We start from the raw sequence: 54,826 nt of genomic DNA, 5'->3' as shown, positions 1-54,826 counted from the left end.
GCCTGTTCTTCGTGTCGTATGCGCTTTTCGAAGTGCCGAGCAACATCATGATGCATCGCTTCGGCGCGAAGATCTGGATCTCGCGCATCATGGTCACGTGGGGGCTCGCGAGCGCCGCGCTGATGTTCACGCAAGGGCCGGTGTCCTTCTATGTGTTCCGTCTGCTGCTCGGCGCCGCGGAAGCGGGACTGTTCCCCGCGGCCATCTATTACATGGGCTGCTGGTTCCCTGACGATTCGCGCGGCAAGGCCATCGGCTACTTCTTCGTCGCGGCGCCGCTGGCGCTCGTGGTAGGCGGACCGGTGTCGGGCGCGCTGCTCAATCTCGACGGCATGATGTCGCTCGCCGGCTGGCAGTGGATGTTCCTGATCGAAGGGCTGGCCGCATGCGTGGTCGGCGTATGGGCCTTCTTCTACATGGACGATGCTCCTGCGAAGGCCGCCTGGCTCAGCGACGAGGAACGCCGGGCGCTCGTCGACCGCCTCGCGCTCGAAGCGTCCACGAAGGCGCGCGAGGAAGCAGGCGGCAACTGGAAACAGGTGCTTGCCGACGGCAACGTGTGGCGCGGCGCCGTGTGCCACTTTTTCGGCCAGATGGCGTTCTATGGCGTGGTGTTCTATCTGCCGGCGCAGGTGGGCGCGCTGCTCGGCAAGACGATGGGTTTCGAGGTCGGCCTCGTGACGGCGATTCCGTGGACCATCGCGTGCATCGTCTGCATCTGGCTGCCCACGCTTGCCGACCGCATCCACCGGCATCGTGCGATCTGCATCGCGCTGTTCCTGATCGGCGGCGTTGCCCTGGCGCTCACCGCCTATGGCGCGCCGGTATTGCGGATGGTTTCCATGTGCGTGTCGTGTGCAGCGCTGCTCACGGTGTGTTCGATCTACTGGACCTTCCTGCCCCGTTGTCTTGCGGGCGGCGCGGCGGCGCTCGGCATCGGCTTCGCGAGTTCGCTCGGCATCGTCGGGGCATTCATCGCGCCGAATCTGCGCACCTGGGTGGCGCAAAGCATGGGCTCGCCGGTGTATGGGCTGTTCGCCATCGCGCTGGCCGCGATCGTCGGCGCCCTGGTCGTCTCGACGATGCGCTGGCCCGTGAACGGCGAACGCCGCCGTCCCGCGATGCAGAACATGCCGTCGGCGCAACCCGTCTTCGAGAAGATCGGCGACTGAACCTCACATCAAACGGAGAAGCATTCGATGTCACGAAGTTTCGAAGCGATCAACTATGCGCGCTTTCGCCGCTACATCACCAACAGCGTGCTGGAAGAACTGCACGCGGGCATGCGCTGGAGCGAAGGCCCCGTATGGTTCGCCGATACGCAAACGCTGTTGTTCGTCGATATCCCGTCGAGCCGCATTCATCGCTGGGTGGAGGGACAGGGCGTCTCGACGTTGCGCGAGCCGTCGAATCATGCGAACGGCATGACGCGCGACCGGCAAGGCCGGCTCGTGACCTGCGAGAGCGGCACGCGCCGCGTGACGCGCACCGAGCTGAACGGCGCCGTCACCGTCATCGCGGACCGCTATCAGGGCAAGCGTCTCAATTCACCGAACGATGTCGTCGTGAAGTCGGATGGTTCGATCTGGTTCACGGATCCCGACTACGGCATCCTGAGCGACTACACCGGCGATCGCGCGGAGAGCGAGATCGGCGCATGCAATGTATATCGCTGGGATCCCTCGACGCATGAACTGACGCTCGCGTGCGAGGGCTTGTCGAAGCCGAACGGACTGGCCTTCTCGCACGACGAGGCGTACCTGTACGTCGCCGATAGCGGCCGCACGCACGATCCGCAGGGCGAGCACGCGATCTACCGCTTCGAACTGGACAGCACGGGCAAGCCCGGACGGCGCAGCGTGTTCTTTTCGGTGGAGAAAGGCGTGCCGGACGGGCTGCGCGTCGATGGGGACGGCAACGTATGGACCAGCTCCGTCTCCGATGAAGGCGTGATGTGCATCGCGCCGGACGGCGAACTGATCGGCCGCATCCATGTCCCTGAGCCCGTATCCAATTTATGTTTTGGCGGGCCGAAGCTCAACCGGCTGTTCATCACGGCGGGGCCGCGCCTGTTCTCGATCTACACCGGAACGCGTGGCGTGCCGGTCCTCTGAACGCATGCGCGCGCCTTTCATGCGGTGCGCATTCTCGAACTGGAGCAGCGATGCAAGCAAACAAGACGGGATATCAGCATTACATCGGCGGACGTTTCATCGATGCTCAGGAAGCGCTCGATGTCATCAATCCGGCCTCGGGGAAGGTGATCGGCAGCACGCCGGTGGCGAGCCGCGCGACCGTCGATGAAGCGGTGGCCGCCGCACGCGCCGCGCAACCGGCGTGGGCGAAGAGGCCGGCCATCGAGCGTGCAGGGCACGTGCGCCGGATTGCGGAGAAAGTGCGCGCAGATGCCGAGCGTCTTGCACGCATCATCAGCGAGGAGCAGGGCAAGACGCTCGCGCTGGCGAAGGTGGAAGTCGCCTTCACCGCCGACTATATGGACTATATGGCCGAATGGGCGCGGCGCATCGAAGGCGAGATCATCACGAGCGACCGGGCGGGCGAGCAGATCTTCCTGTTCCGCAAGCCGCTTGGTGTCGTCGCGGGCATTCTGCCGTGGAATTTTCCGTTCTTCCTGATCGCGCGGAAGATGGCGCCCGCGCTCGTCACCGGCAACACGATCGTCGTGAAGCCGAGCGAGGAGACGCCCATCAACTGCTTCGAGTTCGCGCGCCTGGTCGCGGAAACCGATCTGCCCGCAGGCGTGTTCAACGTGGTGGGCGGGGCCGGGGAGACCGGCGCCGCGCTCTCGGCGCATCCCGGCGTGAATCTCATCAGCTTCACAGGCAGCGTGGAGACCGGCTCGCGCATCATGGCGGCGGCTGCGGCGAACGTCACCAAGGTCAATCTCGAACTGGGCGGCAAGGCGCCCGCCATCGTGCTCGCCGACGCCGATCTCGATCTCGCCGTAACCGCCATCCGCAATTCGCGCGTCATCAACAGCGGGCAGGTGTGCAACTGCGCGGAGCGCGTCTATGTGCAGCGTTCCATCGCCGCGGCATTCACCGACAAAATGGCCGCCGCGATGAAACTCACGACATTCGGCGATCCGCTGCAGGACGAGAGCGTGGACATGGGGCCGCTGATCAATCGCGAGGGACTCGCGAAAGTCGACGCGATGGTCCGCTCGGCCGTGCAGGCGGGCGCGAAGGCCGTGACGGGCGGGGCGATCTTCGCCGACGGTCCCGGCTTCCACTACCTGCCGACCGTGCTCGCCAACTGCAGCGGCGACATGGGCGTGATGCGCGACGAGATCTTCGGCCCGGTGCTGCCGATCCAGATCATCGACGATCTCGACGAAGGCATTGCGCTCGCCAACGACACGAGCTACGGGCTGACGTCATCGGTCTATACGCGCGATCTGTCGGCGGCGATGAAGGCATGCCGCGAACTCGACTTCGGCGAGACCTACATCAACCGCGAGAACTTCGAGGCGATGCAGGGTTTTCATGCGGGCGTGCGCAAGTCCGGTATCGGCGGAGCGGATGGCAAGCACGGCCTGTATGAGTTCATGCATACGCATGTGGTGTACATGCAGGCCTGAGCGGCACATTTAGGACGATTCCAGGCCGGGCCCGGTTCGTTCCGGGCCTTTATATATTATAAAATTGCGCCAGTCCGCCGGATGGGACTGGCGTTTTCCATTCCGGCAATTTCAGCATCATCATGCAAGCGGCGGCGACAGCGGCAGCGGCGCATACGACGGACGTTCGGCCGAACGGGGAGCAGCAGACATGGCGTTTTTGACGAAACTGGATCAGGTGGCGGAGAAGCTGCGCGAGCAGATCATCGCGGGTGAATATGCGCGCGGCGAGAAGCTCAAGCAGGTCGAGATCGCCGAGCAACTGGGCGTGTCCGTCACGCCCGTGCGCGAGGCGCTCAAGGTCCTCGAGATGGAAGGCTACATCGTGAGCCAGCCGCATCGCGGGCTGTGCGTGCCCGAACTCGACTACGACCAGGCCGTCGAGATCTTCATGCTGCGTCTGCTGCTCGAACGCGAACTGACGCGCGCCGCCCTCGCCAACCTGACACTCGACGGATTGAAGGAACTGAAGGCAGCCGAGGCGGAGTTCGCGCGGCTGTCTAGATCCAAGGACATCTTCGCGGCGCGTGCCGCCAATGTGCGCTTCCATTTCCGCCTGTATGAAATGGCGGAGCGCCCACAGACGCTGCAGTTCGTGCGCGTGCTGTGGGCAAAGTATCCGTTCAACTATCAGGAACAGCAGTCGGTGCGCTTCAAGCAGATAGCGAGCGAGCACGACGAATTCCTCGAACACGCGGCCGCCGGTGACTTCGAGCGCGCCGTAGATGCCATGTGCCATCACATCGAAAGCGGCTGGAGCCGGGTCGGCTCGTTGATGCTGGAGCACAAGGAAGCGCGCTGAGCTTCACTTCTTCCCCGTGATTACCCTGTAAGCCACGGGTTTGGTTTGTCTCTCTACAAAATATAAATTATATTCGTACGCGGATGAACGCTCGTCCGTGGCGCATCGCGCCAGGCGAACGATGGCACGCTCGCGACCTACAACAAGGAGACAGAAGTGCGCTGGAAATCACGCTACTGGGTGTACCTGATGCTGTTCTCGCTGTGCGCGATCAACTATCTCGACCGCGTGGCGCTCTCGGTTTCGGCGGGCCACGTCAAGGCCGATCTCGGCCTCAACAACGTGCAGCTCGGCTATCTGTTCTCGTCGTTCCTGTGGGGCTACACGTTGTTCCTGATCCCTGTCGGCCTGATGGTGGATCGTTTCGGCGCGCGTATCGTCGCATCGACGAGCATGGCCGTCTGGTCGGCCGCCACGGCGCTGACCGGGGCGGCCTCGACACTGGCGGGCGTGGCGGCGGCGCGCATCGTGATGGGCATTGGCGAGGCATCGTGCTATCCAGCCGAGGCGCGCATCATCCGCGAATGGGTGCCGCGCCAGGAACGCGCGTCGGCGATGACCTTCGCGAACTCGGGCGCGTACTTCGGTCCGGCGCTGGGTGCGGTGGTGCTGGCGTGGCTCGTGTCCGCGGTCGGCTGGCGCTGGTCGTTCGCAATCTGCGGGGCGGTGGGCTTCGTGTGGCTTGCACTGTGGCTCAAGTATTTTCGCGAACCGGAAGCGGCTACCTGGCTGAGTGCTGAAGAGCGCGCGCTGATCTGCCGCGAGCGGGAAACCACGAGCCAGAGCAAGGCCGACGAAGCGCCCATCGGACTGCGCGGGCTGATGAAGAGTCCGACCATGTGGGGTCTCATGCTGACGCAAGGCACCGGCGCCTACACGCAATACCTCTTCCTGACCTGGCTGCCGAACTATCTGCAAACCGAACGCGGCATGACGTTGATGACGAGCGGCACCGCGATGGCCGCGCCGTACATCGGCTCAATGGTGATCTCGATTGCGCTCGGCCTGCTGAGCGACCGGCTGCTGACGGCGAGCGCCGTCGAAGCGGGCGGCAGGCGCCTGTTGCTCGGCGCGGTGATGCTCGGGGGCGCGGTCATTCTGCTGGTGCCGTTCGTGTCAAGCGTGGTGGTGATCCTGCTGCTCATCACGATCGCGCTCGGCAGCGTGTCGGGCGGGCTCGCACTCAACATGACGCTGCTGAGCGACTTGCTCAACTCGCGCAGCGACCTCGGCCGCGCGATGGGTCTGCAACTCGTCGGCGGCAATATATTCGGTTTCCTGGCCCCCATCGTCACCGGCTATGTCGTGTCGGCGACGGGCCATTTCGACGCGGCGTTCGCCGTCGCGGGCGGGCTGCTCGTGGTAGGCGCGCTGTCGTCGTGGCTGCTGACGCGTTCCCACATCGGCGCGCGTCGCGTGCCGGCTGCGGCCGCCGCGATGTCCGAACAGGTCGGAGGCTGACATGAGCGAGGCAAGCACGCACGCAACCGCAACGGAAGTCCGCCCCAACGCCCCGCACATCGCGATCCGTCCGGAATGGCTTGCGCAACATGTGGAGGATGCGCTGGAGCCGGCGCTTCCGATCATCGATGCGCATCATCATCTGTGGGAGTTGCCGGGGAAGATCTATCGCGCGGAGGATTTTGTCGGCGATCTGCATTCGGGCCACAACGTGAAAGCGACGGTATTCGTCGAATGTCACACGCACTATCGCAGCGACGGTCCGCCGGAATATGCGCCGCTCGGTGAAACCGAATTCGCGCTGGGCGAGGCACGACGGGCGCAGGCGGAAATGCAGACGCAGACGCGCGTGGCCGCGGCACAGGTGGGCAATGCGGATCTTGCGCTCGGCGCGGCCGTGGGACCGGTGCTCGACCGCATGATCGAGGTATCGGAGGGAAGGCTCAAAAGCATCCGCAACATCGCCGTATGGCATGCAGACCCGAATGTGCGCGCATCGGCCGCGACGCCCCCGCCGCGACTGCTGCTGCAACCCGCTTTCAACCAGGGCATGCGCGAACTCGCGGCGCGCTCGCTTGCCTTTGACGCATGGCTCGTGCATACGCAGCTCGCCGAATTGCGCGGGCTTGCCGAGGCGCATCCGTCGACGACGATCGTGCTGAATCATGTGGGCGGGCCGCTCGCTCTCGGGCCGTATCGCGGACATCGTGCGGAAGTGTTCGACGCGTGGCACAAGGAGATGGCCGCGCTCGCGGCCTATCCGCAGGTGCACGTGAAGCTGGGCGGATTCGGCATGGCGCTGTTCGGCTTCGACTTTCACACCACGGTCACGCCGCCGGATTCCGCGCGGGTCGCGGAGGCGATCCGGCCTTATGTCGAAACCTGCATCGAACTGTTTGGCCCGGCGCGTTGCATGTTCGAGAGCAATTTCCCGGTGGACAAGGGCTGCTTCAGCTATGGCGTGATCTGGAACGCATACAAGCGGATTGCTGCGGGCCTGGACGCGCGCGACAAGGCCTCCCTGTTCCACGATACCGCCGCGCGCGTCTATGGCATCGAATAGCGCCGCCGCCGATCAGCCCTTGCGCTCCATCCAGCTGACATGCGCGCTGACCACGCGCCAGCCTTCGGGCATCTTTACCCAGGTCTGGCTTTGCCGTCCGGTACGCGGCTCGCCATCGCGACGAAACTCGATGTTGGCTACGGCGAATGCATCGCCATAAGTCGTGACCACGCGCGCTGTCACCGTGCGCGCAAGACCCTTGCCCGGCCGCGCGGCGCGAAACGCGCGGATGGCGTCGTAGCCGTACAGGTTTTCCGCTGCGCCATAGCGCAGCGTGTGCGGCGAGTCGAAGAAGAGCAGGTCGAGCATGGCGACGTCGTTGCTGACGAGCGCCTGCTCATAGGCGTCGAAGGCCGCCTCGACTTCGGCGAGCACGTCCGGACGATTGATCTCCATCATGCCAGTGCAGCGTCGAATGATGGCGCCGGCGGGCAGTACGCAAGCTGCGCCGCTTCGAGCCGGCGCGCGGCCTCGAACGCGAGGTCCTCGCGCCACGGCGCCGCAATCAATTGCACAGCGATCGGCAGGCCGCTGGCCGTGCGCATCGGCACGGCGACGACCGGAAGGCCGAGACACGATACCGGCTGCGTCAGCAGGCCGAGATTGGCCCGCACCGCGAGCGTCTCGCCGTTGATCTCCATGAATTCGTCACCGATGCGCGGTGCAACCATCGGCGTGGCGGGCGCGATCAGCACGTCGTGATGCGCGAAGAGTTCGAGTACGCGCCGCCGCAAGACAGCACGCACGCGCTGCGCCTGTACGATCCACGCGGCCGGCAATAGAGCCCCGGCGATCAGCCGGTCGCGCGACAAAGGCTCACGTTCGTCATAACGCGCGCGCAGATTCCCCGCATGCAGCTGTCCGCCCTCCGCCGCTGTGATCAGGAACGCCGCGCCGCGTGCGGCATCGGCGTCGGGGAATTCGACGGTCTGCGCCGCGCCCAGCGCCTCGGCCGCGGCATGCGAGGCGGCGCGGGCATCGTCGTTTGCATGCTCGTCGAAGTAGCCGCCCAAATGCGCGACGCGCAACGCGCCCTGCGTCTTGCGCGCCGTCTCGAATGCGCGCGCGGCACAGGCGGGGTCGAGCGGATCGGCGAACTGCAAGGCGTCGTAGACGGCCGCGAGGTCGTCGGCGTTGCGCGCGAACGCACCCATATGGTCCAGGCTGGCGACGAACGGCCAGGCGCCATGCCGCGACAGGCGGCCATACGTGGGCTTCACGCCGAACACGCCGCACAGCGAAGCCGGCACGCGCACGGAGCCGTTCGTATCGGAGCCGAGCGTCACCGGCACGAAGCCCGCCGCGACCGCGGCCGCGCTGCCGCCGGACGAGCCGCCCGCCGAGCGCGTCAGATCGTGCGGATTGCGGCACGGTCCCGCATGATGATTCTCGGTCGTGAAGCCGTACGCGAACTCGTCCATGTTGAGCGCGCCGACCAGGATCGCGCCGTGTGCGGCAAGGCGCTTCACGAGGCTTGCATCGTGCGTGGCGGGCGCGGCGTCGGCCAGCACGCGCGATCCGGCGAGCGTCGTGAGACCTTCGATATCGAACAGGTTTTTTACAGCGAATGGCACGCCCGCAAGCGGCGGCAAGGGTTCGCCGCGCGCGCGGCATGCATCGAGCGCATCCGCTTCGGCGAGCGCCCGGTCGCGCGTGATCGCGGTGAACGCATTGACATGCGGATTACCGGCATCGATGCGCGCGAGCGTCGCTTCGATCAGATCGCGCGCACTGAACGCGCCGTCCGCATAAGCGCGCGCGATGGCGAGCGCACCGTCGGGAAAGGGCTCCCGCGCGTTCATGGGCGATACACCGGCGCGGCTTCGTCGCCGGCTTCGAGGGGATAGGCGAGCACCGGTGCGGCGAGTTGCGCAATCCGCATGAGCTGGGCCTTCACGCGCAGGGCGGCTTCACCGGAGAGCGCGGGAAAGTGCAGGGCGAGCGCGGCATCGGCGTAAGCGTCGAGGGCGTCGTTCGAGTCAGGAAGCATCAGGGAATGGCTCAAGGAAAAATGGAAAGACAAGCGTGTTCGTTCAACCCCTGCGTTTCGAGATCGTCCGGACGATCAGCAAGCCGCCGATCATCACCGCCAGCGACAGCAACGTGGTCATCGTGCCGAGCGCATAGATCACCGGCGTGGTGACCGAGGTCGTCAGGCCCTGCAATTCGAGCGGCAACGTATTCTGATCGCCGATGGCCTGCGAGGTGCGCGCAATCTCGTCCCACGAGAGCGTGAAGCCGAACATGCCGACGCCGATCACCGAAGGCCCGATGATCGGCAGCACCACATGCTTGAAGGATTGCCACGGGGAGGCGCCAAGGTCGCGCGCGGCCTCTTCGTAGGCAGGGTTGAAACGGTTGAACACGGCGAACATCACGAGCAGGCCGAACGGCAAGGTCCAGGTGAGATGCGCGCCGAGCGCCGACGTGTAGAGGCCCATCGAGGTGGTCCAGTTGTCGGCGAAGGATTCGAAGCCCCATGCGTTCGCGAGATATTTGATGCACGTATCGAGCAGCCGGAACGTGAGGCCGATCCCCAGCGAGACGATGATCGACGGCATGATCAAGCTCGCCACCGATATATAAAATACCGCCGTATCGCCGCGAAAACGCCGTCTGAACGCGAGCCCGGCGGTCACGGAGAACAGCACGGTGAGCACGGTCACGGCGAGCGCCAGCTTCACCGAGCGGCCGAATGCGGCCCAGATGTCGATGTCGCCCACGCCGTCGCGCAGAGCGGCGAACCAGTGCAGCGAGACGCCGCGCATCGGAAAGGTCAGGCCGCCTTCCGGTCCCTGGAAGGACAGGATGAAGATGGTGATGACGGGCCCATAGAGGAACAGCACGAAGAGCCCGAAGACCAGCGCGAGCCAGTAGAAGCTCGCCGGCCGATGTTCTCGATGCATGATGGCGCCCGCCATGTCACAGCTCCTTTCGGATATCGACCACGCGCGTCAGCGCCCACACGATCATCAGCACCACCGCCAGCAGGATGATCGCGTTGGCGGCGGCAGCGGGGAACTGCAGATAGCCTGTCTGCACCTGGATGATCTTGCCGACCGAGGCGATCTGCTGTCCGCCCATCACGCCGACCGTGAGAAAGTCGCCCATCACGATGGTGATGACGAAGATCGAGCCGATCACGATGCCGGTCTTCGAAAGCGGCAGCACCACGTCGCGGATCACCTGCCAGCCATTCGCGCCGCCGTCGCGCGCGGCTTCGAGCAGGGAGCGGTCGATCCGCATCATCGCGTTGAAGATCGGCACGATCATGAAGAACGTGTACAGGTGCACGAAGGCGAGCACCACGGAGAAGTTCGAATACAGCAGCCAGTCCAGCGGCCGCTCGACCAGATGAGCCGAAAGCAGCGCCTGGTTCACGAGGCCGTTGCGCCCGAGAAGGGGGATCCACGAGATCATGCGGATCACGTTGGAGGTCCAGAACGGAATCGTGCAGACGAGGAACAGCACGGTCTGCATCGCCGTGGTGCGCACATGAAAGGCGAGGAAGTAGGCGATCGTGAAGCCGAGCAGCAGCGTCACGGCCCATACGATCGCGCAGAACCGCAGCGTGGACCAGTAGGTCTTGAAGGTCACGCAGACGTCGGTGAGCGAGCCGCAGCCGTCGAATATCGCCGCATAGTTCTTCAGCGTGAACGCGGGGATGATCTGATACTCGTTGAAGTCCCAGAAGCTCACGATCAACGTGATGACCAGCGGCACGATGAAGAACAGCACGAAGGTCAGCGTGAGCGGCGTGGCCTGGAGCCATGCGCTCACGCGCCGGTGACGCACCGGCGCCGGCTTCGACTGCGGGAGATAGTCGACAGAAGCCATCTTTAACGGCGCTCCTTCAGGCAGCGATGAACTCGTTCCACTTCTGGACCATGTAGATGTTCTCGTCCATCACGGCATTCCAGCAGGCAATGGCGCTCATGCGCTGGGTGTACGAGCCGCCGTCGCGCACAGTGCCGGCCTTCTCGAGCAACTGGCCGTCGGGCGCCTTGATGTCCTGCGCGGCGGGCTTGCCTTCCATCCAGTAGTCCCACTCGTAAGCCTGCATGTGGGTCTTCGCCGTGTCCGTCACGCCGGGATAGTAGCCCTGGCGCATCAGGTACGCGCCTGCCCAGCCGTCCTGGAACCAGTTGACGAACTCATATGCCGCATCGAGCTTCTTCCCTTGCAGGGAACGCGGAAAGCCGAAGCCCGATGCCCATGAACGGTAACCTTCCTTGAGCGGCTGGAACTTGCACGCGATGCCCATCGTGCGGACCTTGGTGACGGCGGGCGACCACATCGACTGGATCACGACTTCGCCCGAGGCCATCAGGTTCACGCTCTCGTTGAAGTCGCGCCAGAAGGCGCGGAACTGGCCTGCGCGCTTGGCCTCGATCAATACCTTGATGGTCTGGTCGATCTCGGCCTTCGTCATGTTGCCCTTGTCGCCGTACTTCACCTGGCCCATGGCCTCGATGGCCATCGCCGCGTCCATGATGCCGATCGCCGGAATGTTGAGCAGCGCGGCCTTGCCCTTGAACTGCGGGTTGAGCAGGTCGGCCCAGGTGCTCACCGGACGCGAGATCAGGTCCGGACGGATGCCGAGCGTGTCCGCGTTGTAGGTGGTGGGAATGAGCGTCATCCATTCGGTGGGCGTCGCGCTGAACTCGGTCGAGCGTGCGCCCTTCAAGAACATCACCTTCTTCGGCGCGGTGCCCTGGTCGCCGATCTTCTTGCCGTTCACCTCGCCCTTGGTGAGCACGGGCGTGATCTTGTCGGCGAGCTTGATGCGTTTCGCATCCATGCCCGCCAGCGTGCCGGCCGGAATCAGTTTCTTCAGCGCGAAGTATTCGGTATCGACGATATCGAAGGAATTGGGTTGCGTGATGATGCGCTTGGTGACGTCGTCGGTCGTGACCGGGATGTACTGGATCTCGATGCCCGTATCTTCCTTGAACTTCTTCGCGATCTCCGCGCTCTGGTTCACGGCCGTGCCGAGATAGCGCAGCGTGATCTTTTCCTGCGCATGCACATAGGGGAAGCCGGCAATGCCCGCCGCCGCCACCGCGCCCTTGATGAACGTGCGTCGTGAAATGCCCGTGCTCGTGCCGTTGTCTTCGCAAGCCTTGGCTTGATCGTCGTTCATTGGACTCTCCTCGAATCTGATTTGTGAAGGGCGGGTTTCATGCAGCAAGCGGATGCGCGTTCTGTTCGTCCCACCACACGGTCACGCGCGCGCCGGGGCCGGCGCGCTGCGGATCGTAGTCGGCGTCGCTCACGACCGAGACCAGTTCGGGCGAGCCGTCGAGCGGATCGAGCGTCATGCGCAGATGCGTGCCCTGATACTCGGCCTCGCGTACCGTGCAGGCCAGTCCGCCGATGCGCGACAGTCCGCTCTCGCTTGCGCTCGTGCCGGGCACGCTGCCTTGCGGCGCGATGCGCAGATGATCCGCGCGCACCGTGAAGAGCCGGCCGTGCGTGCCGAGCACGTTATGGCCGCCGAGAAAGCGCGCGACGAATTCCGTGCGCGGCCGATTGAAGACGTCGAACGGCGTGCCGCTCTGTTCGATATGACCGTGACTCATCACGACGACGAGATCGGCCAGCGCCATGGCTTCTTCCTGCGAATGCGTGACATGCACGAAGGTGATGCCCAGTTCCTTCTGCCAGCGTTTGAGTTCGGCGCGCATCTGCACGCGCAGGAATGGATCGAGTGCGGAAAGGGGTTCGTCGAGCAACAGGCAGCGCGGTTCGTTGAGCAGCGCACGCGCAAGCGCGACGCGCTGCTGCTGGCCGCCTGAAAGCTGTGCGGGCTTGCGCTCCGCATAAGGCGACATCGCGACGAGGTCGAGCAGTTCGCCCGCCCGCTTCCTGCGCGCTTCCTTCGCGACGCCGCGCACCTTGAGGCTGAAGGCGACGTTGTCGAGCGCGGAGAGATGCGGAAACAGCGCATAGCTCTGGAACACCATCGCCGTGCCGCGTGCGACGGGCTGCTCGCGCGTGACATTGCGCCCGCCGATCAGCACGTCGCCCTCGGAGAGCCATTCATGGCCCGCGATCATGCGCAGCGTCGAGGTCTTGCCGCATCCGGATGGACCGAGCAGGCAGCAGTACGCACCGCCGGGAATGCGCAAGTCGATGGCATCGACGGCGAGCGCATCGCCATAGCGCTTCGTCACGTGGACGAGTTCGATATCGGCGGGGCTTGCGTGAACCACGGTGGATGCCGGCTGAACCATGAAGGCCTGTCCTGAGTAAGAACGCGTAAAGGATGCAGCGCGCAAGCCATTGCAAGACATATGCCATTTGCGTTGCGCGGCACCATCAAGTCCTGAGGGGCGATGCCCCGCGACGCATGCTCGATAAAGCGTGTCGACGAATTGGCGCGCATATTGCACACGATTTCGTGGCGCGATCGTCGGCACGCAAGCGTGACCAGCGTGTGCGATCGAGGTGCGGATAACGTCCGCAATGGGGCATGACCTGACCAAACCGGTTCATACGGACCTGACATGAACGACTTCGAACCGTTGCAGACGCATGGGCGCTTCGGCTATCGCCCGATCCACGATGGCGATGGATATCGCTGGCCCAACGGGGCAAGTCTCGCCGTCTATCTCGGCTTCAACCTGGAGCACTTCGCGTTCGGGGAAGGACTCGGCGCGGCGATCGGGCCGCTGTCGCCGCAACCCGACGTGCTCAACTACAGCTGGCGCGAGTACGGCAACCGCGTGGGCGCATGGCGTTGCATCGAACTGTTCGATGCGCTCGACATGCCCGCGGGCACGCTCATCAATACCTCGCTCTACGATCACTGCCCCGAGCTGATCGAAGCCTGCGCCGCGCGCGGCGACGAGCTGATCGCGCATGGACACACGAATGCGCATCGCCAGAGCGATCTCGACGAAGCCGGCGAACGCGCGCTGCTCGCGCATTGCCGCGCGCGCATGGCCGAGCGCTCGGGCGTCGCGCCAAGCGGATGGCTCTCGCCATGGATCTCCGAATCGCGCCGCACGCCTGACCTGCTCGCGGAGACCGGCTATCGCTACACGCTCAACTGGTGTCACGATGACCGCCCGGTGCGCATGGACACGCGCGGCGGTCCGCTGTGGTCCATTCCCTATCCGCAGGAGCTCAACGATCTGCCGATGATCATGGCGCGGCAGATGGACATGCGCGACTTCGCCGACATGATCGTCGACCAGTTCGACGAGATGCTCGAACAGACGCAACGCGCGCGCGAGCCGCAGGCGCTGGTGATGGGCATCGCACTGCATCCGTATGTCGTGGGGCAGCCGTATCGGTTGCGGCATCTGCGGCGCGCACTCGCGCATATCGTGTCGGCACGGCAGGACATCTGGGTCACGACGCCCGGTGCGATCGCACAACACGTCGGCACAGTGGTCCCGCGCATGGCGTCCGTTGCATGAAGCCGCGCGAAGCCAGCGCCGACGCGCGCATCTATCGCTCGATCTTCGAAGGCGTGCTGAGCCGCAAGCTCACGCCCGGCACGAAGCTGCCCGAGCCGGAACTCTGCGCGCTGTTCGGCGTGGGCCGCGCGGTGGTGCGGCGTGCGCTCGAAAAGCTCGCCTACGACGGTATCGTGGTCCTGCGGCCGAACAAGGGCGCGGTGATCGCGCAGCCGACGCGCGAGGAAACCCGCGCAATCTTCGAGGCGCGCCGCGGCGTGGAGCGCGCGCTCGTCGAACTCGCCGCGCAGCGCGCGACGCCCGCCGACATCGCCACGCTGCGCGAGCAGTTGCACCAGGAGCACGAAGCCATGCATCGCTTCGATCAGCCTTCATGGGCGCGGCTCGCGAGCACCTTTCATCTGCGCATCGCGGCGCTTGCCGGCAATGCGATCCTCGAACACTATCTGACGGAGCTGGTGTCGCGCTGTTCGCTGATCGTCGGCGCGTACGAGTCGGCGGGTCATGCGCCCTGTGAACACGACGAACACACTGCTATCCTCGATTGTCTCGAAGCCCGCGATACCGAAGGCGCCATTGCTCACATGAGCGCGCATCTGCGCGCGCTGGAGGCGCGTATCGAGACCTCGCGCATGCCGGGCGCCAAGGGACTCGCGCACCTGCTCGGCATCGATCCCGCATAACGAACCGCAGTGGAACGACATGGAAATCGACTTCGAAGCGATCACCGAATATCAGCGCTACAAGCTGATGGCGAGCCTCATCGTGCCGCGCCCCATCGCGCTCGTGACGACGCTCGGCCCGGACGGCACCGTGAATGCCGCGCCGTTCTCGATGTTCAACATGCTGGGCGAGGAGCCGCCCATCGTGATGCTCAGCATCAACCGGCTGGCGGACGGCACGTTGAAGGACACCGCGGTGAACATTCCGCGCGAGAAGGAGTTCGTCGTGCATCTCGCCGACGAAGCCATCGCGCAGCAGATGCATCGCTGCGGCGAGCGCTTTGCCGCCGACATCTCCGAACTCGACGAAGTAGGCTTCACGGCTGTTGCTTCATCGCGCGTGAAGCCGCCGCGCATCGCGCAAGCGCCGGTCGCATTCGAATGCGAATTGTGGGAGACGCTGACGACCGCGAGCCGCCATATCTTCATCGGCAAGGTGCTGATGCTGCATGCGCGCGACGAACTCATCGATCTCGAATCATGGCGCGTGCGGCTGCAACATTATTTTCCAGTCGGCCGCTTCGGCGCGAGCGACTACATCACCACGCGCGATCGCTTCCAGATGTAAGGCCCGCGTGAGCGTGTGAAAGCGTGTCAGGCCTTGCCCGCGCCGCGCATCGGCAGGCCGTTCAGCAGCGCCTTCAGGTCGTCTATGTTGAAGGGCTTGGCGAGGATCGCGAAGCCCGTGCGCCGCGCCTGTTCGAGCTGATCCGCATAACCCGTCATCAGCGTGACGGGCTGCTTCGGGCGGCACGCCTTGATCCATTCGGCGAGCTTGATGCCGTCATACGCGCCGGGCATCTGGATGTCCGAGAGCACGAGATCGAATTCGTCGCCCGCTTCCAGCACACGCAGCGCCGCATCGCCCGAAGGTTCGTGACGCGCCTGCCAGCCCAGCACTTCGAGCACCGCGCACAGGCCCGCCGCGACTTCCTCGTTGTCCTCCACCAGCAGCACCGTCGACGAGGGCGCATCGCGCGTAACGTTTGCGACGGGCGGCGCGTCGGCGGGAGTGTCGTCGTCGCCGGTCCAGTGCGGCAGATAGATGACCACGGTCGTGCCATAACCCCATGCCGAGTCGAGCCGCGCGCCGCCGCCGGCCTGCTCGGCCATCGCCTGCACTTGCGCAAGCCCGAGCCCCGTGCCGGCACCCGCGCCCTTGGTCGTGAAGAGCGGCTCGAACGCATGCTTGGCGACCTCCGGCCGCATGCCGGTGCCGCTGTCCTTGCACGAGATCACGACGTACTCGCCGCCATCCAGTCCTTCCTGTCCGTCCAGATGACGCACGTTGCTGCACTGGATTTGTAAGGTGCCGCCGTTCGGCATCGCGTCCTTCGCATTGACGGCAATATTGATGAGCGCCGAGTTCAGTTCGGTGGCATCGACGCGCACGGGCCAGGTTGCTTCCGGCACGCGCGTGTGGACGCGGATCTTCTCGCCCACCGATGCATGGATCAGCGGCTCCGCTTCCGTCATCCAGCGGTCCAGATGAATGACCTGCATCTGCAAGGGCTGGCGGCGCGCCACGCTCATCAGCCGGCGCGCGAGTGCCTGCGCGTTGACCGACGCGCGCTCCACGGCGGTCACTTCCTTCTCGAGCCCGATGAAGCGCTTGCGCCGCGCGATCTCCATGTTCGACGTGACGACCATCAGCAGGTTGTTGAAGTCATGCGCGACATTGGCGACGAGATTGCCGAGCGCGCCCATGCGCTGCATGCGGCGCGTCGTGGCCTCGGCGCTGCGGCGGAGCGCCAGTTCGCCGCGCCAGTTGAGCCACGCCGCTTCTTCCGCACGCAGCCGCCGCAACGAGAAGCCGATCAGCATCCATACCGCGATGCACGGGATCAATGCGATGGACGCAATCGACACATCGTGCCGCCACCATGCGAGCCGTACATCGTGGATCGAAAAGCCCGCCGCCGCATACAGCGGAAAGCCGCCGACGCGCCGCCATGCGGAGAGTTTCTCGTCATTGTCGAGTGGCGAGACGTAGCGCATCAGGCCCTCGGTCTTTTGCAACGCGAAGGCATTTGCGAGCACGTCGTGGCGAGCGGGCGCATTGGGTGCGGTCGGGGCGGGGAAGCGCGCGAGCACGCCGCCGTCGGCGCGATGCAGGGCGAGCGTCAGCGCAGGTTCGTTCAACGAGAGCTGGCGATAGAAATCGATCAGCGTGTCACGCCGCAATGCAATCGAGATCTCGCCGAGAAAACGCCCGTCCTGCGCGAAGCGCGACGTGAGCGTGTTGATCATGTCGGTGTTCCTGATGCGGCCGCGTTCGGGCATCGACACATGAAACTTCGAACGCGTGTCGCGCGTGGCGATGAAGTCCTCGCGATCGCCGATCGACACGTCCGGCACCGGCAGGAAGCGGCTGCTGGCGAGGAGCTTGCCGTTGCTGTCGAGTACCGAGATGGCCGCGATCTGCGGATGACTCTCGACCAGATGTCCCAGCTTGTCTTGCAGTTCCGTCTGGCTGCGCGCGATGAAGTCCGCATCGCCGCTGCCGAGCATCTCCTCGACGCGCGAGATCAGTTCGCGATTGATGCTGAAGACGGTGTTCGCCTGTTGATCGATCACGCGCACGAGCCGTTGCAGCGACTCGCCGGTCTCGCTCAGCGCGCGTCCATAAGTGTAATAACCGTACAGCGCGAAGAAGGCGACCGGAATGGCGATGGACGCGGCGAGCGCGGCAAACAGGCGCCTGCGCGCGGCGCGAAAGTCGAGAGGCGGCAGTGCGGGGAGCGGCTCCGCGGTGCCGAAGCCGGAAAGTTCTTCTGGTTCTTCCATGAAGCCAGTGCAGGCAGGTACGTTCGACAGCATGAACCGGTGGGCTCGAAGCGTCGTCGATGTTAGCACGCGCGCCTCCATGCACCCGGCACGATCATGCGTTGAAATCAGCCGCGCGCCACGGCCGTCACGCCGGCTTGCGAGGCAACATCGTCGAGGCCCTTGAGGGTATCGGCGGGCAAATAAAGGCCTTGCTCCAGCTGTGTTGCCTGCGCGCGAACTTCCTTTTCGCCGGGATAGAAAATTTCGTCGACGCCTTCCGCGCGCCGCGCCGATTTCAAGGTCTCCACGTACCGCTCCATGCGGGCCTCGAAGGCATCGAGCGGCTGGAACGCGGCGATGTTCAGCGCGATCATCAGATGCCCCACGTTGCTGCGGCCGTCCGGTACATAAGGACCGCGCACGTCGTCGAGGAAGCCGCTGCCCGACAGCACGCCGGACAGCACGTCCACCATCGTGCCGATGGCATAGCCCTTGTGCCCGGCCATCGGCAGGATGAAGCCCTTGAGGCCTTCCACAGGGTCCGTGGTCGGCCGGCCACGCTCGTCGATGGCCCAGCCCGGCGGAATGGTCTCGCGCCGCAACTGCGCCAGCACGATCTTGCCGCGCGCGACGCCCGAGTTGGCCACGTCCATGACCATCGGCGGATAGCGGCCGGCGGGCGCGGCCACCGACCACGGATTGGTGCCGATCATCTTGCCAAGACCGCCCCAGGGCGCCATGTTCGGGCCGCCGTTGGTCATCGCGAGCATGATGCAGCCCGCTTCCGCGCCCATGCGCGTGAAGTACATGCACGTGCCGAAGTGATTCGAATGACGCACCGACACCGCGCCGATACCATGCGCCTTCGCGCGGCGGATTGCGTCGAGCGCGGCCGTCCGGGCGATGACGGGACCGATGCCGTCTTTGCCGTCCAGCACCGCGATCGCGCCGGCATCGACGGGAAAGGTGGGCTGCGTCACCGCTTTCATCGCGCCGGAACGCAGGCGCGCGTAGTACCAGCCGAGCCGCAGCACACCGTGCGACTGATGACCCCACAGGTCGGCCTGCACCATGGCATCGGCGGCGAGGAGCGCATCTTCGGGAGGCGCGCCCTCGGAACGGTAAACTTGCGAAACGAATGCGCGCAGCGCATCGGGATGCACGCGGACGGATGCGGCGTCGGTCATGGGCGAAGGTCTCCGTGGCGGTCGTTGGGGTGTCGGACACTCTTTAACAGGTTGAGCTTTCGTCCGCCCTGCATGGGCGCCGGGCCGCGCACGCGGGGTGCCGGCAGGCTGAGCGAAGCTTTCGCTTGCTGCGCTGCGTTTCGCCATGGTAGAAGCACCGCATCGATGCGCCGCAGAACGGCGCGCCATCAACGTGACAGGAGCATGCAGTGAGAAGGACCGCCGAAAACAAGCTCAAGGTGGTCGCAGTCCGGGTCGATCCGCAATTCGAACAACGGCTGCGACTCCTGGCAGAAGTGACGGGACGCAAGCAATCGTTCTTCCTCCAGCAGATGATCGAAAGCGGCATCGGCGCGCTGGAGGACACCTGGCTGCCGCCGGACGTGCTGGAACAAGTGCGCAGCGGCGCGTTGCCAACGCCGAAGGACAACCCCCCGACCGCCGATCTCTTCGGCACGGAGCACGCGGAGGAGACGGATTGAGGCCGGCTGAACGTGGAGGGATCGAGGCGCGCTTCGTCGCTAGCGGCGCAGTGGAAGGCGGCGGCGTGCTCGGCCGGGTCGTGTTCGGCGCGGTGAGCGGGGCGCCTCGTCTGGAAGACGGCGTGCCGACACTCCCCCTGCATATGATTGACGACGCCCGCGTCGCCTTCGCTGAAGTCTGGCGCACGGCCGGCGAAACGCGTTGCGGCAGGGAGAACGGTCTCGTCTACGGTCACGATGACGCGCTGCTCTTTTGCGCGGGCTTCATCCCGGCTGGCGCAGGCTATACGGAAACCGCGCGCCAGGCCTATGCCGATGCCTTCGCGCTGGTTCGCACGCTCGGCTTCCCGACGATCTTCCGCATGTGGAACTACATCCCGGATATCAATGGCGAGACTCCGGACGGGCTCGAGGTCTATCGCGATTTCTGCCGGGGACGCGCGCTCGCGTTCGAAGCAGAGGACGCGGGACATGCGGGCATGCCCGCGGCCACGGGCATCGGTACCTGGGGCGAGGGCGTCGGCTTCTATCTGCTCGCCTGCCGCGACGATGCCGCGCAGCACATCGAGAACACGCGGCAGATGCCCGCGTATCGCTATCCCGAGCGTTATGGTCCGAAGCCGCCGAGCTTCGCGCGCGCCACGTATCGGCACGGTGCGCTGTATGTGTCGGGCACGGCGAGCATTGTCGGACACGAAACCTTGCATGCAGGCGATCTGCTGAAACAGTGGGAGGTGGCGACGGACAACGTGGCGCATCTCGTCAGCGCGGGCAATCTCGCGGCGCACGGCGTGTCGGACGGCTACACGTTGCAGGATCTCGATCAGATCAAGGTCTACTACCGGCGCGCGGAGGATCTGCCGCAGGTGATGCAACTGGCGCGCGCGGCGTTTCATCCGCGCGCCGAGGTGCGCTTCCTCAAAGTCGATATCTGCCGGACGGATCTGCTCGTCGAGATCGAAGGGATCGCGAGGCGCCGCGGCTCACAGTGAAGCCGACTCGCGCAGCGTCTTGAGCAAGAGGCCATGCAGGCCATCGACCGCCTTCGAGCCGCGCGAATCGCGGCTGCGATAGACCGCGACCTGCATCGGCCCGAGCGGTCCCAGGCCTTCCTCGCTGCCGAGTATGCGCAGATGTCCGGGCGCGCTGCATTGCGTGAGCGCGGCCACGGCAAGGCCGCTGTCGACCGCCGCGATCTGTCCGGCGAGACTCGAGCTGTGATAGACCACCTTGTAGCGTCGTCCCTGCTGCGCCAGCGAATGTATCGCGCTTTGCCGCGCGAGGCTCGTGCTTTCATACACGGCGATCGGCAGCGGATCGCGCCGCCATAACTCGAACTGCGGCGCGCCGACCCAGACCATCGGCTCGTGAAACAGCAGCGTGCCGCGCCGCGCGTGATCGCGCGAAATCAGCGCGAGGTCCAGGTCGCCGCTTGCCACGCGCGGAATCAGCGAAGTTGACTGCTCGCACGACAACTCGATCTCCACGCCGCTATGGCGCGGCGCGAAACGCTTCAGCACGGGGGTGAGGTACTTCTCCGCGTAGTCGTCGGGCACGCCGAGGCGCACGCGTCCGGTCAGCTGCTCGCCTTGCAGCGCGACCTGAGCCTGCGCGTGCAAGTCGAGAATGCGGCGCGCGTAGCCGAGCAAGGTCTGACCGTCGTGGGTGAGTTCGAGCGTGCGCGCGCCGCGTTCGATGAGCCGCAACCCGAGCGCGCTTTCGAGCTTCTTGAGCTGCATGCTCACCGCCGATTGCGAGCGGTTGACCTCGCCGGCCGCGCTCGACAGCGAACCCGCATCGACCACTGCGACGAAGCACTTGAGCCAGTCGGTTTGCAGATCGCCTTGTTTCATCGTTTCGGCTACTTTCGATTTTCGAATGGATGCCAGATGAATTATGCGCTTTTCTGACAGGTCGATGCGGACCACACTGGCTGCATGAACACCAACCCGCAGATCCATTCCCCGATGGCCAGCTTTGCGAAGCCATCCGGCGCAGTCCCCTTCGTCTTCGGCTGTGTCTTGCTGGGCACGATCGGGCTCTTCGTGCATGAGGCGCACGCTGCTCCGCTGACGGCCACATGGTTTCGCTGCGTCTTCGGTCTGGCCGGCCTGACGCTCTGGCTCGCGCTGCGCGGTCAGACGCGCTTCCTGAGGCTTGGCAGACGAACGGGGCCGTGGGTTCTGACAGCTGGCTCGCTGATGGTGCTGAGCTGGGGCCTGTTCTTCACCGCCATCGAACACATTCCGACCGGCATGGCGATCGTGCTGTTCCATGTGCAACCGGTGTGGGTGCTGGCGCTCGGCGCGTTGTGCCTCGGTGAGCGCGTCGGCAGGCGGCGCGCCGGAGCGGTCGCGGTGGCGATGATCGGCCTCGTGCTCGCGACCGGCGTCATCGGGCACGGAGTGGACGGCGAAGGGTATTGGCTCGCGGTTGCATCGTGTCTGCTGGGCGCGTTCTGCATGGCCTGCGTGACGATCATCGCGCGCCGTCTGCGTGATCTGCCCGCCGGTACGCTTGCGTGGTGGCAATGCGCGATCGGCACGTTGACGCTGTGGATCTGGCCCATGCAGCACGGCTGGCCAGTATGGGGCGCGTCATGGCTCTGGCTCGCGGGGCTCGGCGTCATCCATACCAGCCTCGCCTATAGCTTGATGTACAGCGGCATGGCGCGGCTGCATACGGGACGCATCGCTGTTCTCCAGTTTGTTTATCCGGCGGTGGGCATCGTCGTCGACTGGCTGTTGCTGGATCAGCGTCTCGGTAGCGTGCAACTGGCAGGCGTGGTGTTGATGCTGATCGCGATCGGGCTTGCTGAACAGAAGCGTCGTCGCTTGAGCAACTAACTGTCCCCCGCGCATGCGCCTTTCGAATTGCATGCGCAGAGACGTTCGATATTCAGGCAAGCAGCGCAGGCATGCGATAACTCAAGCTTTCGCGTGTTGCTCGCGGCATTGCGCATTGAACACGCGCTTCGTGGAAGCCGGATTCTTCGCCAGCTTCGCAGCGGGACGTCGCGGACGCGAGACGAGTTCGCCGCCGCAGTTCGGACATGACCCGTTCAGCACATGATCCGCGCAGTCCTTGCAGAAGGTGCATTCGAACGAGCAGATGAGGGCATCGACGGCATCGGGAGGCAGGTCCTTGTCGCAGCATTCGCAGCCGGGGCGCAATTCGAGCATCGTGAGTCTCCTTGGGATCGACACGCAAGTGAACGCCATGCGCGCATGCGATGGCCGTCGCCGAATCATAATCGCTGACCTTCATCGGCCGAGCATTCCCGGCGCGCGGTCTTATCCGCGAATGCCGCGCACCTTCGCGTGATACTGCGCGGCGATCGTGCCGACATCGCTTGCTTCTTCGAACCCCGCACGCTTCGCCGGACGCATCTCGCCTTGCTCGCGCACCTTGCCCGGCGCGCATGCGAAGCGCTCCCGGAACGCGCGATTGAAGGTCTTCTCACTGCCGAAGCCCATCGCATACGCAATTTCCACGATGCGTTCGTGACGATGCCGCGGCGCGACCAGACGACGCATCGATTCGTCGAGCCGACGGTCGCGGATATGCCGCGCGACGCCGCCCGCCTGATCGAACAGGGCGTACAGCGCCGTGCGCGACACGCCCAGCGCGCCGCGCAGCGTGTCCGCGCCGAGCGTCGGATCGGAGAGGTTCTGCTCGATGTAGGACAAGGCCCGCGCACGCAGCATCGGCGCGAGCCGCGGATCGTCCTTCTTCACATCCAGACTCGTTTTCGGGATCAGGCACGCGCCGAGCAGTTCGAGTGTGGCTTCGGCGGCGAGCGCGGCCTGCGCGTCGTCCATGTCGGTCGCGAGTTTCGCCAGCGAGCAGAGATGCGCGGCAATCATTCCGCCGATCGGATCGTGCGCGTCCCAGCACGCGCCATGCAGCCGCGCGCCAGCCGGCATGCGTCGATCCAGCGCCGCGCGCGGAATGCTGAGCGTAAGCATCGGCGCATCGCGGGCAATGCCGACGTTTTCCACCGCCATGTCGCGGATCGCGATGCTGTTGACCGGCACGCGCTGCTCGCCATCGACGGATTCGGACGTCAGCGCGCCGCCCAGCAGGCAATGCAGCAGGTAGTGATCGACGCCGCTCGTCGCGATGCGCCGCCGCGTGCGCCGGAACTGGACTTCGTCGCCGGCGCCGTGATGCGTCATCAGCAGCGCGCCGCCCAAGTCCCAGGTGCGGATCGAGGCCCGGAACGGCACGCCGCGCGGCCGATGGATCTCGTACATCGGCTTGAGGCTCTCGCGCCAGATCTCCTCGGCGGCCTGGGCGTCGAGGAACGCACTGTCGAAGTAGAGCGGTTGCGGCATGGAAAAGGTCCGCGGCGGAGGGGCCGGGGTCTCGTTACGTATTGAATTCTTTCAGGTTTTCCGGGTTATCGGCGGTTTTAAGCTGGAGCTTAAGTGGCGCAGTGACTCTCAAAGCTCGGCGCAAGACAGCTCCGGACGATTTGGGAAGATTTTGCGGACACTTTGTCCGACGCCGACAGTTTCGCTGGGAGATCATCGCGGATACACGAACTTGAACGAACCTGAGAGACAAACCGAAAGTCCCGAGCCGACGCGCCGATAACATCCATGCAAACACTTACCGCGCGTTCCTGCGAGCGCGTGGACAAATAATGAATTTTGACGGGGTATTGGATGAAAAAGACGGCTTGGACTGCCGTAACGGCGTTGTCATTTCTGCTTGCTGCCTGTGGCGGTGGCGGCGGAGGCGGGGATAGCAGCGCGGCAGCGCAGACCACGGGTGCGACGCAATCGAGCAAGGGCAGCGGCAGTAGCGGTGGTAACTCCACCCAGACGCCGGTCGCCACGCCCACCACCGCCCCCACGAAGGATGCGGCGGCCATCGCGCTGTACTCTCCGGCGGGCGCTGCGGCGGCCCCTGCGGTAGCCACGACAGGCGACATCGTCAACGATTCCTTCGCCTATATCAACGCGCGCCGCGCGGAACTGAATCTCGGAGCGCTCGGGTACGTGTCGGCGGTGGGCGTGGCGGCGGCGAATCACGCGCGCTACATGCAGGCGGCCGGCGCCATCGGCCACTATGAGACGGCGGGGCAACCGTATTTTTCGGGCGTGAAGCCTGCGGACCGCGTCGCGGCGGCCGGCTACACCACGAATTCGACGGGAGAAATCGCGGCGGGCTATGGCGGCGGCTTCCTGAATTCGACCCAGGCGATTGAAGCCCTGTTCGACGCCCCGTTCCATCGCTCGATCTTTTTGTTCGACACGACCAGCGTGGGCATCGGCCAGGTTCCGACGACCGATCCCACCCAATACGCGACCCTGGTTGCCGATTTCGTCGACTACGTCGCGGCGACGCCGGACAACCGGCTGATCGCCTACCCGTACGACGGCCAGACGAACGTGAAGCCCTCGTGGATCGCGAACGAAAGCCCGAACCCGATGGCGCGCGTCCCGCAATACATCATGAAGAGCGTCGGCTATCCGGTGACGCTGAATGCCTCGGGCAACGGCGCGTTTTCGGACGTGCGCTTCGCGATCACCGACGCGTCCGGCAACGCGGTGCCATGCGAGGAATCCGACAATTCCAACAACGATGATTCGACCCGCCTCGCGCTGTGCGTGCCGTACGCGCCGTTGGCGGCCAATTCGAAATACTTCGTGACAGTGACCGGTTCACTGACGAACACCTCGATCACCACGCCCACTGCGTTTTCCGTGAGCTGGTCCTTCACGACCGGCGCGGCGCTCGCGGCGACGACAAAGGCGCAAGGCCGCTCGCGCCTGCCCATGGTGCTCGAATGACCAAGCGGCCGTTTCGGGGGTATCGACTTCATGTGCTTGCCATCATTGATCCGGAGGACGTTGCGGCGAAACAGGCGCGCGGAGCCGTCCGCAGGGGCGGACGCTTTCACCGCGACGCAGGTCACGGGACCGTCGTCGATTGAATATCGGGAATCGCACCGCGGCTATCTGCTGCGCGTGAGCGCCAATCACGCGGGGCGGTATGTGCTGATCGTCGAGGATCCGGTGGGCGGGGAGCCGTGTCCGCTGCGCGATCTGCACGAGCCGGACGGCCGCTTCCCGCATGATGGCTTCGCCGATCTGGCCGCGGCCATTGCCGCCGTGCCGGCCGCGAAGGACGCCATCGACGATGGTCTCAGGCGACAGAAAGCTGCCTGAGCTTCCGTGCCGGCCGATGATTGCAGGAACCGAAACGGATCGGTCGATTTGTTGCTTATTCGACCCGTGTCGGACAAATAGGAGAGAATACCGTCGACGTTCGCTAACCAGGACCGTGCTGAGCAAAGACGCATTTTGCTTTGCGGCATTCGAGAAATCCTAATAGTGGCAATCGACAAACTCTCTCACCCGACCTTGAATCCACCGGCGGCGAAGCCGGAGATCTCAACGCCGAACATCATCGTCCTGTGCGGCACGCTGATCGCGCTGGTCATGATGGGCCTGTGCGCGCTGGTGCTTTATCAGGGCCGGGTCGACGCGCTGGACCGCGCGCGCGACACCTCGCGCAACCTGGCGCTGCTCGCCGAACGCGATATCGAACGTAACTTCGAGCTGTATGAGCTGTCGTTGCAGGCGGTGGTCGAGGGCGTCGAGCGGCCGGAAGTAGCTGCGTTGCCGCCGGCGCTACGCAACGACGTGCTGTTCGACCGCGCCGCGACCGCGCGCGACCTGGGTTCGCTGCTGGTGCTGGATGCGAACGGGACCATCGTCATCGATTCGAGCAGCGTCACGCCGCGCAAGGGCAACTTCGCCGACCGCAGTTACTTCACCGTGCAGCGCGACAACCCCAATGCCGGGCTGTACATCAGCAGCCCGTTCGCATCGCGGCTGCGCGGCGGCGCGCCGAGCATCGCGCTCAGCCGGCGGCTGAAGAATCCCGACGGCTCGTTCGCGGGCATCGCGATGATCACGATCAATCTCGATTATTTCCGGACTCTGTTCGCGGGCCTGTCGCTCGGACGGCATGGCGCCGTTTCGCTCATCAGCAAGGACGGTTTGATGATCATGCGTCAGCCGTTCGACTCGCAGGTGATCGGCCGCGACATTCGCGGCGCCGACACCTTCCGGCGCTTCCGGAACGCACCGGAAGGCAGCTTCAGCGAGACTTCGTCGATCGACGGCACGCGGCGGCTCTACTTCTACCGCAACTTTCCGAAGCTGCCACTCATCATCATGGTCGCCGAAGCGGAGGAAGACATCTATGCGGCGTGGACGCGGCGCGCGATCATCATCGGCTCGTCGATGGGCGCGCTCGCGATCGGCTTCATCACGCTGTCGTTCGTGCTGGCCGCGCAATTCCGGCGGCGGATTCGCGCGGAGTCCGAGCTGCAATTGCTGGCGCGCACGGATGGCCTCACCGGGCTGCACAATCGCCGCACGCTGGGCGAGATCCTGGATCAGGAATGGCGGCGCGCGCGGCGTACCCGGAGTCTGTTCTCGCTGCTGTTCGTCGATATCGATCGCTTCAAGGCCTATAACGACGCCTACGGCCACCAGGCCGGCGACGACGCGCTCGCGGCCGTGGCGCGCTGCATCGGCGAGAACATCCGGCGGCCGCTCGATACGGCGGCGCGCTACGGCGGCGAAGAGTTCGTCGTCGTGCTGCCGGATACACCCGCCGACGGCGCCGCGCGCGTCGCCGAGCAGATTCGCAAGGCGATCAGCGATCTGTCGATCGAGCACGCGGGCAGCGAGTTCGGCCGGGTGACGGCGAGCATCGGGCTCGCGAGCTGGAAGCCGGAACGCGACGACGATGTCAGCGCGCTCATCCGTGCCGCCGACGAAGCGCTCTATGACGCGAAGGCGCGCGGGCGCAATCGCGTGATGCGGGCGAGTCCGGGCTGAGTGTCGGGCTGAACGTCGGGCCGTGATATCAGCAATGCGCGTGATCGAACGTTCGCACGGACGCGAGCGGGTCTAGACTTTGCACCGGGTTGGCGCATCTTCGCGATGCCCGACGCGCACAAAAGGAACAGCAAAGGACGATCGACATGAGGCCGGGGATTGTCTTCAGAGAACCAGCGACGCGCCGGCAAGCGGCGCGCCGGATGCCGCCGCAGCCGTCCGCCGGTCGTCGTGCCGGATGGCTCCAGTCGTGTCGCGACAAAGCCGAGTGGATTGTCGCCATCGCTGCGCTGCTCGTGCGCAAGCGCCCATTTGCCGAACGCGACATCCGATAGCTTGATGGATGTCGAAGGCCATCGGCTCTCACCTGCCGATGTCCCGAGGCACGTCCGTGTTCGTACCTGCTGCACGCATCAGCATGCATCGGGACGTGCGAGGCACGATCGACGACCATCAAAACAAAACGACCAGCGCCATGCCATCAGACAGCAACCCAGACCGCAACACGGAAGTTCAGCCCGACGGCCTGAGCATCATCAGCGATGAAGCCGCGTTTCTTGCATTGAAGAGCGAGTGGGATGCGCTCTGGAGCGCCGTCGAGGGGCAGCATAACCAGGCCTTCGAGGTCTGCCGTCTGTGCTGGACGCGCGTGGCCGGTCCGCGTGGCCGGCGCTTGCATTGCATCGTGGTGCGTGAGCAAGGCGAACTGGTGCTCGTATGGCCGCTCGTCAGCCAGCGCCGCCTGTTGTGGAATGTCATCGAGCCGCTCACGCCGGGCACGGCCGAACATAGCGCGATCCTCGCCCGCAGCGATGCGCGCGCGGCCATCGACGCCGCCTGGCAAGCGGCGACCCGGCAATGTCGCGGCGATGTGTTCGCCTTGCCCTACGTCGGCCGCGACACACGGCTCGACCAGCTCGCGACGCGTCATCCGGGACTCGCCGAAACCACCACCGATGTCTGCGCCACGGCGCTGCTGCGCGCGGAGCCGGACTGGGACGCGTACCGTGATTCGCTCGGCAAGCTCTCGAAGAAGAAGCCAGCCGCGCTCGAACGGCGCCTGATGAAAGAGGGCGCGCTCGAGATCCGCGAGCTCGCCGGCGACGATACCGCCGCCCACGCGCAATGGGTCGACTGGATGCTTGCGCGCAAGCGCGAATGGGCCGAGCGCTCGGGCAAGAACGGACCCTGGCTGTACTCGAAGGAATATCGCAGCTTCCTCGTCGATCTGCTCGACGGCACGCGTGCAACGCCGCTCGGCGTGATGTTCGTGATGACGCTCGACGGCGTGCCGCTGGTCGTCAACATCGTGGGACTGGCCGATACCTCGGCGAGCGGTCTGATCGCCGGTTTCGATCCGGCTTTCTCGCGCTTCTCCCCCGGCGCGATCATGATGGCGCACTGCGTGAAATGGTGCTGGGACCATCGGCTCGATCTCGACTTCGGCGTCGGCAAGGAAGAGTTCAAGGCGTACTGGAGCCGCGGCAACGTCGACTCGACGCGCAGCTATCAGATCGCGATCTCCGGCTGGGGCCGCTTTGCCTTCCACGCGAAACTGCTGTCGAAGAAGCTCAAGGAATGGCGCGCGAATCGCGCGCGTCGCCATGTGGCTACCGTGCCGGCCAGCGGCAACGGCGCTGAACATCCGGCAGCATGAAACAAGCCGCGGCGTGTGAGCGCCGCGGCTTGTATTGAATGTTTCGATGCAGCATGCAAAAAGGGCGGACATGAATCATGTCCGCCCTCGTCATTTCATGCCTTCATTCACGCAGTGGGAAGGAACCACTCCGACCGGCCCGGGCGCAACACGCGCTTGACAGCACGTGCCATCGACCACACCGACTTGTGACGCTCGATCACCAGTCGCGGCTTGAGCATCGGCTTGAAGCCGCAGAGAAAGCGGAACGTGCTGGCATTGGGAATGCCGTCGAAGTCGAAGATCAGATTGCGACGCTGCGCATCCTGAATGGCTTCCCAGATCAGCACGCTGATCGCGCCCGCGTGCGCGCCGGGATCGCGCGATGAGAGCAGGTAGTAGGCAGCGTGGGAATCGAAGGTCACGCCGATCGCGGCAACCAGCTTGCCGTTGGCATCGTAGGCGCCGAGCAGATAGCCCGCGTCGCGCTCGACGAATGCCTCGACGAGCCGGCGCATCAGCTGCGTGCCATAGACGTTCGTGCGGCTGCGTACCGCGAGGTTCGCTTCATAGAACGCGTTGAACTCTTCGGGCGATTCGATGCGCCGCGCCGTCAGAAACTTCTGTCCCGTGCGGATCAGGTTGCGCGTCTTGCCGTTCAGTCCTTTCCACAAGGCTTCGATGTCCCGGTCCGGCGCGAACTGCAAGGTATAGCGCGTGGCGACGGTGAAGCCGTTGAGTCCGAAGGCGAGCGCGTCTTCGATGCGCGGATCGAGGATCTGATAGAAGCTGTCGACCTCGGGAATCTGTGCGATCAGTTCCTCGGTGATGCTGATGCGATCGAGCATCGTGCGGGTCGTATCGCCGGTCGATGGCCTGAACGCCGGGCCGAGCGTGCGCGTGAGCGGCGGCATCTTCGACGTGGTCCACCATCCCTTGCGTTGCAGCGAGTAGGGCATTTCACCCACGACCTCGTTGCCGCGGCGGACGGTGGCCGCTTGCCAGTTGCCGTCGGTCGCGAGGTCGAGCCACCAGGGTTCATGGAAGATTGAGCGGGCGGGAAGCGGGTCGGCCATGACCGTTGCCGGCGCTTCGGCCTGGACCGGCTGCGCGGTCACCTGATCGACGCGTCCTGGCGTGGTTCGAAGATCGCTTTCGAAGTGGAACTTCCTGGATGAAGTCTTGTGTTTCGTCTCGAAGCTTGGGAATTTGCCGGCGAGTGTCGATTCCATACATTCAGGACCATTATCTAGTGTTGTACGGTTCGGAACAGGTCGATACGTCGTGTAGCGCTGTTCAAGGCAACATCGGGATGCGTGGCGAAGCGCTTCAGGCAAGGACACACCTCAATGATGTGCCGGCCGACGCCGATCCCGTGTCGATGCAGTAACTGCCAATGCATGCAAGGTGTTGCCAAATGTTATCTGCTGGTGCATGGATCGATTGTTGTCGAAGCCACACGTGGTAATCGTTCGCTGAAATTGGGGCGGCGTGTGAGCCGATCGGCCCAACGCATCACGAGATCGCGCGCCTGCTTAAAGGCCTGCTTGCTCATGTAGCCCGCTTTTCCCCAACGCGTGGCGAGGACGACGAACGACGCGCTGGCATAGGCCGCCCCCGCGCTCCACGAGGTCTTGTAACGCTGTTCGCCGGGCCCGAAGTCGAAGTCCAATTGACGTTCGAAAGCCCAGCGCACGCACTCATCGACGAGCACCGTTCCCGGCGATAACTTGCGGTGCGCGAGATCGTAGGTATTGGCGACGAGGCTGACCGTATCGCTGTCGATGGCGAGAATGTTCGCGGCAATGGCTTGTCCGTCGAGCGTGAGGACGAACAGGCGAAATCCGGTGTGCGCGCCTGCATCTGTCGTGAGCAACGCGTGCCAGAAGCGCTGGCTCGCTGCGGAGAACGTCCATTGACTGTCGGACGCTTTCTCTTCGGCCCACTTGCGCTTCTGCGCGACAAACCATTCGATCAGCGCAGGCAGGCGCGCATCCGTCGGCTCGATCATGTCGATCGCAAAGGCGCCGTGCTTCGCCAGGCGCCGCTTCAGATACTCGGGCGCATTGCGCTCCCGCGCGGGGCGCGAGCGGCAATATGCCACCCAGTCGCGCTCCTCGCGCAACGCGGCAAACGGCGTGACTTCATCGACTTCGCGACGCATCATCGCGTGCTGCTTCAGGCAGGCGTGCAGCGGTGAACTCTTGCGGATGCGCCACAGCTCGAACACGTCAGCGCGGCTCGTGCGCGCGGCATGTTCCCAGACGGCTCTGACGATGGCATCGGCGTCGGGTTCGGGCGCGACGAGGATATCGCTCGGCGACTGGTTGCGCGGCGCCAGCGGCTGGGCGAAGGTCCAGCAGCGCCGCGTCGACGTGAGCAGCGGCCACACCGCGACGAGTCGTCCGTCACGCCGCGCAACGACGCAATGCAGCGTGCGCGCGGTGCCGGCATGTTCGGCGAGCAGACTGCCGTGACAATATTCGAACGACTGGAAGTAGCGGCCTTGAGCGCGTCGCGACAGATCGATCCATTCGTCGCGCAGCTGCCGAAAGGCTTCGAGGTCGCGGCAGGCCTCGATGCTGAGCGTCCGGTCCGCCGCGCGGGTGAATCCGTCTGGAAGCGTACCGCCGTCATCCGATGTGCTGTTCATGTCTCCGGCCCCTTGAGTGATTCCCCTGCCGGACGCGCAAACGTAGCGTCCCGTGCGGAGTCATTGCACTTCTCGTTGTGCTTCTCTGCTTCGATGCGAGCAGATCGGCGACCAGTTTCACGTGCACGTCTGTACCGGAATATGCGCTGGAGCACATTCCTGACAATATGTAATAAAGCGCCGGAACAGGCCTGCGGCATAGGCGCGCGGTCGGGTCATCGAGCTTGCGAGGGCGGCGGCGATGTGCTTGCCGCGCAAGGAGTTCAGGGATGTGCGACGGCGGGGTGTTTGGGCCCCTTGATGACCGTATCGAGCCAGTCCGGGTCATTTGGCGTTGATCCACTGCTCGCCATGCAGGATCATCTTGCCTCGCTCCGCCCACGTGTTCCTCTTGCTGAGGAACGTATCGCCGTAGCGAGTGGCGGGGCACACGATGCCGGCCCATGCATCGACGACCCAGCAGCCGTGATAGTCCGTCAGTCCGACGTCGTCCAGGGCCTGACGGAGTTTCGCGCCGACCAGCGTGAAGGCACGACGGCCCTCGTAGTCCACCGCATGGATCGATGCCTGCACGCCGGCGCGTCGGAGGAGGCGCGCTGCGGCGCCGCTCATTTCGCCACAATTGCCGCAGCCCCCGATCATCGGAAGGACGAAATCGGGCGGCATGGTGCCCTACACGCATTCCTGCAGCGCGCCGACCATGTTGTTGGCGGTCAAGGCGCGCTGCACGCTGGCCGGATCGTCCGGACGGACCCTGTTGGCCGACTTGAAGCCGACCTTCCTGAACGGGTTGCGGACCACGGCAAACGCCCGGCGCGAATGGATCTCGTCCGGCTCCGCGCCCTCCTGCTCGTGGTCCAGCGGCGCACTCAGGTCCAGGTCGTGACAGACCTCCCGCCCCTCCGGCAGATTCGTCAGGTTCTCCAGGGTCTGCAAGCGCGACTCGAGGGCCTCCGCTTCGACCTGTCAGCCGGGTCGAAGGCGCCGGCGTCCTGCATCAGCGACGGACTCGCCTGTGTCTCGTCCTGTTCCGCAATCGTGGCCAGCGTGCGCTTTGGGAGCGCGGTTCGGAGCCTGACGGGGAAACGATACATGAGGCGTTCCTGTGCGGATGTTCGGAGCCGAGGGGGCGCGGTTAAAGATTCCAGGGAAGCGGGCGTTCCGCTGACTATCGGCAACAGAAATTGACGGCGGCCGCTCCGGCACAGGCTCCACGCCGCCCTCAAGCCGTTCCTCGAACGAATTGCATGCCCGTTGAGCAATCGTTATACTGCGTCGGCGGTCTGGCCTGACCACTCTGATTGGCCTGACCAAAATGGAAACACTCCGGCAGCTGTTCGAAAGCAAGGCTTCGGTCATCGCACCGAGGCGCTCCCAAGGAGGCGTGCTCAAGATGATGTCGTTCCATCCGTCCTTCCCGCATTCGGGCCACGCCTGCCACACCCGCTTTCCCGCCTGCCGCGCATCCCGTCACCGCCGCTGAACATCGGCGCAGTTCGCTCAACAAGAACAGCAGGAGACAACGGTATGTTCCGCACAGGAATGCTGGCCACGGCCGCGCTGGCCGCTTGCATGCTCACTCAGGCCGCGCACGCACAAGTCGCCACCGGCGACACATCGCAGAAAAAGATCGCGCTCTCCAACAGCTTCGCCGGCAATGCGTGGCGCCAGTCCATGCTCAAGAGCTGGAACGCCGTGTCGCAGCAGGCGGTGACGGAGAAGAAGGTCGCCGCCGCGCCCGCCTTCACGACCGCCGAGAATCAGGTCACCGAGCAGGCGCAGCAGGTCCAGAACCTCATCCTGCAGGGCTATAACGCGATCGTCATCGACGCCGTTTCGCCCACCGCGCTCAACGGCACCATCAAGAAGGCCTGCGCGGCGGGCGTGGTGGTCGTGTCGTTCGACGGCATCGTCGACGAGCCCTGCGCGTATCGCGTGAACTTCGACTTCAAGGGCTGGGCCGAGCAGGGCGTCGAGTATCTGGCCGGGCGGCTGAACGGCAAGGGCAACATCCTGGAAGTGCGCGGCGTGGCGGGCATTTCCGTCGATAACCTGATGCACGAAGGCGTCCTCGAAGGGCTCAAGAAGCATCCGGGCATGAAGCTGGTCGGCTCCGTCAATGGCGACTGGACGCAGTCGGTCGCGCAGAAGGCCGTCGCGGGCATCCTGCCGACGCTCCCCCAGGTGGACGGCGTCGCGACCGAAGGCGAGATGTCGTTCGGCATCGCGCAGGCCTTCAAGGCGGCCAACCGTCCCGCGCCGCCGATGATCATCGGCAGCACCTATCCCGAACTCCAGTGGTGGAACGAGCAGACGAAGAGCGGCTACCAGTCGCGTTCGCTGTCGAATCCGCCGGGCGCGGTGAGCTTCGCGTTCTGGGTCGCGCAGCAAGTGCTGGCGGGCAAGAAGCTGCCGAAGGACGTGACCATCAACGTGCCGCTGCTCGCCATCTCGCAGCAGCAACTGCCCGCGACGCTCGCGGCCACGCCGCCGGGCGGCATCGCCGACGTGACCTACACGCTGCCGCAGACGGTCGCGCTGCTCGACAAGAAATAACTGCCCGCAAGGAGTGTGTGGATGAATGACGCGCTGATTCGCTTCGAAGGCATCGGCAAGACGTTCGGCCGGGTGCGCGCGCTGGAAGGCGTGGACTTCGCGTTCGAGCGCGGCGAATGCGTGGGCATCGCCGGACACAACGGCGCAGGCAAGTCGACGCTGATGGCCGTGCTCGCGGGCGTCTATCCGCCGACGCACGGCCGCATCGAGGTGGACGGACAGGCCGCGCCGCACTACGACGCCAACGCGGCGCGCGCGGCGGGCGTGCGCTGCGTGTTCCAGGAACTGTCGCTGTGCGCGAACCTGACGGTGGCCGAGAACATGTGCATCGTGCATCCGCAGTTGCACGGACGCGGCTGGCGGCGCCGCGCGACGGCGCTGATGCGCGAGACGCTGGAAGCCATCTTTCCGGGCAATGGCCTGAAGGGCAACGAGCTCGTCTCCGACCTGACGCTCACGCAGCAGCAGATGGTGGAGATCGCGCGCGGTTTCACGGTGACGGATACGCCGGTGCGGCTCGTGATTCTCGACGAACCCACGTCCTCGCTCGACGCCCACACCGCCGACCAGCTGCTCGCCTTCGTGCGCCAGGCGGCGGAGCGCGGCATCACGTGCGTGCTGATCACGCACATGCTGGGCGAGATCGAACGCGTGGCCGACCGGGTCGTGGTGATGCGCGACGGCGGCATCGTCAGCGTGTTGCCGCGCGAGGCGACGAGCCGTGCGTCGATCATCCAGGCGATGGGTCAGCATCTCGAAGCCGAACGCACGCCCGCCGCGCAACGCGCGCGTGCCGTGCGTGAGGCCGGGCCGCAGTTCCACTGGAAGGTCGGCGCGCGCAGGCACACGGCGATCGAGGCGGCGCGTGGCGAGATCGTCGGCTTCGCGGGGCTGGCGGGGCAGGGGCAGACCGAGGCGCTGCTGTCCATCTACACGGCCGCGACGGGTCATGGCGCGGCGCGCGCAAAAGTCGCGTTCGTCGCGGGCGACCGTGGCCGCGACGGCGTGTTCCCGGTCTGGTCGATTGCCGGCAATCTCGACCTGCGCTGGCTGCTCGGCGGCGCGCGCAGGAAACGCGGTTTGATCGACTTCGCGGCGGCGCGCGCGGTGGTGGAGGCATGGCGCACGAAGATCGGCATACGCGGCGCGTCGATGAGCGCGGGCATCCTGTCGCTATCGGGCGGCAACCAGCAGAAGGTGCTGTTCGCGCGCGCGCTCGCCTCGGACGCCGATCTCATCCTGATGGACGATCCCACGCGCGGCGTCGATGTCGGCACCAAGCGCGACATCTATCAACTCGTGCACGACGAAGCCGCGAAGGGCCGCACCTTCGTCTGGTACACGACCGAGAACGAAGAGCTGTCGCATTGCGACCGTACCTATGTGTTCCGCTCGTCGGCGGTCACACGGATCCTGCACGCCGACGAATGCACGGAAGAAGCGCTGCTCGCCGCCAGTTTCCAGGAGCACGCCGCATGAGTCTCGCCATTGCTCAAGGGCGTTTGCGCGCTGCGTTGCCCGCCATTTCACTGATCGCCGTGCTGGTGCCGATCCTCGTCATGCAGCCCGCGGTGATGAGCTACTTCGGCTCGAACCTGCTGTTGAATCTCGCGGTGCCCATCGTGCTTGCGACGCTCGCGCAACTCGCGATCATCACCGTGAACGATCTCGATCTCTCGATCGGTCCGTTCGTGAGCCTGGTCGCCTGCATCGGCGCGACGCTGCTCGTGAAGCAGCCGTGGCTCGGCGTGCTGGCGCTGGCCGGCTGCGTGCTCGCGTATGCCGCCGTCGGCGCGCTGATCGAACTGCGGCAGATCCCGTCGATCGTCGTCACGCTCGGGCTTTCGTTCGTGTGGAGCGGTCTTGCCATCGTGCTGCTGCCGTCGCCGGGCGGCACGAGTCCCGCGTGGCTCGGCACGGCCATGAGCTATCAGACGCCGTGGATCGCCGCGCCCATCGTCTGGTCCGTGCTGATCGCGGCCATCGGCCATCTGCTGCTGATGCGCACCTCCGCGGGCGTGCGGATTCGCGGCGCGGGCGGCAATCCGCGCGCGATGCGCCGCTTCGGCTGGTCGCTGGTGCGCAGCAAGGCGACGCTGTACGGCGTGGCGGGCTGCTTCGGCGTGCTGTCAGGGTTGTCGCTGCTCGGCCTCACCACGTCCGCCGACGCCAATCTCGCCCTGCGCTACACGCTGCTCTCGATCGCGGCGGTGATCCTCGGCGGCGGCGAGTTCGTCGGCGGACGCGTGAGCGTGATCGGCGCGGTGCTCGGCGCGATCACGCTGACCCTGGCCGCGTCGTTCCTCGCCTTCCTCAACATCTCGGCGGACTGGCAGGTCGGCATGCAGGGCGCGATCCTGATCGTCGTGCTGTCGCTGCGCGTGCTGCTGCAACGAGGAGAACGCCGATGAATCCGCAATCCTCCAGCGACGCCGTCGCCACCTCCGCGCAAAGCGGCTGGGCGCGGCTGCGCAACATCCAGGCGCCCTGGGCGTGGTCGTTCGTGGGCGCGGTGCTGGTGTGGATCGCCATCGCCGGGATCTTCGGGCTGGGCATTGCGGGCAATGTCGCGCAGACGGCGCTCACCTACGGCGTGTTCATGGTGCTGGTCGGGCTCGGGCAGATGCTCGTCATCACCTCGGGCGTCGGCAACATCGACCTGTCCGTGCCTTCGACCATCGCGCTCGCGGGCGTGGTCGGCATGCACGCGATGCACGCCGACAACGCCCAGATCGCCACCGGCGTCGCGGCCGCGCTCGGCGTGGGCGTCGTGGTGGGCATCGCCAACTATGCGTTGATCCGCCTGCTGCGCATTCCGCCGATCATCGCGACGCTGTCTTCGAGCTTCATCATCCAGTCGGTCGCGATCACGCAGGGCCGCCAGCTCCCGCCGCCGCCGCCCGCGCTCGGGGCGTTCGCGACGGGCCGTCTGCTCGACGTGCCCTATATCGCGCTCGTGGCGCTGGCGTTGTCTCTCGCGCTCGCCGTGCTGCTGCATCGCGCGGTGTACGGGCGCCGGCTTTCGGCCATCGGCCAGAACGCGCGCGCCGCGTGGCTCGCCGGCGTGAACGTGCATCGCACGCGCTGCCTCGCCTACGTGCTGTCGTCGATGATCGCGGCGCTCGCGGCGCTGCTGCTCGCGGCGGTGTCGGGCGGCGCGTCGCTCGACATGGGCGTCGAGTACATGCTGATCTCGATCGCCGTGGTCGTGATCGGCGGCACGCTCGTGACCGGCGGCAAGGCCAGCATCGCGGGCGTGTGGGGCGCGTCGATGTTCCTGTTCCTGACCAACGCCGTGCTCAACGCGGTGGGCGCGGACGCGGGCGTGCGCTCGATCGTCTATGGCGTGCTCATCATCGCGGTGACGGTCGCGGCGGGCGGCAAGGCGCTGCGCTGAACCGCGCAACTTGAAAAAACCCAACTGGACGAGGAGACATGAAAGCCAGCGATATCGAAGTCCATGACCCGCGCTTCAGACTGCTGCTGCAGCCGAACGCCTTCCTGAGCAAGCTGACGGACCAGTGTCTGTGGGCCGAAGGCCCGGTGTATTTCCCGGCTTCGGACCTGCTCATCTGGAGCGACATCCCGAACAACCGCATGCTGCGCTGGGCGCCCGGCATGGGCGTGGGCGTGCATCGCGCGCCGTCGAACTACAGCAACGGCAACACGCGCGACCGCGAAGGACGGCTCGTCAGTTGCGAGCACGGCGCAAGGCGCGTCACACGCACTGAGCACGACGGCAGCGTGACCGTGCTGGCCGACAAGTTCGAAGGCAAGCGGCTCAATTCGCCCAATGACGTGATCGTCGATTCGCGCGGCGAAATCTGGTTCACGGATCCCGACTACGGCATTCTCAGCGACTATGAAGGCTATCGCGCGGACAGCGAGATCGGGCGCTGCAACGTGTATCGCGTGACGGAGAACGGGCAGGTGCGGATTGCCTGCGACGACTTCGTGAAGCCCAACGGCCTCGCGTTCTCGCCCGACGAGACGAAGCTGTATGTGGCGGACTCCGGTGCCTCGCACGACGACGCCGCGCCCCGTCATATCCGCGTATTCGACGTCGCAGCGGACGGCGCGTTGCGCAACGGCCGCGTGTTCATCGAGATGCAGAGCGGCGTGCCCGACGGCATGCGCCTCGACGAACACGGCAACGTCTGGACCAGCGCCGATGACGGCGTGCACTGCTACGCCCCCGACGGCACGCTGCTCGGCAAGATCCTGATCCCCGAAGTGGTGGCGAATCTCACCTTCGGCGGATTCAACCGCAACCGGCTGTTCATTGCCGCGACCTCGTCCATCTACTCGCTGCACGTGGGCGTGCGAGGCGCGGGCCGCTGAGCGGCAAGCACAACCACAGGAGACTCAGCATGCATCTGCATCGACTGGCCGCGGGCCTGCTCATGACGGCACTGTCGGCATCCGCGTTCGCGCAGGTTGCCAGCGGCGACACCTCGGCGATGAAGATCGCCCTGTCCAACAACTATGCCGGCAACAGCTGGCGCCAGCAGATGCTCAAGAGCTGGTCCAATGTCGCCGATCCGGCGGTCAAGCAGAAGGTGGTCGCGGCGGCGCCGAGCTTCACCACCGCCGAGAGCCAGGCCACCGAACAGGTGCAGCAGATCCAGAACCTGATCCTGCAGGGCTACAAGGCCATCGCGGTGGACGCGGTCTCGCCGACGGCGCTCAACGGCGTCATCAAGCAGGCGTGCGGCGCGGGCGTGACCATCGTGTCGTTCGACGGCATCGCGACCGAACCGTGTGCGTATCGCATCGCCGTGGACTTCCAGGGCATGGGGCGCATGCAGGTCGATTACCTCGCCAAACGCCTCAACGGCAAGGGCAACCTGCTGGAGATCCGCGGGCTGGCCGGGGTGTCGGTGGATGACGAGATCCATCAGGGCATCGTCGACGAGCTGAAGAAGTACCCGGACATGAAGATCGTCGGGTCGGTGCATGGCGACTGGACGCAAACGGTCGCGCAGAAGCAGGTGGCGGGCATCCTGCCGACACTGCCAAAGATCGACGCGGTCGTCACGCAGGGCGGCGACGGCTTCGGCGCGGCGCAGGCGCTCAAGGCGGCCGGCCGTCCGACGCCGATCATCATCCTCGGCAACCGGCAGGAAGAACTCGCGTGGTGGGCCGAGCAGAAGAAGAGCGGCTATCAGACGATGTCGGTGACCATTCCGCCGGGGGCGTCGTCGTTTGCGTTCTGGGTCACGCAGCAGATTCTCGCCGGCAAGAAAGTGCCGCACGACATCCGCATGCCGGTGCTCGAAGTCAAGCCTGACGAGCTCGATGCCGTGCTCGCGAAGACGCCGGCCGGCGCGCTCGCGAACAAGGAATACACGCGCGAGGAGGTGGTCGCGGTGGTGGACGGCAAGAAGTAGTCCGCCGCGTGCGGTTCGATGTGCGTGACGAAGGAACGTGACGTAACGTAACGTCGGGCACTTCGGGGGCGGCTAAAACCCGCTCCCGCTTGACCAGACGGCCTCAGCGCAGGTTGGCACGGGCTCTGCATGGTGAAAGGCGGCGCTTCATGTGCCGAAAAAAAACCATACGCTGAGACCAACCCAACATGACTGCCGAACTCACTTTCGCCGATACCGCCGCGCGCCCGAGCCAGATCGACGCGCGTTACGCGTTGCGCCATCCGCTGCAGATGGCGCTTTGTCTGCGCGGGCTGGTGGCCCGCCGGGACTTTCTGGTGGCCGGGTTCGAAGGCGGCCAGATTGTCACGCAACTCCTCGATGTCGATTCCCGCAGGGCCCGCTTCGTGTTCGACTACGGCGGCGCGCGCAGCGACAACGCCGCGCTCGCCGCTGCCGACAGCCTCACGTTTCGCAGCCATCCGGGCGGCATCCGCACGGAGTTCGACACGGGCCGCGCGACGCCGGTGAGCTTCGAGGGCCGCCCGGCCTTCGAAGCCGCATTTCCCGCACTGCTGTATTTCGTCCAGCGGCGCGAGTTTCATCGCGTGGAGACGCCGGTGGGCGAACCGTTCGTCGCGAGCGGCATCGATGCGGAAGGCGATCCGTTCGATCTCGACCTGCAGGACATGTCGCTCGGCGGCATTGCGTTGCGGACCTCCGACGCACGCTTTGCAACGCTGCCGCGCGGGACTGTCTGGAACGACGTCACGCTGCAAATGGGCGCGTTCAGCCTGGTGACGGTCAATCTCGAAATCGTCGCGCCGCGTCAGAGCATCACGCCTTCCGGCCAAACGCGCACCGTGCTCGGCTGCCGGTTCATCGAACTCTCTGGTCGCGCGGAACGCACGTTGCAGCGGGTCATTACGCAACTCGAAAGCCGCAATCTGCGCACGGCAGGGCGTTGATCCGCCTGTGCGCCGCTGGCTTCGTGGGGACGAGCCACGGTGCATTCAAGTTTTATACGAGCGCTGCAAGCCGTCGGCTTGCGGCCCTTTTCTGCGTTCCGACTTCTTCTCCCACTTGGCCGATTTGAAATGACATGCGGCTGAAAATCTGCTGGATTAATACCGTTCTTTACCGTGTATTACCAAAGTGACGCAATGGTGATTTTCTGGATCCGCAATAACACCCCTGTCACGGCTATTTTCAATATTTGGGATGAAGGTCGCGTTCCGAAGCAATTCTCCGAAGTTATCCCGCTATAAATTAATATCATTAACGGCGGCGAAGATTGGCATCGTAGACTGCGCAACGCGGGCCGGGGGTGATCGCGTCATTTTCCAGCTGTCTCGAATGAATTTCCAAAAGAAATGAATCAGCCGCGCCGTCGCGGACTCCGAATTGGAATCCTCGATCGAAGTGCCCGGTAAAGCCGGCGCCTATGCGAAAATTTCGAATTCCTTTGTTTCCCTGTCATTTATCTTGCTCACGGTTTAACCGCCGTGGCAACCCGCGCTCAAACGTTTAATATGCAAACGGGTTAAGTGTTTTATAAATGGGCATTAAGTATTTTCTGAATTGGTCAGCGAAATAAACGCTGAATACGATTTTAGATTCAGGACTCGCCAAAAAATATCAAGTGGCGATCCAGCCCCATGAAAATCTCGCGAAATCGACATCTCTGTGCGTCGTGAGGTGCACCGGCACTGCCGGTTTCATGCAAGGGTCAGGCAGGGATGCCGAATCAAAAAAGCGGTACGCGAACAGGCTTTTCGCATCAGGGGAGAAGAGTATGAACAAGTTCAGCGACATGGCGACGTTCGTGGCCGTTGTGGAAGCGGCAAGTATTTCCGAGGCCGCACGGCGGCTTGGCGCCACCAAGTCGATCGTGAGCGAGCGCATCACCCAGCTCGAACGCTATCTCGGTTGCGCATTGCTCGAACGGGGCCGGCCGCTGCGGACGACCGAGCCGGGCCTCGTGTTCTACAAGAGCGCGGTGCAGATCCTGGAGGAAGTCGAGTTCGCGGAAGAGTCGGTGCGCGATAGCCAGTCAAGCCTGCGCGGCGCGCTGCGGATCGTGGTGCCGACCAGCCTGCTGGCGTCGCACTTCGGGCCGGTCCTCACGACCTTCGCGGCAAGGCATCCCGATCTGTACCTCGACGTGGAAGCGCAGAACCGCATCGGCAACGTGCAGGACGGACAGTACGACGTCGCGATCCGGACCGGCGAGCTCCCGGATTCCCGGCTGGTAGCCCGCACGATCACGGCCAATCACACGCTGGTATGCGCGAGTCCGGCGTATCTCGAACGGCGCGGCACGCCGACGCATCCCGGCGACCTGATTCATCACGACGGCCTCAACAACTGCAACTTCGAACCCAACGGCATGTGGAGCCTGATGATGGACGGCAAGTACCGCTCGTTCCGCATCGGCAGGCGCATGCGCGCCGACTCGGGCGCCGTCCTGCTGGAAGCGGTGCGCGCCGGGCTCGGACTCGCGATCCTGCCGACCTTCGTCGCGGCGGATGCCATCCTGGCGGGCGACGTGGTGCCGGTGCTGCAGGACTACGCGCCGTGCGGCGGTCGGATTTCGGCGGTGTATCGCAAGACGGTAGGCACGCCGCCGCGCATCAAGGTGCTCGTCGATCATCTGATCGAGGAGGTTGGCGAACCCGCCCGCTGGGACACGCAACTGATCAACTCGGGCCTCGTGCGGATTCAGGCGCGCAACACATAACCTACTGTCCGGCGGAAGTCTTGAGCAATGAGCCGTGAGCTCCACAATCTGTACCGTGAGGCGGGCGGCAGCATTGCCGAAAGTCAGCGGGTCGTGGTGCGGGAAGGGTCGGTCGAGTTGCGGCTCGACGATGCCGGCGACGACGAAGTCATGCTCCAGCGTGTGCTCACGCGGCGCGACGGCAGCGTCGTCGTGCAGCTGTTGCCGGTGTCCGGGGTGGCGGAACTGATCGAATTCCGCGAGCGCGATCCGTACAGGGAAATGCTCGCGCAACGCTACCGCACCTGTCTCGACGCCATTGCCCACCGAGCGCATCCGCACGGCGCGGCGCACCATCCGGCGCACGTGTCCGAATGCACGAGCGAACTCGACGTGTCGCGACTCATGCGCGCGGTGTGCCGGCGCCACGGCGGCACGTTCGCCCTGTTCCACTGGCTCGCGGCCACGCCGGGTTCGGCGCCCGGCCGCGCCACCTACGATACCCATGTGATCCTGGCGGCGTGTTCGCCGGGCTGGCTGCAGACCTATGTGCGCCGCGTCGTGACGGACCCGGTGCTGGAGTCCGTATCGACTAGCTGGCCTTACGACACGAGGCTTTGCGAGACGCGTTCAAAATTCGTTCAACAATCTTCCAAAATCAACCCGTCTTTTTGGGCAGTTGAACCTCTACCCACTGCTGCCCACGAAGGTCGATATAAAGGTCTGTCATGGCCTTGGATCCGTGTCCGAGAAGGGCCTGCGCAAAGTCCTCGCCGTTAGCTTTGGCGTGAAGCCGTGCGGAGAGAGAACGGATCTCGTGGAACGTGGTCGGCGTCAGCCCGTCCGCCGTCTTAATTTCGGCCTTTTCACGCGCCGCTATGAAAGCCGCATTGAGCGTTTCGTAGCTCACCGCCTTGCCTCGCATGGATGCATACCTGCCGCCTTGGAAATGGATCAGGAACCGGCTCACGACGTCATCCCTGCACTGAGACACCACACTGGCCACGGAATGGCTACCAAGCGATACGTCCAACGGGATCTTGATTTTGGTTTTCCCGTTCTTCTTGATCTGGTCTATCCACACGAAGCCGTCGCGCACGTCGTCAAAGCGCACGGTCCGAATGTCACTCACACGTTGCCCGGTCAAAAGGGCGAGCAAAAGCGCGTTCTTCAGCCATGGATACTCGGCTTTCTCGTGAATCTTCCAAAAATCATCCTCTGTCATGCGCGCCCGTTTTACTTCCGCCTTAGGCTTGCGCACCGATTCAACAGGATTTTTGCCCGCCTCAATTAATCCATGCGTAATGGCATCTCTGAAGATGTCTTTAAGCCTGGTTCGAATGGTCGACGCCATCGCTGCGCCGCGAGATAATTCTGCTTTTTTAATTAGGTCCGCAGCATCCTTTGGCGTGAACTGATCGATGGGCTTTTTAGAACGCTCGTCTGCTATGATCGCCTTAATTTGCGACTTGTAATTCTTGATGGTGTTCGGCTTTCTATCTGCCGCGTACTCTTTCTCGTAGTCTTTGCAATGCTGCTCCAGAGTCTTCGGTCCATCGCCCGTGAGTGTGAGCAGATTTTGCTCTTCGACCTTACGAGCCAGTTCGAGATTCGCGCGCTTGACCTTCCTAATGGCTCCCGCCAAGTCTCTGCCAAGTCCGGTTGACTTCTTGGTCATCGGGTTTCTGAACCACAAATACCCTTCGGCGTTCTGGTAGAGATTTTCCGGCCAGTTCCGTCGCGCGGCCTGTCGTCTACGTGCGTTCACATCGTCCTCTCAAGCAAGTCACATTCGATCTCCACATACTCAGCCTTCGGCTCGACGAAGTATGTGCGACCGATCTTCCTCGGCAGTGGCCTGATGCGGCCATCATGCACCCAGCGCAGAAGCGTGCTCGGATGTGGTTTATGTTCCCCAAACACTTCTATAGCCCAGTCTGAGAGCGGTATCAGTCGCGGCATGCTCTCCCCCATAAATAGCGCGCCGTAGTGCGCATAAATTCTTCGATTTGCTGCTGCATTCCACTTCCTAAAGTTCTGCCTGGGCGCGCCGATACTTCGGGCATGAACAAGACCCAAGCCACCCAAATTCTTGAATCGTCCCAGCAGGACGCCGAGACGATCGTCGCGGGACAATTCGGCGAATACGACGACTACAACGGCGTGCATCGCCATGCGCATCAAGCCGTCTTCGAATCGCTGGTGAAGGCCCGCGCACCCGGATACACGCACATCGACCTACTTGCGATCATCGAGCCGCAGTTCGAACAGCTCAGACCATCACGCCTGCACTGAGGCTTCGTCCTTGCTCGGCGCGCGCGGCGCCGCGCAGCGCTCGAAATAGAACACGACGGGCGCTTCCAGCACGTGGAGCATCCCGAACCTGACCGCGTGCCGAAAGGTGGGCGAGTTGTTCATCAGCACCTGGATGGTCCGCTGCAGCTTGCCGCGCCAGTTCTCCAGCGACATCGCGTGCTTGTCGATGTTGCAGGGCGGGCACGCGGGCATATAGTTCGTCAGCACATCGCGATCGGGGCGCGTGGTAGCGCCGGCTCGCCACTGCACGCCCTGGGCGGTCTGGACGATCTCCAGTTTGCGCAACGACGGTTCGACATGGTCAACGTGCCAGCGCTCGGCAAGCTCGGCGCCGCAGTACGCGCACCGGCCGCCGAACAACGTGCGCACGGCCTCGCGATCCGCCTTATTCAGCCGCGCCATCGTGCGTCTCCCGGGTAGCGTTCACAAGCACCTCGCGAGCACCTCTCTCGACGCAGTAGAGCTGCAGCAACTCATCGACGACAGCTGTATCTCCGCCATACCAGCGCTTGCCCAGCTCGGAGATGTGCTCCTTCAACTGGCGAAGCATTTCGGCCAGCGCAGGCTCGCTGCTGCCGCGGGCGAGAGCGCTCGCGGCCCACTTAAACATGCCCGAGTAGTCGACGCGCATGCCCTTGTGATCTTCAGCGAGCAGGGGCATGCGCAGCGGCGCGCCCGGATCCTCGCTCGCCGCCGCCTTCTTTCCTTGAGAATGAGGAACGGCGCCCGCGACTGGCAGCGGTGAATGCTTCGGCTTCGCAGCCTGCTTCGCGCGGATGGCCTCCACCTTCGTCCAGATGCGCGCCAGTTCCGTTTCGCCAGCCGCGTGCATGTCGAGGCCATTCGCGAGGCACAGCGCGGCGAGCGTGACCATGACGCCGCCGACCTCCTGATGTTTCTCGCCGACCTGCCGATTCCATACGTATTCGACGAGCTGGTGTGCCTCGCTCGCGCTCATGCCGCACGCCTGCACAAGCTCGCCCGCCTCCTCGAAAAAGCGGTGATTGCGCTCCTCGCGGTCGCCGGCGATCTTCTTGCCGAAGCACTCCATCAGCCACGGCTGCACGCGCGCCTGGAACGGCTTCGCCTCTCCACCTTCTGTGGCAAGCGCGGAGGAGAGAAGCGCGCGGGCGAACGCAAAGAGATCGCGACGGCTGAACGAGAACAGCGGTTCGTCATCGTCGCAACTGTGCTTATAGGCATGCTGTTCAATCTGGTCTTCGGTCATTCCAATCCCCAATATCGTTGTCGCTGCGTCGAGACAGCGGGTCAGGCGGGCACGCAGCCGAGATCGCGCGGCGTTGCAAGTCTGGCGTGGGTTTTCGCGCTCTTCGCGCGTCGTACATTGGCGATCGCGGTGCGCTCGGCGCCGTCGCGCGACGACGCACGCACAAGCACTGTCTCGCCTTTCCAACCACTGCCATTCCAGAAGCCGACGTCGACGACCCACTTCTTGAAGGGCTTGTCCGCCCAGTAGGCGACGGGGTCAAAGCCGCCGTCGAGCAGAAGCTGAAGCTCTCGCTGAGTGGTGGGTGCGTTCACGCGTCCTCCTCGCTGAAGAGCCGCGGCTGCACGGCGCCGTTGGCATAGACGACGTCGAGAATCACATCGCCGGTCGGCTCGTCGCCTTCCCAGCCCTGCGGCCATGTCTCGGCCGCGATCAGCTCGCGGATCCGCGCCTCTTCCTCAGCGTCGATCAGATTGATGAGAGGCCGGCCGGCGGCGCGCGCTGCGCGGTTGCATTCGTCCTGAATCGACAGGATGCGATCGAGGCCCATCAGCCGGGCTTCGAACGTCAGCGGCCCGAGGCGCTGCGGATTCTTCGCGAACGAGCCGTCTTTCAGAAGTTCGCGGCCTGGCTTGCGCAGTCGATGCTGTGGCTCGCGCAGTTCCCGCCAAAGCGGCTTTATGCCGCGCAGCGGCGCGAGATATGCCCATTGCGGGTTTCGCAGCACGGTTTCGAGCGCCTTCTCTTCCTGGGCGAGCGGGCAGCCAATGCACCCGGTGCGCGCGTTCAGTTCCTCTGCCTCGTCGCCGCCATAGGCGTCCGCAATCGCGCGCGTCGACCAGTCTCCGAATTCTGCCTCTGGTGCCCAGTGACGCAGCCATTCCCAGACGTGGCAGACGCGCCAGTGAAGCAGCGGCGCAAGCGTCGCGATCCGGCCGCGCAGGCCGCGCGCGTTCGGCAGCACCTGCTGATACCAGCCTTGCCCGCATTCGGCGCCGTCCTTGCCGCAGCTCATCTCGATGCGCCGGTCGCGGATCGCGCTCTCGCCTTGGCGCACGCCGGTGATCATCAGGATGTTGCCGCCGATGCCCTCGAGACGCTGGCGCAGCGCGTCCTCCATCGGATCGATCTTGATCTGCCGCGTGCACCAGCGCAGCGTGTTGTTGTTCGGTGGCGGGACGCCGCGCCCGAGGATGTAGACCATGAACCGCTTGTCGAGCGGCGCGCGCACCACCTCGACCGCGATGCCGCGCTCGCGCAACTCGTCCATGATCCGCTCGGCGGAGATCGCCAGTGGCGAGAGTTCTTGTCGGGTGTCCGCGTAAAACACCGTCAGCGTCTTCGGCCGCGCAATCTTCCCGGTGTCGATCAGCCAGCAGATCACGGTGAGCGTCGCCGTGCTGTCCTTTCCGCCGGACCACGCGATGCCCCAGTGCTCGTGATCCGGGCCGTAGGCCTGCATCGACTGGATCGTCAGCTCGATCGACTCGGTCATCTGCAGGCGTTGCGTGCCTTCGGCGAAAATGTCCGTCTGAAGTTGCAGGCTCATTTCTCTCTCGCAATAGGTGTTTCGAATCACGCGGCCACGCCGGCGATCTGCTTCTCGTGCGCGAAGTTCGCGACGATCAGTGCGGTGGCAAGGTCAGGGCAGACGCTGTTGCCGATCATCCTGACCTGCGAGGTCTTCGACAGCGGCTTGCCGTTAAACAACGGGTCAAGCACGTAGCTGTCAGGGAAGCCTTGCGCGCGCGCCAGCTCGCGTGGCGTGAGCATGCGCATGCCGATGTCGACGATCGCGTAGTCCTCGCCGCGGATGGTGACCAGGCCGAACCGGTCGTGCGTGGGCACGGTGTGCAGCGGCTCGTGCAGGTCGACGCCGTCTTTCTCATTGCCGTAGTACTTGACCAAGAAGGCGCGCACCTCGGCGTGGTGCATGCCGCCGGCGCTGATCGTGTGGAGAGGTTCGTCGGTGGGCTGTCCGTCGCGGCACGTGCCGCGCAGCTTGATCAGGTTCGACGTCACCAACGCGTGGTGATCCTGCGTCGTGATCGTGCTCATCGGGTCGGCGAGCGCCGCGCCGGGCGTCTCGTTGCCGCCATAGTGCTTGGCAAGGAAGGCCGCGACGAGCGCATGTTTCGCGCCGCCGGCGACGATCGTGCCGAGAGGCTTGTCGAGGCCCGGCACGCGCGGCGCCTGTCCGGGCCGCTCGCCGTATCCCGTCTGAACCAGCGTCGGCACGATCACCGCCTGCTCGCCGCGGTGCGCGCCGGTCACCGTCGCCAGCGGGACATCGATGCTCGCTGCCCGGTCCGCGCCGTGATGCGTGAGATGGACGATGAACGGGTCCGCGCTGTTCACGACGAACTTCATGATGCCGCGCGCGATGCGCCGCAGCGTCGCGTCCTTCAGCGGACGCGCGCGCTCGAAGATCGACGGGCACGGGATCGACCAGTCGATGCATTCCGCCGCGGTGCGCCACGGCTGCAGCTTGCCGGACTTCACGCCGACGCTCGCCGGCGCGCCGTGCGTTGGGGCCGGCCAGACGATTGGCAGGTGGTCGCGCCGCGCGACAAGGAACAGGCGCTTTCGGATCGTCGGCGCGCCATAGTCGCAGGCGCGCAGCTCGCGCCATTCGACGCGGTACCCGTGGCGCTGGAGCGCGTTCACGAACGAGCGGAATGTGCGGCCGCGCTGCTTCGGATCCGGGCGGCCATCGGCCGTGAGCGGGCCCCAGTGCTGGAACTCCTCGACGTTCTCCAGCATGATCACGCGCGGCTTGACCTTCGCCGCCCAGCGCAGCGCGATCCACGCCAGGCCGCGAATCTTCTTGTCGACCGGCTTGCCGCCCTTGGCCTTCGAGTGGTGCTTGCAGTCCGGCGACAGCCAAACGAGCGCCACCGGCTGATTCCCAGTGATCTCGTCGGGATCGACGTCGAACACGCTTTCGCAGTGGTGCGCGGTGTGCGGGTGATTCGCCGCGTGCATCGCGAGCGCCTCGGGGTCGTGGTTAATCGCGACATCGACCGGGCGGCCGAACGCGCGCTCGAGGCCAGTGCTCGCGCCGCCGCCGCCGGCGAAGTTGTCGACGATCAGTTCGCTGCCGAGGTCGAGGGGCAATGACATCAGGTCACGCTTCATGCATGGCTCCGTGGAAATTCGTCGTGCGTGACGCCGTCGAGCTGGCGGCCGGCGGCCTTCTTGCCGACAGGATGGACAGCCGCAGCGGTCCGCGTGTATCGATCGTCGTCGGCATCATCGGCAACCCAGCGGCGCCGGTACGGATCGGGCGTGCGTTTGAGCGGGGTGGACATCTGCACGCCTTCAGCGATCCATTCGCCCCACTGCTTGAACAGGAAGGGCACGTCAGCGGCCGCGCACTGGTCGCGCAGCGATCTCGCCCAGTCGGGATGCATCGGTCGCGCGCCGGGGCCGCTTTCGCCCCCGACGATGACCCAATCAATGCGCCGCAGAGGCAAATCGCGTCCGCGATCGTCCCAGCGCGCGATGTCGTTTCGCCAATCGAGTCTCAGATCGACGGGACCGAGCAGCGGCTCCATCGAGAGGAACCGGACGCTCGCCGGTACCGCGAGAAGCTTCGGGATGTCGCGGTCTGCTTCGGCCTGGTTGACGACCGTCGCGCCGAGCCAGACGTTGTCCGGCAGTTGCTCGACGCCGATATGGCGGAGCATCGTCGGAACGTTTCCGATCCGCTTCGTCAGCAGCAGCCAGTCGAGGTTCGGCGTCTCGGCGATCAGTCGGAAGAGGTCGCGACGCCACAGCAGATCGACCTCGTTGTCGAACACGTCGGCGAGCGATGCGCAGAAGACGCGCTGGCGGCGGCCGTGCAGTGCGTAGAACGTGCCGTCGCGATTCCACTGGAGCGGCTTGCGCCAGTTCGCTGGCGAAGTTCGGCGCCGCGGCGCGCCCGGTCCCCAGTTGACGGCCGTGCCGCCAGCGAAGCGCGCATTGCGCGTCTCGGCGTAGCAGTGATCGCAACCCGGACCGACCTTCTGGCAGCCTTCCCACGGGTTGAACGTGTGGTCTGTCCACTCGATCTTGCTGTTCTCGCTCATGCTAGGATTCCTTGAAACAAATCTACGGGGTCGACATGCCAAACAAGAGTTATGTGCGCAATGGGCACCACATCAACATCAACGTCACGGAAGTGAAAGGCGGTAGGTGGAATTGGGATTACACGATTGACGCCCTGAACTACACCGCTCTGCGCGAGCGCCCGGCCGCGTCAGAAGGCGGGGCGATGCTTGAAGCTGAAAATGACGCGAATCACAAAGCGGACAACTTGCCACCCGGTGATGCCTAGGCGCTTGCTTCGATCCTTCTGAACTCGACGACCCAGACCCACGGATTGGCGTCCCATGACTCGTCGCCATTGATGTCGCGCCAGAGACGCGCGAAGCCTTGGCGATAGGTGGGCTGGCCAAGGTTCACCGTCTCGCCGTCGACATCCAGCCAAGCGGGCGCCGCGCCTTCGGCCTGGGCGTCGTCTTCGGTGATCTGGTCGAGACGCTCGACGCGCACGCCGGTGACTTCGAGGGTGATGCGCGACGCCCAGCGCGGCATGTGGATGGACGGCGACCAGACGAGCGTTTCATCCGGCCGCGATGCGCGATACCAGCAGTTCGAAACCTTGTGGTTCGCTGGATTCGCACGCTCTTCCTGATAGCTCGGCAGATCCGATCCGCTTCCGGGCCCGACGTATAGGAACGTCTCGCGCACCCACAGACGATCACCGGGCGCGCCGTAGGGGCACGGGATCTGGTGGTTATCGTCGCCGCCGTCCGCGGCGAGCGTCCACCATTGAGCCGTGTTCAGATCCTCGAAGCCGTAGCAGCGTGGATCGTCCTGATCGCCGGCGCCGCCGACGAATCCAATGGGCCAGCCCGGCCGCGCCTTCACAACGCGCCGCGTCTGCGTCTTGCGACCGTCGAGCAGAGCGCGCACCATCGGTCCGCTGAAGAGGATAGGGCGCTCTTTCACGATTGCGGCTCCTGCAACTTCAGGTAGTCCGCATAGTCCGGCCAGTACACCTCGACGCTGTGTGCGTGCTCTCGCGCCGTACAGCGCCATTCGGTGACGACTGCCGACACGCTCGGCCAGTGATCCGGATTGCGGCCGTCGGCAACGGACTGCGCACGCTGCTTGGCGAGATATGCGCCCCAATACGCATTGAACGCAGCGGCGACGGCGTTGGCCTGCTCGCGCGACGGCGCGGCGACAATATCGTCTGGACCTTGGATGTGAAGCATCCAAAAAGTACTTTCGGTCATAATCAAATCCTTCTCGCATGCTTAAAAACAGACATGCACTCCGACGAGTTCGAATACCGAGGCAGATGCGTCAGGGTTCACGCCGTACAAGAAACAGACGGGCAATGGAGATGGGCATTCAACGTCGACAGAAAAGCATTCGGCATATCGAGCGGCCAGTGCTCGTCTACGAAGGAGGACGCCCTGCTCGAGGCGAAGAACAAAGCGATGGACTACATCGATCAAGTACTTCATCCATTAAATTGAACACGCGCCATCAGGCCGCCGCTTTACGCGCCGGCACGCGGGGTTGGTTGGGCTAACTGGTTACTCGGGCGTGCCGAGCAGGATCTTCTTGGCCGTCTGCTCTTCGATCTGCGCCCAGACTGCGCGGAACGCGGCTTCGAGCACCTTGTGCGGGCGGATCAGTTCGTACCAGATCTTCAGCACGCCATCCTTGATGCGGTACTTGATCCGCGCGTCGATCGAGTAGGGCGCGCCGTTCTCGAAGACAGGGATGCTGAGCCTGATCTGCGACGGCATCGCGATCTTGTTGCCGGTGGCGTTCACGTCTTCCTTCCAGACGAAGTTCGTGCTTCCGTCCTGCAGGCGCGCTGCCGACACGAAGTTGCCTTCCTTGCTGGCTTCGAAGTTGAGCGCGATGCTGAGCATCGTCGAGCCGTCCGGGCTGGTGATGTCGGGCAGGTTGTCCTCGATCAGTTCTGCGAGTTCAAGCTGGCCCATCGGCTGGCGGTCCTTGCTGGTCCACGTCTTCCACTCGCGGGAGGCGGGCACCGGGAACTCGACGCGGTACGCGCGCCAGTTGGCGCCCTTCGCCTTGTCGTCGCCGGCCAGCGCTTCGTCGTAGGCCAGATGGTCGTCAATGACGCCGAGGATGCGTGCCGGGTCGAGCGACGCGTAGATGAGGCTCTCGGGGCGCTTCTGGCGGTTGAAATATTCGATGAAGCTGGCGGCGTCGCGCAGCTTGACCGTGCCCGCAGCGCGCGCGGGGTTCGCAAACACGTCTTCGAGCGTCTGCGTCTTGAAGCCTTCCGGCACAATCACGAACGGCTTGCCGTCGGGTAGTGGGCTCTTCTGCGGACCTGCGAGCGCAGTGCCTGCGCTGAGGATTGCTGCGACGTCTTGTTCGCCGTGGAATTCGTTGATCATCTGTTTTTCTCAGTGGTGGATGGACGTTTTGCTCAGCCGTGGGCGGCGGAGCGGGAATCGGCGAGCGAGATGCCGGGCAGCTCGGTCTGCCGCTCGCTGTGGCGCGACAGGTTGTTCTCGACGGTCGGGAAGAAGACTTCAGCCGATTCTTTCTCGCGCGGCAGAGTGGCGACGACCTTGCCGGTCACCTCGAGCGCGTCCTGCACCTTGGCGAACGGCTTCACCTCGACGGTAATCGTGATCTTCCCGGCCTTGCCGGTGTCGCGGACCATCGCGACGAGGGTGTTCAGTTCGTTCGTCGCTTCTTCGACGACTGCGCCGCCGCGCAACTCCATCAGCGTCTGCGTGAAAGCCTTCTTCATCCGATCCTCCGATCGTGGGTTGAAATCAGTTGCCTGCAATTCGTGTCGACTCGGGCTGCGTCTCTTCGCGCGCCGTCAGAGTCTTGGGTTTGCGCTTGCATTCGAAACCGGCGTCGCGCATTGCCTGGTAGATCTCTTCGCTGATCTGGCAACGGATCCCGATCGCGGCGCTGCGCAGGGCGGCCGCGTTGTCGGGGTCGACGGTGGACTGCCGGGTCATTTCTGCAGCAGCGACTTCCAGTACGCACGACCGCTGGTCCTTGCTCGAACCGAAGGCGCCGCTGAACCCCGCCACAGCAAAGCCGCCCTGCGTTGTCTGCCCGCAGTTGAATTGGGAGAAAGACGACGCGTATGCGCCGAGAACAGGCGATGAAACGTTTCTGACAGTTGACGACGTGTGCTCCGGCGACTGGCTAAACTCAATCTGTCCCTGAGCCACGGATTGCGACGTCGAGGTTTGAGTGGCAGACGAAGTGCTTTGTGCGTGGGCATTCGCTGCTCCCAGAAGTGCTACGATTGCGACGGCTGTGAATTTATTCATGGCGGCTCCTTCCTCGTGTGGAGTCAGGCCTCGGGTGTTCCTAGCACCCGGGGCCTCTTCGTTTCTGGGTCAGTGGCTGTACGAGTACGAGCCGTTCAGGCCGCTGTAGCCGTACGAGCTGTAGTCGATGCCGGCGCCGCCCTTCGTCGCGCCATAGCCGTCGCCGGTCGTGAATCCGCCGGACGCGCTGTTCGTCGTCGAACCGCCCGCGACACCCGAGTACGACGCACCGCCGGCGGTCGCGCCGAATCCAGCCGGAAGTGCCGCCGCGCCCATCGCCGTTCCGCCGGCCGCGAAGCCCGCTCCGTTGGAGAACGACGACTGCTGCGAGAACCCGTTGCCGTTCGAGCCGCTCGAAGCCATCGAGCCCCCCGAGAGCGTCGCCGACGAACCGAAACCGCCGCCGACCGAGAACGAGTCAGCCGCCTGGGCGTGACCGATGAATGCTGCGATGACTGCGAGTGCCAGAATTGCCTTGCGAACCATGGTGATGCTCCTCGTGTAGTGCGTGAACCCGTCACGCGGCGGTTTGAATTTATGCTTGCTTGAGAACGACCACTTCGGACACATCGGGGTCTGCCCGCGACATCCGCAGATATGCTTCACCGATCTCGCGGGCTTTCTTCGCTGTCTTGAACTTCGCGGCTTCAGAAAACTGCGCCGTACCACCGTATCCGCAAGGCGCATCGCCTTCGCCGTACAGGAAATAGCCGTTCGCCTTGAAGCGGTAGTAGACGACAAACATTTCTGTGTCCCTGATCTAGTGCGCGAGACCGTCGCGCTGCGGTTTGAATTGGTGGCCGTCTCTCCGACCTGTCACGACTGTTCGCGCTTCACTTATCCACGCAGGCGAGCCTCTAAGTTCAGGCATGCCACGCCGTCCTCCTCTCAGGGATTCATCCCGGATATAGCGCCGGGCCGCTGTGCTGGTTGGAAATCAGTACGACGCCGGCCAGTTGATGCGCTTCCTGCGCTGCTCCAGCTCTGAATGTCGGCGATCGACGCGCGCATCAGCGCCGCGGACGAACAGAATCGCGCTGATCATTGATACTGCCCAAATCAGGACTGCTATCTGATAGAAGTTCATGGTGAGCCTTTTCGGGACGACGATTTAGCGGGAACGCTTGTGCAGTTCGGGCTGGTAGTGGCCGGCGTACTGCGGGTGCAGCAGCCAGCTCGTTCCCAGCGCGCGGATGGCCTTCTGAAGCTTCCCATCACGCACTGCCGCGGCGCGCTCGGTCGGCGAAAGGCCGGTATCGACGTGGCGCAGGTCGGTGTTTTTTGCGGGCGTTCTCATCACAGCATCCCCCTGAAGACTGCACAGATGACCGTCGTCGTTATGCCAACGAGCGACAGCACGGTAATGGCCATGTTCAGCGCCGCGAAGGCACTGAGCTCAGCGTCGTTGCATGCGCTGTTCACGATTTCCCCTATCCACCGGCACGCGCGTCACTGACGCCAGGCGCGATGATGTTGTTTGCGATCTCTCGAAGCAGATGCTCGGTCAAAGCACCTGCGCCGCCCTGTGCGAGTCTCACCAGCTCAATCAAATCCTTCGCCAATGCCGACATGCCGCGCTCCTTGTCTTAGC

60 protein-coding genes (1 of these 60 cut by a window edge) are annotated in these 54,826 nt (G+C 64.6%); 26 read left to right on the top strand and 34 right to left on the bottom strand.

What is annotated here, in order from left to right; genetic code table 11:
* From QCE62_RS20070 to QCE62_RS20045, 6 genes are all read left to right on the top strand, one after another.
* Positions 1-1,172 carry the 3' portion of an MFS transporter gene (locus QCE62_RS20070; RefSeq protein ID WP_309922243.1) on the top strand. The gene continues 157 nt to the left of window position 1, outside the view, so only the last 1,172 of its 1,329 coding nucleotides appear in the window; its start codon lies beyond the left edge, outside the window; the stop codon is at positions 1,170-1,172.
* A 27-nt stretch (positions 1,173-1,199) separates the two neighbouring features.
* On the top strand, positions 1,200-2,114 hold the full coding sequence (locus QCE62_RS20065; RefSeq protein ID WP_309922240.1) for an SMP-30/gluconolactonase/LRE family protein: 915 nt from the start codon (positions 1,200-1,202) through the stop codon (positions 2,112-2,114).
* A gap of 50 nt (positions 2,115-2,164) precedes the next feature.
* Positions 2,165-3,601, top strand: coding sequence for an aldehyde dehydrogenase (gene aldA / locus QCE62_RS20060; RefSeq protein WP_309922237.1), 1,437 nt, complete (start codon positions 2,165-2,167; stop codon positions 3,599-3,601).
* Between the two features lie 190 nt (positions 3,602-3,791).
* Positions 3,792-4,442, top strand: coding sequence for a GntR family transcriptional regulator (locus tag QCE62_RS20055; protein ID WP_309922234.1), 651 nt, complete (start codon positions 3,792-3,794; stop codon positions 4,440-4,442).
* Positions 4,443-4,598: 156 nt separating this feature from the next.
* The gene (locus QCE62_RS20050) at positions 4,599-5,903 is read left to right on the top strand and encodes an MFS transporter (RefSeq protein ID WP_309922231.1); all 1,305 of its coding nucleotides are present in this window, start codon (positions 4,599-4,601) and stop codon (positions 5,901-5,903) included.
* 1 nt (position 5,904) lies between these two features.
* A complete protein-coding gene (locus tag QCE62_RS20045; RefSeq protein ID WP_309922228.1) occupies positions 5,905-6,966 on the top strand; it encodes an amidohydrolase family protein in 1,062 nt (353 codons plus the stop codon).
* 12 nt (positions 6,967-6,978) lie between these two features.
* Here the strand turns inward: QCE62_RS20045 and hpxZ are convergent, their stop codons facing one another.
* From hpxZ to QCE62_RS20010, 7 genes are read right to left on the bottom strand one after another with little or no spacing between them, the layout of a single operon-like run.
* Positions 6,979-7,365, bottom strand: coding sequence for an oxalurate catabolism protein HpxZ (gene hpxZ / locus QCE62_RS20040; RefSeq protein WP_309922226.1), 387 nt, complete (start codon positions 7,363-7,365; stop codon positions 6,979-6,981).
* Positions 7,362-8,768 (bottom strand): AtzE family amidohydrolase, encoded by a 1,407-nt coding sequence (locus QCE62_RS20035; RefSeq protein WP_309922224.1) that lies wholly within the window; start codon positions 8,766-8,768, stop codon positions 7,362-7,364. The genes hpxZ and QCE62_RS20035 overlap by 4 nt, the downstream gene beginning before the upstream one ends.
* Positions 8,765-8,956 (bottom strand): AtzG-like protein, encoded by a 192-nt coding sequence (locus tag QCE62_RS20030; protein WP_309922220.1) that lies wholly within the window; start codon positions 8,954-8,956, stop codon positions 8,765-8,767. The genes QCE62_RS20035 and QCE62_RS20030 overlap by 4 nt, the downstream gene beginning before the upstream one ends.
* Positions 8,957-8,999: 43 nt before the next feature.
* Entirely contained in the window at positions 9,000-9,887 is an 888-nt protein-coding gene (locus tag QCE62_RS20025; RefSeq protein WP_309922216.1) for an ABC transporter permease, read from the bottom strand.
* A 1-nt stretch (position 9,888) separates the two neighbouring features.
* Positions 9,889-10,803 (bottom strand): ABC transporter permease, encoded by a 915-nt coding sequence (locus tag QCE62_RS20020; RefSeq protein WP_309922214.1) that lies wholly within the window; start codon positions 10,801-10,803, stop codon positions 9,889-9,891.
* A 16-nt stretch (positions 10,804-10,819) separates the two neighbouring features.
* The gene (locus QCE62_RS20015) at positions 10,820-12,109 is read right to left on the bottom strand and encodes an extracellular solute-binding protein (RefSeq protein ID WP_309922211.1); all 1,290 of its coding nucleotides are present in this window, start codon (positions 12,107-12,109) and stop codon (positions 10,820-10,822) included.
* 37 nt (positions 12,110-12,146) lie between these two features.
* Positions 12,147-13,202 (bottom strand): ABC transporter ATP-binding protein, encoded by a 1,056-nt coding sequence (locus QCE62_RS20010; RefSeq protein WP_309922207.1) that lies wholly within the window; start codon positions 13,200-13,202, stop codon positions 12,147-12,149.
* Between the two features lie 273 nt (positions 13,203-13,475).
* Here QCE62_RS20010 and QCE62_RS20005 point away from each other — a divergent pair, with 273 nt between their 5' ends.
* Genes QCE62_RS20005 through QCE62_RS19995 form a run of 3 tightly spaced genes read left to right on the top strand, consistent with a single transcriptional unit; the run spans position 13,476 to position 15,683 of the window.
* The gene (locus QCE62_RS20005) at positions 13,476-14,393 is read left to right on the top strand and encodes a polysaccharide deacetylase family protein (protein ID WP_309922205.1); all 918 of its coding nucleotides are present in this window, start codon (positions 13,476-13,478) and stop codon (positions 14,391-14,393) included.
* Positions 14,390-15,076, top strand: coding sequence for a GntR family transcriptional regulator (locus tag QCE62_RS20000; RefSeq protein WP_309922202.1), 687 nt, complete (start codon positions 14,390-14,392; stop codon positions 15,074-15,076). Before QCE62_RS20005 ends, QCE62_RS20000 begins: the two co-directional genes overlap by 4 nt.
* Before the next feature lie 19 nt (positions 15,077-15,095).
* A complete protein-coding gene (locus QCE62_RS19995) occupies positions 15,096-15,683 on the top strand; it encodes a flavin reductase family protein (RefSeq protein ID WP_309922199.1) in 588 nt (195 codons plus the stop codon).
* Between the two features lie 26 nt (positions 15,684-15,709).
* Here QCE62_RS19995 and QCE62_RS19990 read toward each other — a convergent pair whose 3' ends face one another.
* Together QCE62_RS19990 and QCE62_RS19985 are read right to left on the bottom strand one after the other, a co-directional pair.
* A complete protein-coding gene (locus QCE62_RS19990) occupies positions 15,710-17,902 on the bottom strand; it encodes an ATP-binding protein (RefSeq protein ID WP_309922196.1) in 2,193 nt (730 codons plus the stop codon).
* A gap of 107 nt (positions 17,903-18,009) precedes the next feature.
* On the bottom strand, positions 18,010-19,071 hold the full coding sequence (locus QCE62_RS19985; RefSeq protein ID WP_309922193.1) for an Ldh family oxidoreductase: 1,062 nt from the start codon (positions 19,069-19,071) through the stop codon (positions 18,010-18,012).
* A gap of 209 nt (positions 19,072-19,280) precedes the next feature.
* Between QCE62_RS19985 and QCE62_RS19980 the strand changes: the two genes are divergently transcribed.
* On the top strand, positions 19,281-19,553 hold the full coding sequence (locus QCE62_RS19980; protein ID WP_309922191.1) for a hypothetical protein: 273 nt from the start codon (positions 19,281-19,283) through the stop codon (positions 19,551-19,553).
* Entirely contained in the window at positions 19,550-20,545 is a 996-nt protein-coding gene (locus tag QCE62_RS19975; protein WP_309922187.1) for an FkbO/Hyg5 family chorismatase, read from the top strand. Before QCE62_RS19980 ends, QCE62_RS19975 begins: the two co-directional genes overlap by 4 nt.
* On the opposite strand, the gene QCE62_RS19970 is transcribed toward QCE62_RS19975, so the two are convergent.
* Positions 20,537-21,406: a LysR substrate-binding domain-containing protein gene (locus tag QCE62_RS19970; protein ID WP_309922185.1), complete on the bottom strand. Its 870-nt coding sequence runs from the start codon at positions 21,404-21,406 to the stop codon at positions 20,537-20,539. The two genes, QCE62_RS19975 and QCE62_RS19970, sit on opposite strands and share 9 nt — an antisense overlap.
* Positions 21,407-21,490: 84 nt before the next feature.
* On the opposite strand from QCE62_RS19970, the gene QCE62_RS19965 reads away from it, so the two are divergent.
* Positions 21,491-22,399, top strand: coding sequence for a DMT family transporter (locus QCE62_RS19965; protein WP_309922183.1), 909 nt, complete (start codon positions 21,491-21,493; stop codon positions 22,397-22,399).
* 81 nt (positions 22,400-22,480) lie between these two features.
* Here QCE62_RS19965 and QCE62_RS19960 read toward each other — a convergent pair whose 3' ends face one another.
* Both QCE62_RS19960 and QCE62_RS19955 read right to left on the bottom strand, forming a co-directional pair.
* Positions 22,481-22,735, bottom strand: a complete 255-nt coding sequence (locus tag QCE62_RS19960; RefSeq protein WP_309922180.1) for a DUF1272 domain-containing protein — start codon at positions 22,733-22,735, stop codon at positions 22,481-22,483.
* Positions 22,736-22,846: 111 nt separating this feature from the next.
* Complete coding sequence (locus QCE62_RS19955; RefSeq protein ID WP_309922177.1) at positions 22,847-23,890, bottom strand: helix-turn-helix domain-containing protein; 1,044 nt, start codon at positions 23,888-23,890, stop codon at positions 22,847-22,849.
* Positions 23,891-24,223: 333 nt separating this feature from the next.
* On the opposite strand from QCE62_RS19955, the gene QCE62_RS19950 reads away from it, so the two are divergent.
* The 4 genes from QCE62_RS19950 (at position 24,224) to QCE62_RS19935 (ending at position 29,075) form a co-directional block, all read left to right on the top strand.
* Positions 24,224-25,354 (top strand): CAP domain-containing protein, encoded by a 1,131-nt coding sequence (locus QCE62_RS19950; protein ID WP_309922175.1) that lies wholly within the window; start codon positions 24,224-24,226, stop codon positions 25,352-25,354.
* Positions 25,355-25,414: 60 nt separating this feature from the next.
* On the top strand, positions 25,415-25,732 hold the full coding sequence (locus tag QCE62_RS19945) for a hypothetical protein (protein ID WP_309922172.1): 318 nt from the start codon (positions 25,415-25,417) through the stop codon (positions 25,730-25,732).
* A 165-nt stretch (positions 25,733-25,897) separates the two neighbouring features.
* A complete protein-coding gene (locus tag QCE62_RS19940; RefSeq protein WP_409017879.1) occupies positions 25,898-27,418 on the top strand; it encodes a diguanylate cyclase in 1,521 nt (506 codons plus the stop codon).
* Positions 27,419-27,893: 475 nt separating this feature from the next.
* Entirely contained in the window at positions 27,894-29,075 is a 1,182-nt protein-coding gene (locus QCE62_RS19935; RefSeq protein ID WP_309922169.1) for a GNAT family N-acetyltransferase, read from the top strand.
* A 107-nt stretch (positions 29,076-29,182) separates the two neighbouring features.
* Here QCE62_RS19935 and QCE62_RS19930 read toward each other — a convergent pair whose 3' ends face one another.
* From QCE62_RS19930 to QCE62_RS19915, 4 genes are all read right to left on the bottom strand, one after another.
* On the bottom strand, positions 29,183-30,286 hold the full coding sequence (locus QCE62_RS19930) for a GNAT family N-acetyltransferase (protein ID WP_309922166.1): 1,104 nt from the start codon (positions 30,284-30,286) through the stop codon (positions 29,183-29,185).
* A 188-nt stretch (positions 30,287-30,474) separates the two neighbouring features.
* Positions 30,475-31,707: a GNAT family N-acetyltransferase gene (locus tag QCE62_RS19925; protein WP_309922163.1), complete on the bottom strand. Its 1,233-nt coding sequence runs from the start codon at positions 31,705-31,707 to the stop codon at positions 30,475-30,477.
* A 324-nt stretch (positions 31,708-32,031) separates the two neighbouring features.
* Positions 32,032-32,319: a hypothetical protein gene (locus QCE62_RS19920; protein ID WP_309922160.1), complete on the bottom strand. Its 288-nt coding sequence runs from the start codon at positions 32,317-32,319 to the stop codon at positions 32,032-32,034.
* A 60-nt stretch (positions 32,320-32,379) separates the two neighbouring features.
* Positions 32,380-32,643 (bottom strand): hypothetical protein, encoded by a 264-nt coding sequence (locus QCE62_RS19915; protein ID WP_309922159.1) that lies wholly within the window; start codon positions 32,641-32,643, stop codon positions 32,380-32,382.
* A 591-nt stretch (positions 32,644-33,234) separates the two neighbouring features.
* Here QCE62_RS19915 and QCE62_RS19910 point away from each other — a divergent pair.
* The 8 genes from QCE62_RS19910 (at position 33,235) to QCE62_RS19875 (ending at position 42,372) form a co-directional block, all read left to right on the top strand.
* Positions 33,235-34,263 (top strand): ABC transporter substrate-binding protein, encoded by a 1,029-nt coding sequence (locus tag QCE62_RS19910; protein WP_309922156.1) that lies wholly within the window; start codon positions 33,235-33,237, stop codon positions 34,261-34,263.
* A 21-nt stretch (positions 34,264-34,284) separates the two neighbouring features.
* On the top strand, positions 34,285-35,742 hold the full coding sequence (locus QCE62_RS19905) for a sugar ABC transporter ATP-binding protein (RefSeq protein WP_309922153.1): 1,458 nt from the start codon (positions 34,285-34,287) through the stop codon (positions 35,740-35,742).
* The gene (locus tag QCE62_RS19900) at positions 35,739-36,674 is read left to right on the top strand and encodes an ABC transporter permease (protein WP_309922150.1); all 936 of its coding nucleotides are present in this window, start codon (positions 35,739-35,741) and stop codon (positions 36,672-36,674) included. The genes QCE62_RS19905 and QCE62_RS19900 overlap by 4 nt, the downstream gene beginning before the upstream one ends.
* Positions 36,671-37,660: an ABC transporter permease gene (locus QCE62_RS19895; RefSeq protein ID WP_309922148.1), complete on the top strand. Its 990-nt coding sequence runs from the start codon at positions 36,671-36,673 to the stop codon at positions 37,658-37,660. Before QCE62_RS19900 ends, QCE62_RS19895 begins: the two co-directional genes overlap by 4 nt.
* A gap of 38 nt (positions 37,661-37,698) precedes the next feature.
* Complete coding sequence (locus QCE62_RS19890) at positions 37,699-38,604, top strand: SMP-30/gluconolactonase/LRE family protein (protein WP_309922146.1); 906 nt, start codon at positions 37,699-37,701, stop codon at positions 38,602-38,604.
* 29 nt (positions 38,605-38,633) lie between these two features.
* On the top strand, positions 38,634-39,653 hold the full coding sequence (locus tag QCE62_RS19885) for an ABC transporter substrate-binding protein (RefSeq protein ID WP_309922143.1): 1,020 nt from the start codon (positions 38,634-38,636) through the stop codon (positions 39,651-39,653).
* 188 nt (positions 39,654-39,841) lie between these two features.
* Complete coding sequence (locus tag QCE62_RS19880) at positions 39,842-40,600, top strand: flagellar brake protein (protein ID WP_309922141.1); 759 nt, start codon at positions 39,842-39,844, stop codon at positions 40,598-40,600.
* 827 nt (positions 40,601-41,427) lie between these two features.
* A complete protein-coding gene (locus tag QCE62_RS19875) occupies positions 41,428-42,372 on the top strand; it encodes a LysR family transcriptional regulator (RefSeq protein ID WP_309922138.1) in 945 nt (314 codons plus the stop codon).
* A 637-nt stretch (positions 42,373-43,009) separates the two neighbouring features.
* Here the strand turns inward: QCE62_RS19875 and QCE62_RS19870 are convergent.
* Positions 43,010-44,119, bottom strand: coding sequence for a tyrosine-type recombinase/integrase (locus QCE62_RS19870; RefSeq protein ID WP_309922134.1), 1,110 nt, complete (start codon positions 44,117-44,119; stop codon positions 43,010-43,012).
* Entirely contained in the window at positions 44,116-44,313 is a 198-nt protein-coding gene (locus QCE62_RS19865; RefSeq protein WP_309922130.1) for an excisionase, read from the bottom strand. Before QCE62_RS19865 ends, QCE62_RS19870 begins: the two co-directional genes overlap by 4 nt.
* 102 nt (positions 44,314-44,415) lie before the next feature.
* Here QCE62_RS19865 and QCE62_RS19860 point away from each other — a divergent pair, with 102 nt between their 5' ends.
* Positions 44,416-44,646 carry a hypothetical protein gene (locus QCE62_RS19860; protein WP_309922127.1) on the top strand — a complete coding sequence of 77 codons (231 nt, stop codon included), beginning with the start codon at positions 44,416-44,418 and terminating at the stop codon, positions 44,644-44,646.
* Here the strand turns inward: QCE62_RS19860 and QCE62_RS19855 are convergent.
* The 6 genes from QCE62_RS19855 to QCE62_RS19830 all read right to left on the bottom strand — a co-directional run bounded on the left by QCE62_RS19855 (position 44,632) and on the right by QCE62_RS19830 (position 49,968).
* The gene (locus tag QCE62_RS19855; RefSeq protein ID WP_309922125.1) at positions 44,632-45,069 is read right to left on the bottom strand and encodes an HNH endonuclease signature motif containing protein; all 438 of its coding nucleotides are present in this window, start codon (positions 45,067-45,069) and stop codon (positions 44,632-44,634) included. The genes QCE62_RS19860 and QCE62_RS19855 overlap by 15 nt on opposite strands.
* A complete protein-coding gene (locus tag QCE62_RS19850; RefSeq protein WP_309922123.1) occupies positions 45,053-45,895 on the bottom strand; it encodes a hypothetical protein in 843 nt (280 codons plus the stop codon). The genes QCE62_RS19855 and QCE62_RS19850 overlap by 17 nt, the downstream gene beginning before the upstream one ends.
* Before the next feature lie 41 nt (positions 45,896-45,936).
* Entirely contained in the window at positions 45,937-46,209 is a 273-nt protein-coding gene (locus QCE62_RS19845) for a hypothetical protein (protein ID WP_309922120.1), read from the bottom strand.
* On the bottom strand, positions 46,206-47,390 hold the full coding sequence (locus QCE62_RS19840; RefSeq protein ID WP_309922117.1) for a phosphoadenosine phosphosulfate reductase family protein: 1,185 nt from the start codon (positions 47,388-47,390) through the stop codon (positions 46,206-46,208). Before QCE62_RS19840 ends, QCE62_RS19845 begins: the two co-directional genes overlap by 4 nt.
* Positions 47,391-47,470: 80 nt before the next feature.
* Positions 47,471-49,033, bottom strand: a complete 1,563-nt coding sequence (locus QCE62_RS19835) for a DNA cytosine methyltransferase (RefSeq protein ID WP_309922115.1) — start codon at positions 49,031-49,033, stop codon at positions 47,471-47,473.
* Entirely contained in the window at positions 49,030-49,968 is a 939-nt protein-coding gene (locus QCE62_RS19830) for a phage Gp37/Gp68 family protein (protein WP_309922113.1), read from the bottom strand. The genes QCE62_RS19835 and QCE62_RS19830 overlap by 4 nt, the downstream gene beginning before the upstream one ends.
* Before the next feature lie 11 nt (positions 49,969-49,979).
* On the opposite strand from QCE62_RS19830, the gene QCE62_RS19825 reads away from it, so the two are divergent.
* Positions 49,980-50,216 carry a hypothetical protein gene (locus QCE62_RS19825; protein WP_309922111.1) on the top strand — a complete coding sequence of 79 codons (237 nt, stop codon included), beginning with the start codon at positions 49,980-49,982 and terminating at the stop codon, positions 50,214-50,216.
* Here QCE62_RS19825 and QCE62_RS19820 read toward each other — a convergent pair.
* The 10 genes from QCE62_RS19820 to QCE62_RS19775 form a co-directional block, all read right to left on the bottom strand.
* Positions 50,213-50,893, bottom strand: coding sequence for a hypothetical protein (locus QCE62_RS19820; protein ID WP_309922108.1), 681 nt, complete (start codon positions 50,891-50,893; stop codon positions 50,213-50,215). The two genes, QCE62_RS19825 and QCE62_RS19820, sit on opposite strands and share 4 nt — an antisense overlap.
* Entirely contained in the window at positions 50,890-51,162 is a 273-nt protein-coding gene (locus tag QCE62_RS19815; protein ID WP_309922105.1) for a hypothetical protein, read from the bottom strand. Before QCE62_RS19815 ends, QCE62_RS19820 begins: the two co-directional genes overlap by 4 nt.
* 327 nt (positions 51,163-51,489) lie before the next feature.
* Positions 51,490-52,332 carry a YfdQ family protein gene (locus tag QCE62_RS19810; RefSeq protein ID WP_309922103.1) on the bottom strand — a complete coding sequence of 281 codons (843 nt, stop codon included), beginning with the start codon at positions 52,330-52,332 and terminating at the stop codon, positions 51,490-51,492.
* Between the two features lie 32 nt (positions 52,333-52,364).
* Entirely contained in the window at positions 52,365-52,694 is a 330-nt protein-coding gene (locus QCE62_RS19805) for a hypothetical protein (protein ID WP_309922101.1), read from the bottom strand.
* Positions 52,695-52,719: 25 nt separating this feature from the next.
* Positions 52,720-53,235: a hypothetical protein gene (locus QCE62_RS19800; RefSeq protein WP_309922097.1), complete on the bottom strand. Its 516-nt coding sequence runs from the start codon at positions 53,233-53,235 to the stop codon at positions 52,720-52,722.
* Positions 53,236-53,304: 69 nt separating this feature from the next.
* Positions 53,305-53,721 carry a hypothetical protein gene (locus tag QCE62_RS19795; RefSeq protein WP_309922094.1) on the bottom strand — a complete coding sequence of 139 codons (417 nt, stop codon included), beginning with the start codon at positions 53,719-53,721 and terminating at the stop codon, positions 53,305-53,307.
* A gap of 49 nt (positions 53,722-53,770) precedes the next feature.
* Positions 53,771-53,980 (bottom strand): hypothetical protein, encoded by a 210-nt coding sequence (locus tag QCE62_RS19790; protein WP_309922090.1) that lies wholly within the window; start codon positions 53,978-53,980, stop codon positions 53,771-53,773.
* Positions 53,981-54,172: 192 nt separating this feature from the next.
* Positions 54,173-54,322, bottom strand: a complete 150-nt coding sequence (locus tag QCE62_RS19785) for a hypothetical protein (RefSeq protein WP_309922087.1) — start codon at positions 54,320-54,322, stop codon at positions 54,173-54,175.
* Between the two features lie 24 nt (positions 54,323-54,346).
* Complete coding sequence (locus QCE62_RS19780) at positions 54,347-54,532, bottom strand: hypothetical protein (RefSeq protein ID WP_309922084.1); 186 nt, start codon at positions 54,530-54,532, stop codon at positions 54,347-54,349.
* Between the two features lie 133 nt (positions 54,533-54,665).
* Complete coding sequence (locus QCE62_RS19775; RefSeq protein WP_309922081.1) at positions 54,666-54,806, bottom strand: hypothetical protein; 141 nt, start codon at positions 54,804-54,806, stop codon at positions 54,666-54,668.
* Between the last annotated feature and the right edge of the window lie 20 nt (positions 54,807-54,826).

The sequence above is a fragment of the Caballeronia sp. LZ033 genome (assembly GCF_031451265.1).
Classification (GTDB): Bacteria; Pseudomonadota; Gammaproteobacteria; order Burkholderiales; family Burkholderiaceae; genus Caballeronia.
The sequence above is the reverse complement of the archived record's forward strand: the minus strand, read 5'-3'. Positions and strand labels throughout refer to the sequence as shown.

Bases quoted from the DNA above. Each gene is read 5' to 3' on its own strand.
- QCE62_RS20065 (WP_309922240.1), top strand. From the start codon at position 1,200: ATGTCACGAAGTTTCGAAGCGATCAACTATGCGCGCTTTCGCCGCTAC.
- aldA (WP_309922237.1), top strand. From the start codon at position 2,165: ATGCAAGCAAACAAGACGGGATATCAGCATTACATCGGCGGACGTTTC.
- QCE62_RS20055 (WP_309922234.1), top strand. From the start codon at position 3,792: ATGGCGTTTTTGACGAAACTGGATCAGGTGGCGGAGAAGCTGCGCGAG.
- QCE62_RS20045 (WP_309922228.1), top strand. From the start codon at position 5,905: ATGAGCGAGGCAAGCACGCACGCAACCGCAACGGAAGTCCGCCCCAAC.
- hpxZ (WP_309922226.1), bottom strand. From the start codon at position 7,365: ATGATGGAGATCAATCGTCCGGACGTGCTCGCCGAAGTCGAGGCGGCC.
- QCE62_RS20035 (WP_309922224.1), bottom strand. From the start codon at position 8,768: ATGAACGCGCGGGAGCCCTTTCCCGACGGTGCGCTCGCCATCGCGCGC.
- QCE62_RS20030 (WP_309922220.1), bottom strand. From the start codon at position 8,956: ATGCTTCCTGACTCGAACGACGCCCTCGACGCTTACGCCGATGCCGCG.
- QCE62_RS20025 (WP_309922216.1), bottom strand. From the start codon at position 9,887: ATGGCGGGCGCCATCATGCATCGAGAACATCGGCCGGCGAGCTTCTAC.
- QCE62_RS20020 (WP_309922214.1), bottom strand. From the start codon at position 10,803: ATGGCTTCTGTCGACTATCTCCCGCAGTCGAAGCCGGCGCCGGTGCGT.
- QCE62_RS20015 (WP_309922211.1), bottom strand. From the start codon at position 12,109: ATGAACGACGATCAAGCCAAGGCTTGCGAAGACAACGGCACGAGCACG.
- QCE62_RS20010 (WP_309922207.1), bottom strand. From the start codon at position 13,202: ATGGTTCAGCCGGCATCCACCGTGGTTCACGCAAGCCCCGCCGATATC.
- QCE62_RS20005 (WP_309922205.1), top strand. From the start codon at position 13,476: ATGAACGACTTCGAACCGTTGCAGACGCATGGGCGCTTCGGCTATCGC.
- QCE62_RS20000 (WP_309922202.1), top strand. From the start codon at position 14,390: ATGAAGCCGCGCGAAGCCAGCGCCGACGCGCGCATCTATCGCTCGATC.
- QCE62_RS19995 (WP_309922199.1), top strand. From the start codon at position 15,096: ATGGAAATCGACTTCGAAGCGATCACCGAATATCAGCGCTACAAGCTG.
- QCE62_RS19990 (WP_309922196.1), bottom strand. From the start codon at position 17,902: ATGGAAGAACCAGAAGAACTTTCCGGCTTCGGCACCGCGGAGCCGCTC.
- QCE62_RS19985 (WP_309922193.1), bottom strand. From the start codon at position 19,071: ATGACCGACGCCGCATCCGTCCGCGTGCATCCCGATGCGCTGCGCGCA.
- QCE62_RS19970 (WP_309922185.1), bottom strand. From the start codon at position 21,406: ATGAAACAAGGCGATCTGCAAACCGACTGGCTCAAGTGCTTCGTCGCA.
- QCE62_RS19965 (WP_309922183.1), top strand. From the start codon at position 21,491: ATGAACACCAACCCGCAGATCCATTCCCCGATGGCCAGCTTTGCGAAG.
- QCE62_RS19960 (WP_309922180.1), bottom strand. From the start codon at position 22,735: ATGCTCGAATTGCGCCCCGGCTGCGAATGCTGCGACAAGGACCTGCCT.
- QCE62_RS19955 (WP_309922177.1), bottom strand. From the start codon at position 23,890: ATGCCGCAACCGCTCTACTTCGACAGTGCGTTCCTCGACGCCCAGGCC.
- QCE62_RS19950 (WP_309922175.1), top strand. From the start codon at position 24,224: ATGAAAAAGACGGCTTGGACTGCCGTAACGGCGTTGTCATTTCTGCTT.
- QCE62_RS19935 (WP_309922169.1), top strand. From the start codon at position 27,894: ATGCCATCAGACAGCAACCCAGACCGCAACACGGAAGTTCAGCCCGAC.
- QCE62_RS19930 (WP_309922166.1), bottom strand. From the start codon at position 30,286: ATGGAATCGACACTCGCCGGCAAATTCCCAAGCTTCGAGACGAAACAC.
- QCE62_RS19925 (WP_309922163.1), bottom strand. From the start codon at position 31,707: ATGAACAGCACATCGGATGACGGCGGTACGCTTCCAGACGGATTCACC.
- QCE62_RS19920 (WP_309922160.1), bottom strand. From the start codon at position 32,319: ATGAGCGGCGCCGCAGCGCGCCTCCTCCGACGCGCCGGCGTGCAGGCA.
- QCE62_RS19910 (WP_309922156.1), top strand. From the start codon at position 33,235: ATGTTCCGCACAGGAATGCTGGCCACGGCCGCGCTGGCCGCTTGCATG.
- QCE62_RS19905 (WP_309922153.1), top strand. From the start codon at position 34,285: ATGAATGACGCGCTGATTCGCTTCGAAGGCATCGGCAAGACGTTCGGC.
- QCE62_RS19900 (WP_309922150.1), top strand. From the start codon at position 35,739: ATGAGTCTCGCCATTGCTCAAGGGCGTTTGCGCGCTGCGTTGCCCGCC.
- QCE62_RS19895 (WP_309922148.1), top strand. From the start codon at position 36,671: ATGAATCCGCAATCCTCCAGCGACGCCGTCGCCACCTCCGCGCAAAGC.
- QCE62_RS19890 (WP_309922146.1), top strand. From the start codon at position 37,699: ATGAAAGCCAGCGATATCGAAGTCCATGACCCGCGCTTCAGACTGCTG.
- QCE62_RS19885 (WP_309922143.1), top strand. From the start codon at position 38,634: ATGCATCTGCATCGACTGGCCGCGGGCCTGCTCATGACGGCACTGTCG.
- QCE62_RS19880 (WP_309922141.1), top strand. From the start codon at position 39,842: ATGACTGCCGAACTCACTTTCGCCGATACCGCCGCGCGCCCGAGCCAG.
- QCE62_RS19875 (WP_309922138.1), top strand. From the start codon at position 41,428: ATGAACAAGTTCAGCGACATGGCGACGTTCGTGGCCGTTGTGGAAGCG.
- QCE62_RS19865 (WP_309922130.1), bottom strand. From the start codon at position 44,313: ATGCCGCGACTGATACCGCTCTCAGACTGGGCTATAGAAGTGTTTGGG.
- QCE62_RS19860 (WP_309922127.1), top strand. From the start codon at position 44,416: ATGAACAAGACCCAAGCCACCCAAATTCTTGAATCGTCCCAGCAGGAC.
- QCE62_RS19855 (WP_309922125.1), bottom strand. From the start codon at position 45,069: ATGGCGCGGCTGAATAAGGCGGATCGCGAGGCCGTGCGCACGTTGTTC.
- QCE62_RS19850 (WP_309922123.1), bottom strand. From the start codon at position 45,895: ATGACCGAAGACCAGATTGAACAGCATGCCTATAAGCACAGTTGCGAC.
- QCE62_RS19840 (WP_309922117.1), bottom strand. From the start codon at position 47,390: ATGACCGAGTCGATCGAGCTGACGATCCAGTCGATGCAGGCCTACGGC.
- QCE62_RS19835 (WP_309922115.1), bottom strand. From the start codon at position 49,033: ATGAAGCGTGACCTGATGTCATTGCCCCTCGACCTCGGCAGCGAACTG.
- QCE62_RS19830 (WP_309922113.1), bottom strand. From the start codon at position 49,968: ATGAGCGAGAACAGCAAGATCGAGTGGACAGACCACACGTTCAACCCG.
- QCE62_RS19815 (WP_309922105.1), bottom strand. From the start codon at position 51,162: ATGCTTCACATCCAAGGTCCAGACGATATTGTCGCCGCGCCGTCGCGC.
- QCE62_RS19810 (WP_309922103.1), bottom strand. From the start codon at position 52,332: ATGATCAACGAATTCCACGGCGAACAAGACGTCGCAGCAATCCTCAGC.
- QCE62_RS19805 (WP_309922101.1), bottom strand. From the start codon at position 52,694: ATGAAGAAGGCTTTCACGCAGACGCTGATGGAGTTGCGCGGCGGCGCA.
- QCE62_RS19800 (WP_309922097.1), bottom strand. From the start codon at position 53,235: ATGAATAAATTCACAGCCGTCGCAATCGTAGCACTTCTGGGAGCAGCG.
- QCE62_RS19795 (WP_309922094.1), bottom strand. From the start codon at position 53,721: ATGGTTCGCAAGGCAATTCTGGCACTCGCAGTCATCGCAGCATTCATC.
- QCE62_RS19790 (WP_309922090.1), bottom strand. From the start codon at position 53,980: ATGTTTGTCGTCTACTACCGCTTCAAGGCGAACGGCTATTTCCTGTAC.
- QCE62_RS19785 (WP_309922087.1), bottom strand. From the start codon at position 54,322: ATGAACTTCTATCAGATAGCAGTCCTGATTTGGGCAGTATCAATGATC.
- QCE62_RS19780 (WP_309922084.1), bottom strand. From the start codon at position 54,532: ATGAGAACGCCCGCAAAAAACACCGACCTGCGCCACGTCGATACCGGC.
- QCE62_RS19775 (WP_309922081.1), bottom strand. From the start codon at position 54,806: ATGTCGGCATTGGCGAAGGATTTGATTGAGCTGGTGAGACTCGCACAG.